This is a genomic window from uncultured Paracoccus sp., assembly GCF_947487305.1.
In the GTDB taxonomy this organism is placed as follows: domain Bacteria; phylum Pseudomonadota; class Alphaproteobacteria; order Rhodobacterales; family Rhodobacteraceae; genus Paracoccus.
This window is the reverse complement of the sequence record NZ_CANKWH010000018.1, coordinates 1-54,581: the sequence shown is the minus strand read 5'-3', so window position 1 is coordinate 54,581 and position 54,581 is coordinate 1. Positions and strand designations below refer to the sequence as shown.

At 66.8% G+C, this 54,581-nt stretch carries 58 protein-coding genes (1 of these 58 running past the window's edge); 35 read left to right on the top strand and 23 right to left on the bottom strand.

The genetic code is table 11. The annotated features are described in order from the left end of the window. The 5 genes from panB to dxs form a co-directional block, all read left to right on the top strand. Positions 1 to 61 carry the final stretch of a 3-methyl-2-oxobutanoate hydroxymethyltransferase gene (panB, locus tag Q1A36_RS17550; protein ID WP_299846844.1) on the top strand. It extends 773 nt beyond the left edge of the window, so 61 of the gene's 834 nt are visible here — the last part of the coding sequence; the start codon falls outside the window, past its left edge; it ends in the stop codon at positions 59 to 61. A 64-nt stretch (positions 62 to 125) separates the two neighbouring features. After that, positions 126 to 1,046 (top strand): histone deacetylase family protein, encoded by a 921-nt coding sequence (locus Q1A36_RS17545; protein ID WP_299846842.1) that lies wholly within the window; start codon positions 126 to 128, stop codon positions 1,044 to 1,046. Then, positions 1,043 to 1,282, top strand: coding sequence for an exodeoxyribonuclease VII small subunit (locus Q1A36_RS17540; protein WP_299846840.1), 240 nt, complete (start codon positions 1,043 to 1,045; stop codon positions 1,280 to 1,282). Before Q1A36_RS17545 ends, Q1A36_RS17540 begins: the two co-directional genes overlap by 4 nt. Then, entirely contained in the window at positions 1,283 to 2,146 is an 864-nt protein-coding gene (locus tag Q1A36_RS17535; protein WP_299846838.1) for a farnesyl diphosphate synthase, read from the top strand. A 51-nt stretch (positions 2,147 to 2,197) separates the two neighbouring features. Beyond that, complete coding sequence (gene dxs / locus Q1A36_RS17530; protein ID WP_299846836.1) at positions 2,198 to 4,129, top strand: 1-deoxy-D-xylulose-5-phosphate synthase; 1,932 nt, start codon at positions 2,198 to 2,200, stop codon at positions 4,127 to 4,129. Between the two features lie 37 nt (positions 4,130 to 4,166). On the opposite strand, the gene fliP is transcribed toward dxs, so the two are convergent. The 4 genes from fliP to fliF form a co-directional block, all read right to left on the bottom strand. Next, positions 4,167 to 4,814: a flagellar type III secretion system pore protein FliP gene (fliP, locus tag Q1A36_RS17525; protein WP_299846852.1), complete on the bottom strand. Its 648-nt coding sequence runs from the start codon at positions 4,812 to 4,814 to the stop codon at positions 4,167 to 4,169. 80 nt (positions 4,815 to 4,894) lie between these two features. Next, entirely contained in the window at positions 4,895 to 5,152 is a 258-nt protein-coding gene (locus Q1A36_RS17520) for a FliM/FliN family flagellar motor switch protein (protein WP_101752542.1), read from the bottom strand. Continuing rightward, complete coding sequence (locus tag Q1A36_RS17515) at positions 5,152 to 5,649, bottom strand: hypothetical protein (protein ID WP_299846834.1); 498 nt, start codon at positions 5,647 to 5,649, stop codon at positions 5,152 to 5,154. The genes Q1A36_RS17520 and Q1A36_RS17515 overlap by 1 nt, the downstream gene beginning before the upstream one ends. A gap of 56 nt (positions 5,650 to 5,705) precedes the next feature. After that, positions 5,706 to 7,304, bottom strand: a complete 1,599-nt coding sequence (gene fliF, locus Q1A36_RS17510) for a flagellar basal-body MS-ring/collar protein FliF (RefSeq protein WP_299846832.1) — start codon at positions 7,302 to 7,304, stop codon at positions 5,706 to 5,708. A gap of 112 nt (positions 7,305 to 7,416) precedes the next feature. Between fliF and Q1A36_RS17505 the strand changes: the two genes are divergently transcribed. The 13 genes from Q1A36_RS17505 (at position 7,417) to Q1A36_RS17445 (ending at position 18,526) form a co-directional block, all read left to right on the top strand. Further along, positions 7,417 to 7,905: a flagellar basal body protein FliL gene (locus Q1A36_RS17505; RefSeq protein ID WP_299846830.1), complete on the top strand. Its 489-nt coding sequence runs from the start codon at positions 7,417 to 7,419 to the stop codon at positions 7,903 to 7,905. Then, the gene (locus tag Q1A36_RS17500; protein ID WP_299846828.1) at positions 7,902 to 8,264 is read left to right on the top strand and encodes a hypothetical protein; all 363 of its coding nucleotides are present in this window, start codon (positions 7,902 to 7,904) and stop codon (positions 8,262 to 8,264) included. The genes Q1A36_RS17505 and Q1A36_RS17500 overlap by 4 nt, the downstream gene beginning before the upstream one ends. Beyond that, positions 8,257 to 8,802: a hypothetical protein gene (locus Q1A36_RS17495; protein WP_299846826.1), complete on the top strand. Its 546-nt coding sequence runs from the start codon at positions 8,257 to 8,259 to the stop codon at positions 8,800 to 8,802. The genes Q1A36_RS17500 and Q1A36_RS17495 overlap by 8 nt, the downstream gene beginning before the upstream one ends. 10 nt (positions 8,803 to 8,812) lie before the next feature. After that, positions 8,813 to 9,679, top strand: a complete 867-nt coding sequence (gene motA, locus Q1A36_RS17490; RefSeq protein ID WP_299846824.1) for a flagellar motor stator protein MotA — start codon at positions 8,813 to 8,815, stop codon at positions 9,677 to 9,679. Beyond that, a complete protein-coding gene (locus Q1A36_RS17485; RefSeq protein WP_299846822.1) occupies positions 9,680 to 9,964 on the top strand; it encodes a hypothetical protein in 285 nt (94 codons plus the stop codon). Continuing rightward, on the top strand, positions 9,961 to 12,060 hold the full coding sequence (locus Q1A36_RS17480; RefSeq protein ID WP_299846820.1) for a flagellar biosynthesis protein FlhA: 2,100 nt from the start codon (positions 9,961 to 9,963) through the stop codon (positions 12,058 to 12,060). The genes Q1A36_RS17485 and Q1A36_RS17480 overlap by 4 nt, the downstream gene beginning before the upstream one ends. Beyond that, entirely contained in the window at positions 12,060 to 12,842 is a 783-nt protein-coding gene (locus Q1A36_RS17475) for a flagellar biosynthetic protein FliR (protein WP_299846818.1), read from the top strand. Before Q1A36_RS17480 ends, Q1A36_RS17475 begins: the two co-directional genes overlap by 1 nt. Then, a complete protein-coding gene (locus Q1A36_RS17470) occupies positions 12,839 to 13,909 on the top strand; it encodes a flagellar type III secretion system protein FlhB (protein WP_299846816.1) in 1,071 nt (356 codons plus the stop codon). The genes Q1A36_RS17475 and Q1A36_RS17470 overlap by 4 nt, the downstream gene beginning before the upstream one ends. Then, complete coding sequence (locus tag Q1A36_RS17465) at positions 13,903 to 14,265, top strand: hypothetical protein (protein ID WP_299846814.1); 363 nt, start codon at positions 13,903 to 13,905, stop codon at positions 14,263 to 14,265. Before Q1A36_RS17470 ends, Q1A36_RS17465 begins: the two co-directional genes overlap by 7 nt. Positions 14,266 to 14,342: 77 nt before the next feature. Then, the gene (gene bioB / locus Q1A36_RS17460; protein ID WP_299846812.1) at positions 14,343 to 15,413 is read left to right on the top strand and encodes a biotin synthase BioB; all 1,071 of its coding nucleotides are present in this window, start codon (positions 14,343 to 14,345) and stop codon (positions 15,411 to 15,413) included. A 35-nt stretch (positions 15,414 to 15,448) separates the two neighbouring features. Beyond that, positions 15,449 to 16,594, top strand: a complete 1,146-nt coding sequence (locus tag Q1A36_RS17455; protein ID WP_299846810.1) for an 8-amino-7-oxononanoate synthase — start codon at positions 15,449 to 15,451, stop codon at positions 16,592 to 16,594. Next, on the top strand, positions 16,591 to 17,268 hold the full coding sequence (bioD, locus tag Q1A36_RS17450) for a dethiobiotin synthase (RefSeq protein WP_299846808.1): 678 nt from the start codon (positions 16,591 to 16,593) through the stop codon (positions 17,266 to 17,268). The genes Q1A36_RS17455 and bioD overlap by 4 nt, the downstream gene beginning before the upstream one ends. Before the next feature lie 13 nt (positions 17,269 to 17,281). Then, on the top strand, positions 17,282 to 18,526 hold the full coding sequence (locus Q1A36_RS17445; RefSeq protein ID WP_299846807.1) for an adenosylmethionine--8-amino-7-oxononanoate transaminase: 1,245 nt from the start codon (positions 17,282 to 17,284) through the stop codon (positions 18,524 to 18,526). Positions 18,527 to 18,580: 54 nt separating this feature from the next. Here the strand turns inward: Q1A36_RS17445 and Q1A36_RS17440 are convergent, their stop codons facing one another. Then, positions 18,581 to 20,011 (bottom strand): Glu/Leu/Phe/Val dehydrogenase, encoded by a 1,431-nt coding sequence (locus tag Q1A36_RS17440; RefSeq protein WP_299846805.1) that lies wholly within the window; start codon positions 20,009 to 20,011, stop codon positions 18,581 to 18,583. A gap of 350 nt (positions 20,012 to 20,361) precedes the next feature. Here Q1A36_RS17440 and Q1A36_RS17435 point away from each other — a divergent pair, with 350 nt between their 5' ends. From Q1A36_RS17435 to Q1A36_RS17420, 4 genes are all read left to right on the top strand, one after another. Beyond that, on the top strand, positions 20,362 to 21,063 hold the full coding sequence (locus tag Q1A36_RS17435) for a TetR/AcrR family transcriptional regulator (RefSeq protein ID WP_299846803.1): 702 nt from the start codon (positions 20,362 to 20,364) through the stop codon (positions 21,061 to 21,063). 146 nt (positions 21,064 to 21,209) lie between these two features. Further along, positions 21,210 to 21,557, top strand: coding sequence for a hypothetical protein (locus Q1A36_RS17430; protein ID WP_299846801.1), 348 nt, complete (start codon positions 21,210 to 21,212; stop codon positions 21,555 to 21,557). Beyond that, positions 21,557 to 21,859, top strand: coding sequence for an I78 family peptidase inhibitor (locus tag Q1A36_RS17425; protein WP_299846799.1), 303 nt, complete (start codon positions 21,557 to 21,559; stop codon positions 21,857 to 21,859). Before Q1A36_RS17430 ends, Q1A36_RS17425 begins: the two co-directional genes overlap by 1 nt. A gap of 90 nt (positions 21,860 to 21,949) precedes the next feature. After that, positions 21,950 to 22,282, top strand: a complete 333-nt coding sequence (locus tag Q1A36_RS17420) for a DUF2794 domain-containing protein (RefSeq protein ID WP_299846798.1) — start codon at positions 21,950 to 21,952, stop codon at positions 22,280 to 22,282. A gap of 4 nt (positions 22,283 to 22,286) precedes the next feature. Here Q1A36_RS17420 and Q1A36_RS17415 read toward each other — a convergent pair whose 3' ends face one another. Further along, positions 22,287 to 23,006 (bottom strand): LrgB family protein, encoded by a 720-nt coding sequence (locus tag Q1A36_RS17415; protein WP_299846796.1) that lies wholly within the window; start codon positions 23,004 to 23,006, stop codon positions 22,287 to 22,289. Further along, complete coding sequence (locus tag Q1A36_RS17410; protein ID WP_299846794.1) at positions 22,999 to 23,373, bottom strand: CidA/LrgA family protein; 375 nt, start codon at positions 23,371 to 23,373, stop codon at positions 22,999 to 23,001. The genes Q1A36_RS17415 and Q1A36_RS17410 overlap by 8 nt, the downstream gene beginning before the upstream one ends. 153 nt (positions 23,374 to 23,526) lie before the next feature. Between Q1A36_RS17410 and Q1A36_RS17405 the strand changes: the two genes are divergently transcribed. From Q1A36_RS17405 to Q1A36_RS17390, 4 genes are all read left to right on the top strand, one after another. Further along, positions 23,527 to 26,979, top strand: a complete 3,453-nt coding sequence (locus Q1A36_RS17405) for an AAA family ATPase (RefSeq protein ID WP_299846792.1) — start codon at positions 23,527 to 23,529, stop codon at positions 26,977 to 26,979. Between the two features lie 42 nt (positions 26,980 to 27,021). Further along, positions 27,022 to 27,477: a RidA family protein gene (locus tag Q1A36_RS17400; RefSeq protein ID WP_299846790.1), complete on the top strand. Its 456-nt coding sequence runs from the start codon at positions 27,022 to 27,024 to the stop codon at positions 27,475 to 27,477. Beyond that, complete coding sequence (locus tag Q1A36_RS17395; RefSeq protein WP_299846788.1) at positions 27,477 to 28,229, top strand: glycerophosphodiester phosphodiesterase family protein; 753 nt, start codon at positions 27,477 to 27,479, stop codon at positions 28,227 to 28,229. Before Q1A36_RS17400 ends, Q1A36_RS17395 begins: the two co-directional genes overlap by 1 nt. 79 nt (positions 28,230 to 28,308) lie before the next feature. Then, positions 28,309 to 29,085, top strand: a complete 777-nt coding sequence (locus Q1A36_RS17390; RefSeq protein WP_299846786.1) for a GNAT family N-acetyltransferase — start codon at positions 28,309 to 28,311, stop codon at positions 29,083 to 29,085. Positions 29,086 to 29,121: 36 nt separating this feature from the next. Here Q1A36_RS17390 and Q1A36_RS17385 read toward each other — a convergent pair whose 3' ends face one another. After that, positions 29,122 to 30,435: a DEAD/DEAH box helicase gene (locus tag Q1A36_RS17385; RefSeq protein WP_299846784.1), complete on the bottom strand. Its 1,314-nt coding sequence runs from the start codon at positions 30,433 to 30,435 to the stop codon at positions 29,122 to 29,124. A 284-nt stretch (positions 30,436 to 30,719) separates the two neighbouring features. Then, positions 30,720 to 31,121 (bottom strand): GFA family protein, encoded by a 402-nt coding sequence (locus Q1A36_RS17380; protein ID WP_299846782.1) that lies wholly within the window; start codon positions 31,119 to 31,121, stop codon positions 30,720 to 30,722. Positions 31,122 to 31,239: 118 nt separating this feature from the next. Between Q1A36_RS17380 and Q1A36_RS17375 the strand changes: the two genes are divergently transcribed. Both Q1A36_RS17375 and Q1A36_RS17370 read left to right on the top strand, forming a co-directional pair. Next, positions 31,240 to 31,701: an AAC(3)-I family aminoglycoside N-acetyltransferase gene (locus Q1A36_RS17375; protein WP_299846780.1), complete on the top strand. Its 462-nt coding sequence runs from the start codon at positions 31,240 to 31,242 to the stop codon at positions 31,699 to 31,701. Between the two features lie 75 nt (positions 31,702 to 31,776). Continuing rightward, positions 31,777 to 32,910 carry a GNAT family N-acetyltransferase gene (locus Q1A36_RS17370; RefSeq protein WP_299846778.1) on the top strand — a complete coding sequence of 378 codons (1,134 nt, stop codon included), beginning with the start codon at positions 31,777 to 31,779 and terminating at the stop codon, positions 32,908 to 32,910. Between the two features lie 233 nt (positions 32,911 to 33,143). Here Q1A36_RS17370 and Q1A36_RS17365 read toward each other — a convergent pair whose 3' ends face one another. The 4 genes from Q1A36_RS17365 to Q1A36_RS17350 are packed head-to-tail and all read right to left on the bottom strand — an operon-like array spanning position 33,144 to position 37,727. Beyond that, a complete protein-coding gene (locus tag Q1A36_RS17365) occupies positions 33,144 to 34,223 on the bottom strand; it encodes a BMP family ABC transporter substrate-binding protein (RefSeq protein WP_299846776.1) in 1,080 nt (359 codons plus the stop codon). Positions 34,224 to 34,249: 26 nt separating this feature from the next. Then, positions 34,250 to 35,137 (bottom strand): ABC transporter permease, encoded by an 888-nt coding sequence (locus Q1A36_RS17360; RefSeq protein ID WP_299846774.1) that lies wholly within the window; start codon positions 35,135 to 35,137, stop codon positions 34,250 to 34,252. Then, complete coding sequence (locus tag Q1A36_RS17355) at positions 35,134 to 36,210, bottom strand: ABC transporter permease (protein ID WP_299846773.1); 1,077 nt, start codon at positions 36,208 to 36,210, stop codon at positions 35,134 to 35,136. The genes Q1A36_RS17360 and Q1A36_RS17355 overlap by 4 nt, the downstream gene beginning before the upstream one ends. After that, on the bottom strand, positions 36,207 to 37,727 hold the full coding sequence (locus tag Q1A36_RS17350) for an ABC transporter ATP-binding protein (protein ID WP_299846771.1): 1,521 nt from the start codon (positions 37,725 to 37,727) through the stop codon (positions 36,207 to 36,209). The genes Q1A36_RS17355 and Q1A36_RS17350 overlap by 4 nt, the downstream gene beginning before the upstream one ends. A 93-nt stretch (positions 37,728 to 37,820) precedes the next feature. Between Q1A36_RS17350 and dnaE the strand changes: the two genes are divergently transcribed. Together dnaE and Q1A36_RS17340 are read left to right on the top strand one after the other, a co-directional pair. Beyond that, on the top strand, positions 37,821 to 41,291 hold the full coding sequence (dnaE, locus tag Q1A36_RS17345) for a DNA polymerase III subunit alpha (RefSeq protein ID WP_299846769.1): 3,471 nt from the start codon (positions 37,821 to 37,823) through the stop codon (positions 41,289 to 41,291). A 103-nt stretch (positions 41,292 to 41,394) separates the two neighbouring features. Next, positions 41,395 to 42,450, top strand: coding sequence for a hypothetical protein (locus Q1A36_RS17340; RefSeq protein WP_299846767.1), 1,056 nt, complete (start codon positions 41,395 to 41,397; stop codon positions 42,448 to 42,450). 20 nt (positions 42,451 to 42,470) lie between these two features. Here the strand turns inward: Q1A36_RS17340 and Q1A36_RS17335 are convergent, their stop codons facing one another. The 6 genes from Q1A36_RS17335 to Q1A36_RS17310 are packed head-to-tail and all read right to left on the bottom strand — an operon-like array spanning position 42,471 to position 48,486. Further along, on the bottom strand, positions 42,471 to 42,857 hold the full coding sequence (locus tag Q1A36_RS17335; protein WP_299846850.1) for a Na+/H+ antiporter subunit G: 387 nt from the start codon (positions 42,855 to 42,857) through the stop codon (positions 42,471 to 42,473). 17 nt (positions 42,858 to 42,874) lie between these two features. Beyond that, positions 42,875 to 43,144, bottom strand: a complete 270-nt coding sequence (locus Q1A36_RS17330) for a K+/H+ antiporter subunit F (RefSeq protein ID WP_299846765.1) — start codon at positions 43,142 to 43,144, stop codon at positions 42,875 to 42,877. Further along, positions 43,141 to 43,632, bottom strand: coding sequence for a Na+/H+ antiporter subunit E (locus tag Q1A36_RS17325; RefSeq protein WP_101752506.1), 492 nt, complete (start codon positions 43,630 to 43,632; stop codon positions 43,141 to 43,143). Before Q1A36_RS17325 ends, Q1A36_RS17330 begins: the two co-directional genes overlap by 4 nt. After that, positions 43,629 to 45,227 (bottom strand): monovalent cation/H+ antiporter subunit D, encoded by a 1,599-nt coding sequence (locus Q1A36_RS17320; RefSeq protein WP_299846761.1) that lies wholly within the window; start codon positions 45,225 to 45,227, stop codon positions 43,629 to 43,631. The genes Q1A36_RS17325 and Q1A36_RS17320 overlap by 4 nt, the downstream gene beginning before the upstream one ends. Further along, positions 45,224 to 45,640, bottom strand: a complete 417-nt coding sequence (locus Q1A36_RS17315) for a Na+/H+ antiporter subunit C (protein ID WP_299846759.1) — start codon at positions 45,638 to 45,640, stop codon at positions 45,224 to 45,226. The genes Q1A36_RS17320 and Q1A36_RS17315 overlap by 4 nt, the downstream gene beginning before the upstream one ends. Then, the gene (locus Q1A36_RS17310) at positions 45,640 to 48,486 is read right to left on the bottom strand and encodes a monovalent cation/H+ antiporter subunit A (protein WP_299846758.1); all 2,847 of its coding nucleotides are present in this window, start codon (positions 48,484 to 48,486) and stop codon (positions 45,640 to 45,642) included. Before Q1A36_RS17310 ends, Q1A36_RS17315 begins: the two co-directional genes overlap by 1 nt. A gap of 155 nt (positions 48,487 to 48,641) precedes the next feature. On the opposite strand from Q1A36_RS17310, the gene ruvC reads away from it, so the two are divergent. From ruvC to Q1A36_RS17285, 5 genes are read left to right on the top strand one after another with little or no spacing between them, the layout of a single operon-like run. Beyond that, positions 48,642 to 49,130, top strand: coding sequence for a crossover junction endodeoxyribonuclease RuvC (gene ruvC, locus Q1A36_RS17305; RefSeq protein ID WP_299846756.1), 489 nt, complete (start codon positions 48,642 to 48,644; stop codon positions 49,128 to 49,130). Next, entirely contained in the window at positions 49,127 to 49,810 is a 684-nt protein-coding gene (gene ruvA / locus Q1A36_RS17300; protein ID WP_299846754.1) for a Holliday junction branch migration protein RuvA, read from the top strand. Before ruvC ends, ruvA begins: the two co-directional genes overlap by 4 nt. A gap of 4 nt (positions 49,811 to 49,814) precedes the next feature. Next, positions 49,815 to 50,651, top strand: coding sequence for a M48 family metalloprotease (locus Q1A36_RS17295; RefSeq protein WP_299846752.1), 837 nt, complete (start codon positions 49,815 to 49,817; stop codon positions 50,649 to 50,651). Between the two features lie 10 nt (positions 50,652 to 50,661). Beyond that, positions 50,662 to 51,681: a Holliday junction branch migration DNA helicase RuvB gene (gene ruvB, locus Q1A36_RS17290; protein WP_299846750.1), complete on the top strand. Its 1,020-nt coding sequence runs from the start codon at positions 50,662 to 50,664 to the stop codon at positions 51,679 to 51,681. Continuing rightward, entirely contained in the window at positions 51,674 to 52,096 is a 423-nt protein-coding gene (locus tag Q1A36_RS17285) for a PaaI family thioesterase (protein WP_299846748.1), read from the top strand. Before ruvB ends, Q1A36_RS17285 begins: the two co-directional genes overlap by 8 nt. 14 nt (positions 52,097 to 52,110) lie before the next feature. Here Q1A36_RS17285 and Q1A36_RS17280 read toward each other — a convergent pair whose 3' ends face one another. From Q1A36_RS17280 to Q1A36_RS17265, 4 genes are all read right to left on the bottom strand, one after another. After that, positions 52,111 to 52,713 (bottom strand): cytochrome b/b6 domain-containing protein, encoded by a 603-nt coding sequence (locus tag Q1A36_RS17280; RefSeq protein ID WP_299846746.1) that lies wholly within the window; start codon positions 52,711 to 52,713, stop codon positions 52,111 to 52,113. Further along, complete coding sequence (locus tag Q1A36_RS17275; protein ID WP_299846744.1) at positions 52,694 to 53,137, bottom strand: cytochrome c; 444 nt, start codon at positions 53,135 to 53,137, stop codon at positions 52,694 to 52,696. Before Q1A36_RS17275 ends, Q1A36_RS17280 begins: the two co-directional genes overlap by 20 nt. A 196-nt stretch (positions 53,138 to 53,333) precedes the next feature. Continuing rightward, on the bottom strand, positions 53,334 to 54,299 hold the full coding sequence (locus tag Q1A36_RS17270; protein ID WP_299846742.1) for a tellurite resistance TerB family protein: 966 nt from the start codon (positions 54,297 to 54,299) through the stop codon (positions 53,334 to 53,336). A gap of 101 nt (positions 54,300 to 54,400) precedes the next feature. After that, on the bottom strand, positions 54,401 to 54,581 hold a 181-nt coding region (locus Q1A36_RS17265), incomplete at its 5' end, for a hypothetical protein (protein ID WP_299846740.1).

The window sequence follows — 54,581 nt, the reverse complement described above, 5'->3', positions numbered from 1 at the left end:
CCGGCGCTTTCCGGGGCCAGAACACCTCTTTGCCGACGAGGCGCCGAAACCCAAGGGTTAAGCCCCATGCCACGCGGCCTTGTTTCACATTGCCCTGACCCGGCAGCCGTCCTAGCGTGCTGGCCATGACCACGCGCGTTTACACCCATCCCGATGCCGACCGGCATGTCACCCCGCCCGGCCATCCCGAGCAGGTTCCCCGGCGGCGCTCGGTGCTGGACGCGCTGGCGGACCTGCCGCTTGACTGGCACGAGGCGCCCCTGGCCGATCAGGCCGAATTGCTGCGCTGCCATCCGCAATCCTATGTCGACCGCATCCGGGGCTCGATCCCGACCGAGGGCTGGCAGATGCTGGACGGCGACACCCATGCCGCGCCGGGCAGCTGGGATGCCGCTTTGCGCGCCGTGGGCGGGGCCACCGATGCCGTCGATGCGGTGCTGACCGGCAAGGCGCACAGCGCCTTTGTCGCCATGCGACCGCCCGGCCACCATGCCGAGCGCGAGACGGCGATGGGGTTCTGCTTCTTCGGCACTGTCGCCATCGCGGCGAAACGGGCGCTGGATCATCACCGGCTGGACCGCGTGGCGGTGCTGGATTTCGACGTGCATCACGGCAATGGCACGCAGGACCTGCTCTGGTCCGAGAAGCGCGCCTTCTTTGCCTCGACCCACCAGATGCCGCTCTATCCCGGCACCGGCGCGGCGGATGAGACCGGCGATTTCGGTCAGATCATGAACGTGCCACTGCGCCCGGGCAGCGACGGGGCGGTGGCGCGCGCGGCCTGGGGGCGCATTCTTGACCGGATGATCGGCTGGAAGCCGCAGCTGGTGCTGATCTCGGCGGGCTTTGACGCCCATGCCGATGATCCGCTGGCGCAGCTTGACTGGCAGGATCAGGATTTCGCCGCCATCACCCGCGCCATCTGCGACGCGGCGGCGGTCTCGGGCGCCCCGGTGGTCAGCAGCCTCGAAGGTGGCTATGATCTCGCCGCTCTGGGCCGCAGCGCGCGCGCCCATGTGATCGAACTAATGGAGACCGCCGGATGAGCGATGATGTCAGCAGCCTGAGTTTCGAACAGGCGATGAAGGAACTGGAAGCAACGGTCTCGAAGCTGGAAACCGGCGATGCCACGCTGGACGAATCGATCAGCCTCTACGAGCGCGGGGCCAAGCTGCGCGCCCATTGCGAGGCGCGGCTGCGCGAGGCGGAAGAGCGGGTCGAGAAGATCACCCTTGCCGCCGATGGCTCGCCCGCCGGCACCACGCCCGCCGAGGGCCTGTAAATGCAGGAACGGCTCGAGGCCGTGAAGACCATGGTCGGCGCGGCGCTGGACGAGGCCATCGCCCGCCTGCCGCGCGGCGAACTGGCCGATGCGATGCGCTATGCCACGCTTGGCGGCAAGCGGGTCCGGGCCTTTCTGGTGATGGAATCGGCGCGGCTGAACGGCGTCAGCGACGAGGCCGCCCTGCCGGTCGCCGCCGCCGCCGAGGCGCTGCACGCCTATAGCCTTGTCCATGACGACCTGCCGGCGATGGATGACGACGATCTGCGCCGGGGCATGCCCACGGTGCATATCCAGTGGTCCGAGGCCACCGCGATCCTCGCCGGCGACGCGCTGCAGACGCTGGCCTTCCAGCTGCTGACCGGCGAGGTCATCGGTTCACCCGAGGCGCGGGTGGCTCTGATCGCCGAGTTTGCCCGCGCGGTTGGCGCGCAGGGCATGGTCTGGGGGCAGGCGCTGGACATCGCCGCCGAAACTGCCGTTGACGAGCCCGACGTGACGCAGGTGACACGCATTCAGGAGGCAAAGACCGGCGCGCTGATCGAATTCTCGGCGGTCGCGGGCGCGATCATCGCCGGCGCCGATCCCGAGCCGCTGCGCGACTATGCCCGCAATCTGGGGCTGGCCTTCCAGATCGCCGATGACATCCTTGACGTGACCGGCGATGAGGTCGCGACCGGCAAGCGCGTGGGCAAGGACGAAGAGGCCGGCAAGGCCACCTTCGTCTCGCTTCTGGGGCTCGAGGGCGCGCAGACCAAGGCCGGCAAGCTGGTTCACCGGGCCGAGGCCGCGCTGGAGCCCTATGGCGAGGCGGCCGGAAACTTGCGCGAGCTTGCGCGTTTCGTTATCGAACGCGACACCTGACCGCCGCCAAGCCCGATTGCCCAGCCCGATTGCCCCGAGGAGGGGACAGCCATGACCCCGACCCACGGAAACGACCGGCCCGCGACGCCTGTTCTGGACCGCGTGACCCTGCCCTCCGACCTGAAATCGTTGAGCGATGCCGAACTGCGGCAACTGGCCGACGAGCTTCGGGCCGAGACGATCAGCGCGGTCTCCGTCACCGGCGGACATCTGGGCGCGGGTCTGGGCGTGGTGGAACTGACCGTGGCGCTGCACGCAGTATTCGACACGCCGCGCGACAAGATCATCTGGGATGTCGGCCATCAGTGCTATCCTCACAAGATCTTGACCGGCCGGCGCGACCGCATCCGCAGCCTGCGCATGGGCGGCGGGCTGTCGGGATTCACCAAGCGCGCCGAAAGCCCCTATGACCCTTTCGGCGCGGGCCACAGCTCGACCTCGATCTCGGCGGCGCTGGGGTTTGCCATGGCGCGCGAGCTGGGCGGCGATCCGGGCGATGCGATCGCGGTGATCGGCGACGGCGCGATGAGCGCTGGCATGGCCTATGAGGCGCTGAACAACGCTGGCGATCTGGGCAAGCGGCTGTTCGTCATCCTGAACGACAACGAAATGTCCATCGCGCCACCGGTGGGTGCCATGTCCTCTTATCTCACCAAACTCTATTCCGAGGGCCCGTTCCACGAGCTGAAGGCCGTGGCCAAGGGCGCCGTCGGCTTCCTGCCGCCGCCCTTCCAGGAGGGCGCGCGGCGGGCCAAGGAAATGCTGAAGGGCATGACCGTCGGCGGGACGCTGTTCGAGAACCTGGGCTTTTCTTATATCGGCCCGGTCGATGGCCATGATCTGGACCAGCTTCTGCCGCTGCTGCGGACGCTGAAGACCCGGGCCAAGGGGCCGGTGCTGATCCATGCGGTGACGAAGAAGGGCAAGGGCTACGGCCCGGCCGAAAGCGCCGCCGACAAGGGCCACGCGACCGGCAAGTTCGACGTGCTGACCGGGGTGCAGGCCAAGGCCAAGTCGAACGCGCCCAGCTATACCGCCGTCTTTGCCGATGCGCTGGTCGATCAGGCCAGCCGCGACGACAAGATCGTGGCGATCACCGCCGCCATGCCGGATGGCACCGGGCTGAAGAAATTCGCCCAGACCTTCCCGCGCCGCTGCTTTGACGTGGGCATCGCCGAGCAACACGCCGTCACCTTCGCCGCCGGGCTGGCGGCGGGCGGGATGAAGCCCTTCTGCACCCTCTATTCGACCTTCCTTCAGCGCGGCTATGACCAGATCGTCCATGACGTTGCGGTGCAGAACCTGCCCGTGCGCTTTGCCATCGACCGCGCCGGTCTGGTCGGTCAGGACGGTCCGACCCATGCCGGGGCCTATGACATCGCCTTCCTGGCGAACCTGCCGGGTTTCGTGGTCATGGCCGCCGCCGACGAGGCCGAACTGGTCGACATGGTCGCCACCGCCGCCGCTCATGACAGCGGCCCGATCGCCTTCCGCTTCCCGCGGGGCGAGGGCGTGGGGGTGGACCTGCCCGAACACGGCCGCGTGCTGGAGATCGGCAAGGGCCGCATCGTTGCGCCCGGCCGTGGCGTCGCCATCCTGTCCTTCGGTACCCGGCTTGCCGCGGTGCTCGCGGCGCGCGAGGCGCTGGCGGCGCGCGGCATCACCCCCACCGTTGCCGATGCCCGCTTCGCCAAGCCGCTGGACCGCGAGATGATCCTGAAACTGGCCGCAGAACACGAGGCGCTGATCACGATCGAGGAAGGCGTGGTCGGCGGCTTTGGCAGCCATGTGGCCCAGCTTCTGGCCGATGAGGGCGTGTTTGATCGCGGGCTGAAATTCCGCTCGATGGTGCTGCCCGACGCATTCGTCGATCAGGACGCGCCCATGGCGATGTATGACACCTCGGCGCTGAACGCGCCGCATATCGTCGCCAAGGTGCTGGAGGTGCTGGGCATTTCCGAGTTCAAGGGCAAGCAGGCCTGATCAAGCGCCTGTCGTGCCGGGTTATCGCTGGCGCGGCCTATTGATAGCTGCGCACCAGCGCGCCGGCGATCAGCGTCCAGCCATCGACGACGACGAAGAAGGCCAGCTTGAAGGGCAGGGCCACCATCACCGGCGGCACCATCATCATGCCCATCGTCATCAGCACCGCCGAGACTACCAGGTCGATGATGAGGAAGGGCAGCGAGATCAGGAAACCGATCTCGAAGGCGCGGGTGATCTCGGACAACATGAAGGCGGGCACCAGTACCGACAACCGCTCGGGCGGACCGATGCCCGCCGGCGCCACCTCGGCCAGCGCCGCCAGCGTGTCGGGGTCGGTGCGCGCCAGCATGAAGCCGCGGAACGGCTCGGTCCCGAGGGTGAAGGCTTCGGTCAGGCTGATGCGACCCTCGCTCAGCGGCTGGCCGGCCACCTGCCAGGCCTCGCGCAGCACCGGGTCCATGATGAACCAGGTCAGGAAGATGGCGAGGCTGACGATCAGCATGTTGGGCGGCGATTGCGGCAGGCCGATCGACTGGCGCAGGATCGACAGCACGGTGACGATGAAGGGAAAGCAGGTCATCATGATGGCGATGCCGGGTGCCAGCGAGATCGCCGTCAGCCCCAGCACGATCAGCACCGCGTTCTGCCCGAGGCCCGCCGCGCCCTGTTGCAATGGCTCCAGCCCCTCGAACCCCTGCGCCCCGGCCGTCAGCGCCGACAGGGCAAGGGCCGGGGCCAGGTACAGCAGCGGCAGCGCGCGGATCACGGGGTTTCGGCCGCGCCGATGATGCGGATGCAGAGCCGGTTTTCGGGTGCGCCATCGCCGGTCAGCTCGCCCCGGGCAATGACCTTCTCGCCGACGCAGATCTCGACCCCGTCGCTGATCGACTGGTCCAGCGTCAGCACTTCGTTCCGGCGCAGGGCCGAGAGCTCGGCCACGGTCAGTCGCGTGCGGCCGATGCGAATGGTCACCTCGACCTCGATGTCATCGGTGTCGATCAGTTGCGATGGATCGTCCATCATTCGTCCTCCTGCAACTCGGCGATCAGGTCGCGGAAATGCTGGGCGACCTGCTGTTTCGAAAAGGCACTGCGGCCCTGATCGAAGATGATCGAGGCTTCCTCGCCTTCGGGGCCGATCCGGATATCGGCTTCCCCGATTCCGGCCGCCGCTGCACAGCGGCGGATCATCGCCTCCATGTCCGGCGGGCAAAGGATGTGCCAGCCGGGCGGCGTCGCCTGACCGGCCAGCCACAGCAGTTCGTCCCGAAGCGCGGCCTCGATACCGGCGGAGTCAGCCTGGGCGGCCAAGGCGGTCACGATCTCGCTCAGCACCGGCATGAGCCCCGCCACGGTCTCCCGCTCGGCCTCGGCCCAGAGCGCCTTGGCGTCCGTCACCACCAGCCCGAGCGCCCCTATGGCCTCGGTCAATGCGCGCAGCTCGTCCGAGAAACCCATGGCGCGGCCTTCGGCCAGACCGTCGCGATAGGCGATGGCCAGTTCATCCCGGCGAGTCATATCGCGGGTTGGCGGAGAGTCGGTGGTGAAGGATTCAAGCCTGAAGACCGCTTCGCTCAATGCGCCTTCTCCTTCTCATCGATCCAGCCCGAGAGGATCTTCAGGCTTTCCTCTTGTCGGTCCTTCATCATGCCGCGCAGCCGTGCGACAGGGTCGGCGGGCGGCAGCGACAGCGGCGCCTTGCCCGCCGGATCCGAGCCGATCAGCGTCGCGTCGAGCCCCGCCTGCGAGAAGGGCGGCTCGATCATCGCAGCATCAGCCGCCAGCGCGGTCAGGCCGGCGGTGCCGGCTCCGCTGTCATCCAGCAAGCGATTTCCCGTCTGGCCGGCCTGCCGCCCGCGCAGAATCGGTCGCAGGATCAGCGCGGCGACGGCCACGGCGAAGAAGCCGATCAGCAACAGCTTCAGCAGCGCGTTCAGCTCCAGCCGGTCCAGCCAGCCGCCCTGCGTCGCCAGCGTGCCCTCGGTGCCCAATTCGGCGAAGGGCAGGGATTTGACGGTGATCTGGTCGCCGCGCGCCGGATCGAAGCCGACGGCCGAGGCCACGAGCTCGCGCAGGGTCTCGATCTCGGCATCCGTGCGCGGCACCATGGACGTGCTGCCATCGGCGGCGGTCTGGACGATACCATTGACCAGCACCGCCACGGACAGGCGCCTGACCGAGCCGGGCTGCCGCGACACCTCGCGCACCGACTTGCTGACCTCGTAATTCGACTGCTGACGATTTTCCGAACGCGAGGACTTGCTGGGATCGCCGCCCGCGGCACCGCCATCTGGCAGGTTCGAGGCCGCCGTGACCGCCGGCGCACCGCCGCTGCTGCTCTGATCCGAGGTTTCCTCGACCAGTTCCGAGATCTTTGCCGTTTCCTGCGGATTGAATCGCTGTTCCGTCACCACCTCGGACTCGGTCACGAGGTCCAGATTCAGCTCGACGATGGCATTGCCCAGCCCCACATGCGGCTCGAGAATGCGTTCGACATTGTGCTTCATCGCGTCGGCGCGCTCGGTGCCGGTGCCATCCTGTCCATCCGCGACCACGCCACGCTCGCTGTCGATCACAGTGACCGCTTCGGGCAGCAATCCCGGCACACCCGAGGAGATCAGGTATTTCAGCGACCTTGCCTGCGCCTGGCTGATCGGCCCGGTTGCCGTGGTCAGCGTCACCGACGCGCTGGCGCTGTCGTCGCGGCGATAGCCCCGGCCCTGCTTCACCGCCAGGTGCACGCGAGCCGATTTCACATTCGGCAGCGCCAGGATGGTTCGCGCCAGCTCGCCCTCTTTCGCCCGCCAATAGGCGGCGTCGAACATCTGCGAGGTGGTGCCAAAGCCGGACATCCCGTCCAGCAGTTCGTAGCCGGCGGTGCCGCTGGCCGGCAACCCCTCGGCAGCGAGGTCCATGCGCAGCCGGTCGCGCTGTACGGCATCGACATAGATGGAATCGCCGCGCACCAGGTAGGGCACGCCGGCGCGCTCGATTCCGGCAATCACCTGGCCGGCGACGGTCGGGTCGAGCCCGGCATAGAGCAGCGCCATGCTGGGCCGGTTGGCCAGCCAGGAGAAGGCCGAAACGGCCAGAAAGGCGGCAAGGAACGCGCCGACGAGGATCGTCCGCTGCCGGGGGCTTCGCTCGCTCCAATAGTCCTGCAGTTTTTGCAAAACCGATCCTTTCGAATCACCGCTTTCGTCTCGCCTCCTGATGCCATGGCGCGCGTTAATATTCGGTTAGTGCCAAGGTGTTATTCACTTTCCCGTCGGAAGGAGAATCGCCATGCAGGCCGAAACGGCACAGGCTGTCGAACCCGGAAAAGGCCGCAAGCGTGTGCTGCTGCCCCTGATCGCGGCGGTCGTTCTGGCCGGAGCCGGTTTCGGTTCGACCTTCATGGGGTTCTGGTCGCCGCTTGCCATGATCGCACCGGGACCGGAGGCGGCTGCCAAAAAGGAGGTAGAGCCTGCCGATCGCGCCGTCGCCTTCGTCGCGGTTCCCCCCATCGAACTGACGCTGGCTGGCGGCAGCCATAATGTGCTTGGCCTTGCGACGGTCATCGAGACCGAGGCCGGCGCGGTCGAGGCCATCACCGCGCTGCTTCCCCGCGTGCTGGACGACTTCAACGGCTTTCTGTCGGACGTCGATCCGCTGGCCTTCGACAAGCGTGGCGTGTTGGACATCATCAAATACGAGTTGACCGCCCGCGCCCGCGAGGCGCTGCCCGATCTGCCCGTCACCGATCTGCTGATCACGGAGTTCAGACTGAAATGACGCTCGACACGGCCATGGAATGCGGCATCATCGCCGGTTCGGTCATCCTGATGGTGTTCTGCACCATCCTCGCGCGCCGCCTGCGCCGCCTCAACGATCTGGAGAAGGGACTCGGCGGCGCCATCGCCGTCATGGCCGCCGAGATCGACCGGCTGGAACAATCGATCAGGCTGGCACGGAAGGAGGCAATGAGCGCGGGGGAGGTCCTCGCCGCTGAGGTGCAGAAGGCGCAGTCCGAGCGCGCGCGCTGGGACCTGCATCTGAGGATGCGTGATGCCGTTGGCGCCGATCCTGCATCCGGGTCCCCGGGCGGCGCGGTCACACGGTTGCGCCGGCGGCGGGTGCCGCTCGATGCCTAGGGCGCTGCTGCCCTTGCTGGGCCTGGTCTTCGCTCTGCCGCTCGGCGTCGCGCTGGTGCAAGGTTCGGGCCATGCCGCGAGCCTCCTTGCCTTCGCCGCCCCGCCTCCGGAACTGCTGGAGGGGTGCGGCGATGTGCCGGAGGCCGTTGCCCTGGCCGAAGAGCTGCGAGACCGTGGACTGCGGATCGAGCGCTATCTGGAGGCGATAGACAGCCGCAAGCAGGAACTGGCGGCGGCCGAGGCCAGCCTGCGATCGCGGCTGGTCGAGCTGAAGGCGATGAAGGCCAGTGTCCAGCTTCGGCAGACCGATCAGAGTACCCGGGTGCAAAGCGATGTCGACCGGCTGGTGGCGGTCTTCGACAAGATGAAACCGGCCGAGGCCGCGGCGGTGCTGACCAATCTTCCGGCCGATTTCGCCGCCGAGATCGTGATGCGGGTCCAGCCGGAAACCGGCGCCCGCATCATGGCTGCGGTCGATCCCAATCAGGCGGCCATCCTGACAACGCATATGGGCGCCCGCAGCGTGCGCGACAAATAGGAGAGCCTGCATGTTCGGTCTGGTTGGCATTATCGTGACCATGGGGATGGTGTTCGGCGGCTTCCTGCTGGCGGGTGGCCACCTCGCGGTCATCCTGCATTCGCTGCCCTATGAGTTCATGATGATCGGCGGCGCTGCGGCGGGCTCCTATCTGCTGTCGAATGACAGCCACGTGCTCAAGGCCACGCTTGGCGGGCTGATCCGCTCGTTCAAGGGGCCGCGCCTCAGCGTCAGCGATCATCAGGACGTGCTGTGCCTGCTTTATCAACTGCTGCGCATCGCCCGGGAAAACCCGGTAGCTTTGGCTGAACATATCGAGAACCCGCATCAATCGACGATCTTCTCGGCTTATCCACGCCTGCTCTCGGACGAGAATATCGTCTCGCTGATCGCCGATACGCTGCGCTCGGCCAGTCTCAACTATGACGATCCCTACCAGGTCGAGGACATGCTGTCCCGCCGCATCGCCGCGATCCGCGAAGAGGCGCTGGAGGTCCCTCATGCCCTGCAATCCATGGCCGATGCCCTGCCGGCACTGGGCATTGTCGCGGCTGTTCTGGGCATCATCAAGACCATGGGCTCGATCGATCAGCCGCCCGCCGTGCTGGGCAAGATGATCGGTAGCGCGCTGGTCGGAACCTTCCTGGGGGTGTTTCTCGCCTATTGCCTTGTCGCGCCGCTGTCGCACCGTCTGGCCGGGGTGATCCGCAAGGACCTGGCCTTCTATGACGTGATCAAGTCGGTGTTGATCGCGGGCCTCCACCAGCATGCCACCAATCTCTGCGTCGAGGTCGGTCGCCAGACCGTGCCCGAGCATGTGAGGCCCGATTACGACACGCTCGAGGCCAAGTTGCGCGATCTGAGGAAGGCCGCCTGAATGCTGGTCCCGGCCCTGCTTCTGGTCTGGCCGATGCAGCAGGCGGTCGCCCCTGACCTGCAGGGGTACCGCCAACGGGCCGAGACGCTGCTGCTCGACGGCGGAACGCTGCCGCCGGACTACCGTGGCGAATTGCGCGACATGTCGCCCGCGGACCGGATCGAGGCGATCATCTTCCTGCGTCGCGCCGGGCTGATGACCGGCAGGCCCTGGACCATCAGCGATCTGCTGGCGCCGCCAACGGGCGTGCAGGGGAAGCCCGGGATGCCGGAGGCCGCAGAATGAGCGAAATCGTTGCAATTGCGCGTCGTCCCAGGTCCGAGCGCGCCGGGACGCCGCTGATCGTCACCGGCGTGCTGGTGCTGATCGTCATCTCGCTGGTGGTGCCGCTGCCGCCCGGCCTGCTGGATTTCGGCATCGCGCTTTCCATCGCCACGGCGGTTCTGGTGCTGGTCATGGCTTCGCTGGTCGAGCGCCCGACCGATTTCCAGGCCTTCCCGGTGCTTTTGCTGGTCTCGCTGGTGATCCGCCTGTCGCTCAACGTCTCCTCGACCCGGCTGATCCTTTCGGAGGGTCATAACGGCACCGAGGCGGCGGGACAGGTGATCAACGGCTTCGCGGAATTCGTCGCCGGTGGCTCGTTGCTGGTGGGCATGACGGTCTTTGCCGTCATCTCGGTGGTGAACTTCATGGTCATCACCAAGGGTTCGGGCCGGATGGCCGAGGTTTCCGCGCGCTTCGCGCTGGATTCGCTGCCGGGCAAGCAGCTGGCCATCGATGGCGATCTGAGTTCCGGCGCCATCGATCACGAGGAGGCCAAGCGCCGCCGCATCGCCGAGCAGCGCGAGATCAGCTTCTTCGGCTCGCTGGACGGGGCGTCGAAATTCGTCAAGGGCGACGCCATCGCCGGGATCGTGATCACCCTGATCAACCTGATCGTCGGACTCTGCGTCGGCGTGATCGTCCATCAGATGCCGATCGGCGACGCGCTTGCGACCTATTCGCATCTGACCATCGGCGACGGGCTGGTCAGCCAGGTGCCGGCGCTGATCACCTCGATGGCGGCGGCGCTGCTGCTGTCGCGGGGCGGGGCCACCGAAACCACGGCGCAGCTTGTGTCGCGCGAGTTCCTGATGCGCTGGCACGGCCCGGCCGTGGTGGCGGGCGCCATGGCCCTGATGTCCTTCGTGCCGGGCATGCCGCGCCTGTTGTTTCTGGGCGTTGCTGCGGCGCTGGCGGCTCTGGCCCTGCAGATCGCGCGGAGGAAGCCGCAGGTGGCGGCCCCGGTCCGCGAGACCCAGGCCGGCACCCCCGAGCTCGCGCCGGCACGGATCGGCGATCTCCTGGATACGGACGAGATCAGCGTCGAGATCGGCACGGCGCTGGTGCTGACCGCGCTGGACCCGGCGCGCGGGCTTGGCGCCCGCATCGCCAACCTGCGCATCCACATCGCCCGGAGCTATGGGCTGATCCTGCCGGATGTCCGCATAACCGATGATCCGTCGCTGCCGGGAGGGGACTACCAGATCCGCATCCAGGGCGTCATCCGTGGTCGTGGCAGCCTGCGCCCGGGCGAGGTTTTGGCCCTTGGCCCTGACGACGTCTTGGCAGGGCTGGCCGGGGTCTCGGTGGTCGAGCCGGTTTATGGCCGGGCCGCACGCTGGCTGTCGCGCGATGACCAGGAAAATGCCGCTGTGCGCGGGGCGACGGTGGTCAGCCCGATGGAGGTGATCTCGACGCATCTGATGGAGGGGGTCAGGTCCCATCTCGCGGCGCTGATGACCATGGCGGCGATGCAGCGCCAGATCGACGAGCTGAAATCGCTCAGCGATCCCGCCCGGTCCGAGCGTCACCGCCGCTATTTCGACAGCATGATCCCCGAGAAGGTCTCGCCCGAACTGCTTCTCTCGGTGCTGCGGGCGCTTCTGGCCGAGGGTGTTTCGATCCGCAACCTGCCGCTGATCGTGGATGCGCTGTGCGAATGTCGCGGCCTCGACAGCCCCGAGGCGATCTACGAAATGGTGCGCAAGCGGCTGCGCGACCAGATCACCCAGCAATTGGCCGGTGGCGGCGGAGAGCTGTCTGTGCTCCAGCTGCATCCGGCCTGGGAAAGTGAATTCGTTCAGATCGAGGCCGAGCCGGCGCGCGGCGGGGCCGGGGCTCTTGGCCCGGCGCTGTCGCAGAAGCTCGCCTTGGCCGTGCGGCGAACCGTTGCCGCCGTCGATCCGCGCGCCGAGGCCGTGATTGCCGCGCCGGATCATCGCCGCCGCGCGGTGCGCGCCATGCTCAGCGCGCATGGCCTGACGGTGCCGGTGCTCAGTCTCGACGAGATCGATCCCGCCGCCAATCTGCGGCTTCTGGGCACGATCGAGCTGCCGTGATGACCGGCGATCCGCTGCATGGAATGGATCTCGAGGCGCTGCTGCGGTCGAACTGGCCGGCTGTTCTTTGCTATTTCCGCGTACAGGCCTGCATCTTGGCCATGCCGGGATTTGGCGAGACGGTGCTTCCGGGTCGGGTCAAGATCGCCGTCGCCATGGCGCTGACGCCGGTTCTGGCCGAGGTGGCGGGTTCCACGGCCGCGCGGTCCGCGCCACCGGAAACGCCGTTCCTGTTCATCGCCGCCGCTGTGGCGGAGCTTGCGATCGGCCTTGCTGCCGGGATTTTGGTGCGGCTGCTGGCCTTTGCCGTCAATATCGCCGCCACGGCCATCGCCGCGACCGCCTCGCTGTCGCAGATCATCGGTGCGCCGAACGAGGCCTCGCCGCATCCGATCGGCAATCTCTTCCACCTTGGCGGCATCGCCCTGCTGATGGCGCTTGGCCTGCCGGTCATGCTGGTCCGGCTGCTGGCCGACAGCCTGATGCTCTGGCCGGCCGGCCAGCTTCCCCCGATCGACGGGCTGCTGGATGGCGTCGTCACCGTCATCGCCGCCAGCTTCCAGCTGGCGATGATGCTGTCGGCCCCCTTCGTTCTGGGCGGCTTCCTGTTTCAGGCGCTGTCCGGCATCGTCAGCCGGGTGATGCCGGCCCTGCCGGTGATGTTCATCGCCGCGCCGGCGGCGATCCTGCTGGCGCTGGCGGCGCTGGTGGTTCTGACCCCGCCGATCCTGTCTGGCTGGGCGGATGCCGTCCTGTCCCTGCAATTGCCGGAGGTGCGATGAGCGGCGAGGTGGACAAGGAGTCCAGGCAGTTCGAGCCGAGCGAACAGCGGCTGCGCCGGGCGCGTGAAGAAGGCGATGTGCCGCGCTCGACCGAACTGAACGCGGCGGCCATGTATGCCGGGGCCTGGCTGGCCTTCGGCATCGCGGCGGTCTTTGCGGTGAAATCCTGGCTCGGCATGGCGACGCGGATCATGGGCTCGGATGGCTGGCCCATCGGCCCGGTCTTTGCCCTTGGCGCGGCGCTGTGGCAGTTCGCCGCGCTTGCCGTCACCCTGCTGGCGGCTGTTCCGATGGTTTTCATCTTGCTTGCCCTGATCGCGCAGCGCGGGCTGGTCTTCTCGGTCGGAAAGCTGGCCATCGACTTCCGCCGCATCGACCCGGTGAAGAACGCGTTGCAGAAATTCGGCGCATCGGGATGGGTCGGCTTTGCCATTTCGCTGGGGAAATCGGTGCTGGTCTGCGCGGGTGGCGTCTACCTGTTCCGCTCGCTGTTCGTGATGCTCGAGAATGCCGGGCTCGGGGGCGGCACGGCCTGGGTGCTGGGGCTGGGTGCGATCGTGCAGCGCGCCTTTTTGCTGGCACTTGTCGTTTCCGCTGGTTTCGCGGTGGTCGATCTTCTGTGGAAGTACGTCGAGCATCGGCGCAAGAACCGCATGACCCGGCAGGAGATGCAGGATGAACACAAGGAATCCGAGGGTGATCCGCATCTGAAGGCCGCGCGGCGGCAGAAAGCGGTCGATATCGCCATGTCCAAGATGCTCGCAGATGTCGAGACCGCCGATGTGGTGATCGTGAACCCGACCCATTATGCCGTGGCGCTGAAATGGCATCGCGGCAGCGGTCGGGCACCGGTCTGTGTGGCCAAGGGCGTGGACGAGATCGCGGCCCGTATCCGTGAACGGGCCGGGGCGCACCGGGTGCCGGTCTGGTCCGACCCGCCCTGCGCACGCGCGCTGCACGCGACGGTACAGCTGGGCGAGGAGATCCGGCGGGATCAGTTCGCATCGGTCGCTGCCGCCATTCGCTTTGCCGAGAAGATGCGCGAACGGGCGCGGGCCGGATGGTGAAGCCGGGGGGCAGGCCGCCGCAACTGGCCCAGCTGGCGCGGCTGGCCGAGTTGAAATCCGAGATGGAATTGAAGCGTCTTGCGGCCCTGAACCGGAATGTCACGGCTGCCCGCCAGGGAATCGCGGCGGCCGAGGCCGTCGTGGCAGGTTGCTATGCCGCCGCCGCGCCGCTGTCTCTGGCCGAGGCGCGGGTGGCTAGCGCCGAGGCCGGGGCGGCTGCCCGGCGGGCCGAGGCTGCGCGCAGCGATCTGGCGCAGATGCTGCCGCGCTTCGAACAGGCCCGCCAGCGCGCCATGCGCGAGTTCGGCCGGGCTGCGGCACTGCGCGGATTGGCCCAAAAGGCCGGCGGGGACTGACCTTGCGGCTCTGCAGCATTGGACAGCGACGCGGCGACTTGCTAAGGCAAGCCCAGATCATTCTGCCCGGGGGTACCATGCTGCAATCCGATCTGACCGCCGATGCCGCAAGCCATCGCAAGGTCTGGACCGCCGACGAGGCGCGCGCGCTCTTCGATCAGCCCTTCATGGACCTGCTGTTCCAGGCCCAGACCGTGCATCGCCGGACCTTCGATCCGAACCGGGTGCAGATGAGCCGGCTGCTGTCGATCAAGACCGGCGGCTGCCCCGAGGATTGCAGCTATTGCAGCCAGTCCTCGCGTTATGACTCGGGGCTGTCGGCCTCGAAGCTGATCGAGGTCGAGCGGGTGATCGCCGAGGCGCGACGGGCGCGGGATGCCGGGGCCACGCGCTATTGCATGGGCGCGGCCTGGCGCAGCCCCAAGGAGCGCGACATGGCGCAGGTCATCGCCATGGTCGAGGGGGTGAAGGCCCTTGGCATGGAGACCTGCATGACGCTGGGGTTGCTGGACGGCGACCAGGCGCAGCGGCTGAAGCAGGCGGGGCTGGATTACTACAACCACAATATCGACACCTCCGAAGCGCATTACAGCACGGTGATCACCACCCGGACCTTCGCCGACCGGCTGGAAACGCTGCAGAATGTCCGCGACAGCGGCATCAAGGTCTGCTCGGGCGGGATCCTGGGCCTTGGCGAGGGCAACCAGGACCGGGTCGAGATGCTGGTGACGCTGGCGAACCTGCCCGAGCCGCCGGAAAGCGTGCCGATCAACATGCTGATCCCGGTCGAGGGCACGCCGCTGGCCGATGCCGCGCCGGTCGATCCGATCGATTTCGTCCGCACCATCGCCACGGCGCGGATCATGATGCCCGAAAGTCATGTCCGCCTGTCGGCTGGCCGCACCGGGATGAGCGACGAGATGCAGGCGATGTGCTTCTTTGCCGGGGCGAACTCGATCTTCGTCGGCGACACGCTCTTGACCAAGAACAATCCGGGCGAGGACCAGGACATGCGCCTGTTCGCGCGTCTGGGTCTGAAGCCGATGGCCGCGCACGAGCATCGCCCCGAGGATCGCCCTGCGGCGCCGGGCGAGGCGCAGCGCGAGGCCCTTCGGCGCGCCGATCCGGCGATCCCGGTCCTGCGCTGAGGGGCGCAGCACGCGGCCAACCGGACAGGGATGACATGGCAGAATCTGCGGACCGTCTGGCCGTGTTTCGGGACCAGCTTGCCGACCTGTCGGGGCAGGCGCGGCTGCGCCGGCTGAACCCGCGCGCCGGCATCGATTTCTCCTCGAACGACTATCTGGGACTGGCCGGCTCGCCCCGGTTGGCCGATGCGGCGCGGCGAGCGATTGACAGTGGCGCGCCGGTTGGTGCGGCAGGATCGCGCCTGTTGCGCGGCAATGTCGATCTGCAAGAAGAATTCGAGGCCGAGGCGGCGCGGTTCTTTGGCGCCGAGGCGGTGCTGGGCTTCGGCGGCGGTTACGTGGCGAATTTTGCCTTGCTCAGCACCTTGCCGCAGCGGGGCGACCTGCTGCTGCTGGACGAACTGTCCCATGCCAGCGCCAATGAGGGCGCGCGGGCGGGCCGGGCCGAGGTGCTGCGGTTTCGTCATGGCGATGTGGGCCATGCCGAGGAGTTGATCGGCAAGTGGCGCGCAGAAGGCCATCGCGGTGCGGTCTGGATCGCGGTCGAGAGCCTTTACAGCATGGATGGCGATGTCGCGCCGCTGGACGATCTGGCGGCGCTGGCCCGTGCGCAGGGCTTTCTGGTCGTCGACGAGGCCCATGCAACCGGGGTCTATGGTCCCGACGGTCGCGGGCTGGCGCATCATCTTGAAGGGCGCGAGAATGTCGTGACCCTGCATACGCTCGGCAAGGCTCTGGGCGGGGCGGGGGCGCTGATCTGCGCGGCGAGGCCGGTGATCGACTTCCTCATAAATCGCAGCAGGCCGTTCATCTTTGCCACCGCGCCCTCGCCGCTGATGGCGGCGGTGGGGATCGAGGCGTTGGCGATCCTCAGGGACGAACCTGAGCGGCGGGCGGCCTTGCACGCGCATGTGGAGCTGTTCAACGCGGAACTGGCGCGGCGTCTGCCGGGGGTCAGGACCAGCGGCAGCCAGATCGTGCCCCTGATCGTGGGCGGTGATGCCGAGACCATGGAACTGGCCGCGCGCATTCAGGAAAAAGGCTTTGATGTCCGTGGGATACGGCCGCCGACCGTGCCCGAAGGAACCTCGCGGCTGCGGGTCTCGCTGACCCTGAACGCGACTCGGGATGACGTGGTTCGGCTGGCCGAGACGCTGGAGGCGCTATGGCCCGATATGTGATCACCGGGACCGGAACCGATGTCGGCAAGACGGTGTTTGCGGCCGGGCTTTGCGGGCTGATCGGGGCGGAGTACTGGAAGCCGGTGCAGTCCGGGCTGGTCGGAAACCTGCCAAACGAGGGCGGCACCGGGCGTGCACAGCCCGTGCACAGCGCGTACACCGCCCGTGCACAGGCGGCGCAGCCGGCCACCGATGCCGCCGATGTGGTCCGCCTGTCGGGCGCGCGCGTGTTTCCCGAGGCCTACCGCCTCGGCCAGCCGCTGTCGCCGCATCGCTCCGCCGAACTGGACGGGGTCGAGATCGATCCCGCCCTCCTGACACCTCCGCCGGCCGATCCGCTGGTGATCGAAGGGGCAGGGGGCGTATTGGTGCCGGTGACGCGGCGGGTGCTCTTCGCTGATCTCTTCGCCGAATGGCAGATCCCGGTCATTCTGGTCGCCACTACGGGGCTCGGGACGATCAGTCACAGCCTCACCGCGCTGGAAAGCCTGCGCGCCCGGAAGGTGCCTGTGCATGGCGTGGCTTTTGTCGGGCCGGAGAATCCGGACAACATGGCGACGATCGGGCAGATTGGCGGGGTCAAGGTGCTGGGGCGGCTGCCGATGCTGCCGCATCTCGACCGCGACAGCCTGTCGGGGGCGATGGCGGAGAACTTCCGCCGCGCGGATTTCTGAGAAAGGCACAGCCATGAGCCACAGCGCCGTCTGGCATCCCTTCACCCAGCACGCGACCGAACCGGCGCCGCCGCTGGTGACGCGCACCGAGGGAGCCTGGATCGAGACCGACCAGGGGCGCCTGCTTGACGCGATCAGCAGCTGGTGGGTCGTGACCCATGGCCATCGCCAGGCGCAGATCATGGCGGCGATCCGCGAGGCGAGTGAAACGCTGGATCAGGTGATCTTTGCCGGGCTGACCCATGAGCCTGCGGAACAGCTGGCCAAGGCGCTGGTCGATCTCGCCCCGGCGGGCCTCACCCATGTCTTCTATTCCGACAGCGGCTCGACGGCGGTTGAGGTGGCGCTGAAGATGGCGCTTGGCTATTGGCGCCATGCGGGCGACGGGCGACACCGGATCGCGGTGATGGAACACAGCTATCACGGCGACACCATCGGCACGATGAGCGTGGGCGAACGGGGGGTATTCAACGCCGCCTATGATCCGCTGATGTTCGGCGTGGAGAAGCTGCCCTTTCCGACCGGGGACGGGCAGGCGACGCTGGATGCGTTCGAGGCGCTGGCCCGCACGGGGCAGATGGCGGCGCTGATCCTTGAACCCTTGGTGCTGGGGGCGGGGGGGATGCTGATCTACTCGCCTGCAGTGCTGAAAGGGCTGCGCGAGATCTGCGACCGCCATGACGTGCTGATGATCGCCGACGAGGTGATGACCGGATGGGGACGGACCGGGCGGCTCTGGGCCTGCGACCATGCCGGGATCGCTCCGGACATCCTCTGCACCAGCAAGGGCCTGACCGGCGGGGCGGTTCCGCTGGCGGCGACGCTGGCCAGCGAGCGGATTTTCCGGGCGCATTATTCCACCGACCGGACCCGGACCTTCTTCCATTCCTCGAGCTATACCGCCAACCCGATCGCCTGCGCGGCGGCGCTGGCCAATGTCGCCCTGTGGCAGGCCGAGCCGATGCAGCAGCGGCTGGACAAGCTGGCGGCGTTGCAGGCCGAGCGGCTGGCACGGTTCGAAGGCGATGCGCGCTTCGAGAACCTGCGCCAATGCGGCACCATCACGGCGCTTGACTTGCGCGTGGGGCAGGGCGGCTACCTGGCCGAGGACGGGCCACGGATGCGGGCGCATTTCATGGGGCAGGGGGTGCTGCTGCGCCCGCTGGGGAATACGGTCTACCTGCTGCCGCCCTATTGCGTCACCGGGGCCGATCTGGATCTGGCCTACGGCGCCATCGACAGCTACCGCGGACCATGAAAAAGGCGGGGCGCAGTTGCCCCGCCTTGATTTCATGGTCCCGGCGCCTGGCCGTCAGAGACCCATTGCCTGGTAGCTCTGGGCGATGCGGCGGATCGAGACGACATAGGCGGCGGTGCGCAGATCCTCGACCTTCTCGTCATTGTACCAGATCTCGGCCATGCTCTGGAACGCGCCGCGCATGGTGTCGTCGAGGCCCGAGCGCACCAGCTCGATCTCGCTGGCGCCCTTCAGGTAGCGGTCCTTGAAGTCCTTGGTCAGCGTCCAGCCCAGGCCCTTGTCGGCCGAGAGCCGCTCGAGCTCGTTGACCAGAAGGTTGGTGCGGGCCTCCTGCTCGCGCCGCTCCATCCGGCCGAAGCGGATATGGGTCAGGTTCTTCACCCATTCGAAATAGGAGACGGTCACGCCCCCGGCATTGGCATACATGTCGGGAATGATGACAATGCCGCGCTTCTTCAGGATGGCGTCGCCCTCGGCGGTGATCGGGCCGTTCGCGGCCTCGACGATCAGGCGGGTGCTGATGCGGTCGGCATTCTCGGCATTGATCACGCCCTCGACCGCTGCCGGGATCAGGATGTCGCAATCCATCTCCAGCGCACCAAGGCTGTTCTGGCTGTAGCTGGTGGCACCGGCAAAGCCCGCGACCCCGCCGGTTTCGCGGATATGGGCCTGCAGGTCGGCGATGTTCAGACCATCCTCGTTCACCACCGAACCGTCACGCTCGGCCACGGCGATGATCTTGCAGCCGTCATTGTCCGACAGGAACTGCGCGGCGTGGAAGCCGACATTGCCCAGCCCCTGCACGATGACGCGCTTGCCCTCCAGCCCGCCGGTCAGCCCGGCGGCCTTCATCGCCTCGGGATGGCGGAAGAATTCGTGGATCGCATATTGCACGCCGCGCCCGGTCGCCTCGACCCGGCCGGCGATGCCGCCGAAGGACAGTGGTTTGCCGGTGACGCAGCCGCGCGCGTCGATGTCGTCGGGATGCAGCCGCTTGTAGGCATCGGCCATCCAGGCCATCTCGCGCTCGCCGGTGCCCATGTCGGGCGCAGGGACGTTCTGGCTGGGCGAGATCAGACTGCGGCGCGACAGCTCGTAGGTGAAACGGCGGGTGATCCGCTCCAGCTCGTCCTCGCTGTACTGGCGGGGATCGATGGCCAGACCACCCTTGGAACCGCCGAAGGGCACTTCGACCAGCGCGCATTTGTAGGTCATCAGCGCCGCCAGCGCCTCGACCTCGTCCTGGTTGACCGACAGGGCATAGCGGATGCCGCCCTTCACGGGTTCCATATGTTCGGAATGGACCGAACGATAGCCAACGAAGGTATGGATCGCGCCGCGCATCCGCACGCCGAAGCGCACGGTATAGGTCGAGTTGCAGACCCTGATCTTTTCCTCGAGGCCGGGGGGCAGGTCCATCAGCCTTGCGGCATGGGTAAACATACGGTCAACCGAGTCGCGGAACGACGTGTGAGGCTGTGACATGATCGATCCCTCCTTCTGATGTTTTGATTTCCCTGTCACTCTTGAGTGGCCTTTGCCGAAGAAACAGGCAAGTTTTTTTCGTGTTCCTGCCTAAGATTGGGAAACCGATCGGGCCCGCTTCAAGTTATGTCCGCGACGGAGGCCGATTTTTGCCTGCGGAGATCAGCTGCTGCACTGGCGTCGTGGTCATTTTAGGCTTATGAAGGACGGGTTCTTATTTTCGACTTGTCTTTCCTTTCCTATCAAGCCCGATCCAGCTGAGCGGCCATCTGTCATCGTTAGCGTATCGAACCAGTCCTGCCCGGAACTGGGGGAAGTAAAGTTCACCGACGTAAGTTTCGGAGGGTTAAATGGTATTGAGAAAAGTCTCGCCCATCACCAAGGGGCGAAAGTTCAAGCAAGTGCTTGAAGGTGCCCGCAAGGTGTTTCTGCGGGAAGGCTATGCTGGAGCCAGTGTCGATGACATCGCAGGCGAAGCCAAAGTGTCCAAGGCGACGCTCTACAGCTACTTCCCTGACAAGGAGCAGATGTTCAGCGAGGTGTTCCGCGCCGACCTGGTGCAGGAGGACGAGGAGCCGCTGTTCCCGGTTTCCAGCGACTTGCCGGCGGCGCGTGCGCTGCCGCAGATCGTGGAAGTCATGGTGGCGCGGATCGTGTCGCCCGCAGGGCTGCACGCCTATCGGATGCGGGTGGGGGAATCCGCCCGGTTTCCGGAACTGGCACGGGAATATCACGACGCTGTCCATCGGCGACAGCGCGATGCCCTGCGGCAGGTGCTGGAGCGCTGGGTCCGTCGTGGCGAGCTGGAGATCGTCGACACCGAACTTGCCGCCGAACAGCTCATCGCGCTGGCCGCCGCGCTGATCCGTGACCGCGCGCTGTTTCTGGGCAGTGACAGTGTCACCGACCTGCATCTGCGCCGCATCACCGACGGGGCCGTGCAGGTCTTTCTCTCGGCCTATACGCCGCAATTCGAGAGCTCGCACGGGCTGTCGCGCGGCGCTCGATCCTATCCCGGAGATCGCAGCAAGACCGTGCCGCCGATGGAATGACATTCCGGCAACAGCGACCGGTTTTCGGCGGGCGCTGAAGGGATCGTGATAATCGTGTCAGCTTAACAAGCTGCTAGCATGATCCTATAAGGCACCACACGCCGAACCGGCCCGTTGCAATCGGGCCCGCCAGCCACGGACCAGACATGACCAGAACAGTGATCCTGCCCCTTCTCGCCTCGGCCTTTCTGCTGACGGCCTGTATGCCCGCACCTGCGCCGGTGCCCGAACCCATGCCGGTGCCGGTGGTCCAGCCGATGGTCGCCCCGGTCGCGGGTGTTGCCGGGCTGCAATCGCGCGAGCCCGACCTGTGCAAGGCCAAGGATTACGCCAGTTCCCTGTCGCAGCCCGGCTCGGTCATCCCGCAGCTTGGGATCACCAAGGAATACCGGGTTGTCGAGTATCGCGGAATCGAGCCGCAGGAATATGACCCGAACCGCATCGTCTTCCGTCTGGACGCGGCGGGCAATATCCAGAACGTGGATTGCGGCTGATGCGTCTCGCCAGTCTCGCCCTTGCTGCTGCAGCTGTGGTCGGCCTTGCCGCCTGCGAGCCGCTGCCGCCCAATGGCAATCCCGGGCCGCTGCCTCCGGACCCCACACCCAAGGACGAATGTGGTGCCGCCGGCTACAAGGGCCTGATCGGCCAGCCGCGCGAGGTGCTGAAGCCGATGAAATTCCCCATCGGCACGCGGGTCATCGGCCCCGAGGACGCGGTGACTGCCGATTACCGCGTGGACCGGCTGAACATCGAATATGGCCAGAGCGGGCTGATCGAGAAAGTCAGCTGCTACTGACCGTTTCGGGCAATGGATTGAAAAGGGGCGGCGCGGGCCGCCCCTTTTTCGTTTGCTTTGCCGTATCCGCGATGTCACCATTCGGTCATGATGAACGCATCGCCGCCGTTTCATGCCGACCCCGACCGCGTGGTCTTTGACCGGGCCGAACTGGGGATCATCCTGACCGTCTATGGCCGCATGGTCGCAGCAGGGGAATGGCGCGATTACGCGATGTCCTTCCTGCGCGATGTGGCGGTCTTCAGCGTGTTTCGCCGCGCGGCCGAGCATCCGCTTTACCGCATCGAGAAGCGACCAAAGCTCCGGGCTGCGCAGGGCGCCTATGCCGTCATCGGCATGGATGGCCGCATCCTGAAGCGGGGGCATGATCTGCCGACCGTGCTGCGGGTGCTGGAGAAGAAGCTGATCCGGGCGGTGGAGTAGCGCCTCAGCCGCCGAGGAAGCGCAGTGCCAGCGGCGCGATGATCGCCGTCAGCACCGCATTCAGCCCCATGCCGATGCCGGCAAAGGCTCCTGCCGTCTCGTTCACCTGAAAGGCCCGGGCCGTGCCGATGCCATGCGCGGCAACCCCCACGGAAAAGCCGCGCGCCCGCCAGTCGCGGATATGCAGCGCATTCAAAAGCGGCGTGGCGATGATCGCGCCGAAGATGCCGGTCAGCAGCACCAGAGCGGCGGTCAGGGTGGGGCGGCCGCCGATCCGCTCGGCAATGCCGATGGCGACCGGGGCGGTCGTCGATTTCGGCGCCAGCGAGGCCAGCACCTCGTGCCCGATGCCAAAGCCCCGCGCGATCAGGATGACCGAGACCACGGCCACGCCCGAGCCGACCAGCAAACCGGCCAGCATCGGCAGCGCGGCCTTTTTCACCCGGGGCAGGTTGTCGAAAAGTGGCAGCGCCAGTGCCACGGTGGCCGGGCCGAGCATGAAATGGACGAATTGCGCGCCCTCGAAATAGGTCTGGTAATCGGTGCGCGTCACCCACAAGAGCGCGGCGAGGATCAGCACCGCGATCAGCACCGGATTGGCCCAGCTTTGCCGTCCGGTCCGGCGGAAGGCGGCATCGCCGATGAGATAGGCCACCAGCGTCGCGGTCAGCCACAAGAGCGGCCCCTGCGTCAGATAGGACCAGATCATCGCCGGATCAGACATCGGGCTTCTCATCCTCGGGCGCGGTCGATCCAGTCAGCCGGGCGACGGTGGTGAAGGCCAGGGCCCCGGCGCCGATGGCCAGCACGGTCGAGCCGGCGATGGCTACGACCAGCCCCAACCCCTCTTCGCGCAACAGGTCCATATGTGCGACGATGCCGACGCCGGCTGGCACGAAGAACAGCGACAGATGGGCCAGCAATCCCTGCGTAACCGGCCGCAGCCGATCGGCCAGCGCCGGGCGGGCAAGGCAGCAGGCGACCAGCAGGCACAGGCCCACGACAGGGCCGGGCAGGGGCAGGTTCAGCGCCCGCGAACTGACTTCGCCGACCAGCTGATAGCCGAGGATGATTGCAAGCGCACCGATCATGTCGCTGATAGTAGCGCGAAAATATCTTGTGGCGACCCCTTTCATCTTGTGGATAACTGAGGGCGCGGCCCCATATCTAGCGGTTCTGGTTGACTTGGAAGCCGTCCCTGCCGACAATCTGCGGACGTAACCCGATTCTGACGGACCCCGCCCTTGCGCTTTGACCGCCTGAGACTGAACGGCTTCAAGAGCTTCGTGGACCCCACCGATCTGGTGATCCGCGAGGGGCTGACCGGCGTGGTCGGGCCGAATGGCTGCGGCAAGTCGAACCTCTTGGAGGCCTTGCGCTGGATCATGGGCGAGAACCGCCCGACGGCCATGCGCGGCTCGGGCATGGAGGATGTGATCTTCGCCGGCACGTCGCGGCGGTCGGCACGCGGTCATGCCGAGGTGACGCTGACCATCGACAACCGCGACCGGCTGGCACCGGCTGGCTTCAACGAGGACGACCATATCGACATCGTCCGCCGCATCACCCGCGATGCCGGCTCGGCCTACAAGATCAACGGCAAGGAAGTTCGCGCCCGCGACGTGCAGATGCTGTTCGCCGATGCCTCGACCGGCGCGCACAGCCCGGCACTGGTGCGGCAGGGGCAGATCTCGGAACTGATCAACGCCAAGCCGCAGAACCGGCGGCGGATTCTGGAAGAGGCGGCAGGGATCTCGGGCCTCTACCAGCGCCGGCACGAGGCCGAGCTGAAGCTGAACGGGGCCGAGGGCAACCTGACCCGCGTGGATGACACGCTGGAGCAACTGGCGACGCAGGCGGCATCGCTGGCCCGGCAGGCGCGGGCTGCGGCGCGCTATCGCGAGATCGGCGCGGCGCTGAGGCAGGCCGAGGGGGTGCTGCTTTACCGGCGTTGGGCCGAGGCCGATCAGGCACGGGCTGCGGCGGCCGAGGCCCTTGCGCAATCGCTGCGCGCGGCGGGCGAGGCCGAGGCGGCCTCGCGTGCGGCCAGCGCGTTGCGCGAGAAGGCCGAGGCGGGCTTGCCGCCCCTGCGCGAGGAAGAACAGGTCGCAGCCGCCATCCTGTCGCGGGTGGTGGTGGAACGCGAGGCGCTGGACGAAGCCGAGGCGCGGGCCGCCGAGGCGATCACCCAGCTTGCAGCGCGCATTGCCCAGTTGGACCGCGACATCGAGCGCGAAGCGGCGCTGAACCGCGATGCCGGTGAGGTGATCGAGCGGCTGACCTGGGAAAAGACCGAACTCGCCAAGGCCGGGCAGGGGCATGAGGCGCGGCTGGATGCTGCCGCCGGCATGGCCGACGAGGCCGCCGAGGCGCTGCGCGAGGTCGAGGCACGGCTGGCCGAACTGACCGATGAATCCGCCCGACTGGCCGCGCGGCATCAATCGGCCGAGCGTCTGGCCTCGGACCTGCGCGACATGCTGTCCCGCGCCGAGTGCGCGGCGGGCGAGGCTGATCAGAACGCCACGCGGGCCGCCGAGACCGGCCGCACAGCCGAGGCCGCGCTGCGTGAGGCCGAGGCGGCGCAGGCCGCTGCCCGAGACCGCGCCGAGGGGGCCGAGGATACGCTGACCAGTGCCGAGGCCGCGCGGGCCGAGGCCGAGGGGGCCGAATCCGCCGCCCGCGCCGCCCGTGCCGAGGCCGAGGGCGAATCCGGTGCGCTGGCCGCCGAGATGGCGGCGCTGAAGCGGCTGGTCGAGCGGGGCGATACCGGCGGCAAGTCGATCCTTGACCGGGTGAAGGTCGCCAAGGGCTATGAGATCGCCTTTGGCGCCGCGCTTGGCGATGACCTGCGCGCGGGGCTGGCCGAGGATGGCGCCTCGGGCTGGCACAAGCTGCCGGGCTGGGACGCGCCGCAGGCCCTGCCCGAGGGCGCCGAGCCGCTGGCGCCGCATGTCACCGGACCCGAGGCGCTGGACCGCCGGTTGTCGCAGGTGGGGCTGGTTGCGGATGTGGCCGCTGCCACGGCGCTGCAAGGCGCGCTGGCACCGGGGCAGCGGATCGTGACACCTGCGGGCGACCTGTTCCGGTGGGACGGGATGCGGGTGATGGCGGGTGAGGCCTCGTCCTCGGCCGCGCTGCATCTGCAGAAGGTTAACCAGCTGGCCGAGATTTCGGCGCAGGCCGAGTTCGCCGCCGAGCGCGCCTCGGGCGCGGTCGAGGAGCACGAGGCGGCCAAGGCGTTGCTCGCCTCGGCGGCCATGGCCGAGAAATCGACGCGCGAGGCCCGGCGCGAAGCGGAACGGCTGCTGTCGGATGCCGCGCGCGCGGCCACCCGTGCCGAGTCGGACCTGTCACTGGCGACCAGCCGCACCGACTCTGCCCGCGCCGAACTGGCCCGCCATCAGGCCGATGCCAGCGATGCGCGGACACGGCTGGCGCAGGCCGAACGCGCGCTGGCCGATCTGCCCGACCGGGGTGCGGCGGCACAGGCGGTCGAGAATGCCAAGACCGGGGTCGAGGCCGCGCGCATCGCCACCATGTCCCGCCGCTCGGCGCTGGATGAACTTCGCCGCGAGGGCAATGCCCGGATCAAGCGGCAACAGGAGATCGCCAAGGAGGAATCCGGTTGGCGGCATCGTCTGGATCAGGCCGGCACCCGCGCCGCCGAACTGTCGGCGCGGCGCGATGCTGGTGCAGAAGAACTGGCCAGTGCCGAAGCCCAGCCCGCGCTGCTGGCCGAGAAACGGGCGACGCTGACCGGGCGCGAGGCAGAGGCCGAGACGCGGCTCGACAAGGCTCGGGTGGCGCTGACCGCAGCCGATCAGGCGCTGCGCGACGCAAGCCATGCCGAGCGCGACGCCGAGCGCCATGCCTCGGAAGCGCGCGAGTTGCGCGCCTCGCGCGAGGCACGGGCCGAGGCGGCGCAGGATGGCGAACAGGCGGCGCGCGCCCGCATTCACGAGGAAACCGAGGGCACGCCGCAGGCGCTGCTGGAAAGCCTCGCCGGTGCCGATACCGAGACGGCGGCCACGGCACTGGAGGATCAGATCGCGCGGCTGCGCAGCCAGCGCGATGCGCTTGGTGCGGTGAACCTGCGGGCCGACGAGGACAAGCGCGAGCTTGAGGCCGAGCGCGACACGCTGGCCGCCGAGAAGGACGATCTGGAAGAGGCCATCCGCAAGCTGCGCGCCGGCATCGGCAGTCTGAACCGCGAGGGGCGCGAACGGCTGCTGGCGGCCTTCGACACGGTGAACGGCAATTTCACCACGCTCTTCACCACGCTTTTCGGCGGAGGCGAGGCGCGGCTGGTGCTGGTCGAATCCGACGATCCGCTGGAAGCCGGGCTTGAAATCATGTGCCAGCCGCCGGGCAAGAAGCTCAGCACGCTGAGCCTGCTCTCAGGCGGCGAGCAGACCCTGACGGCGCTGGCGCTGATCTTTGCCGTCTTCCTCGCCAATCCCGCGCCGATCTGCGTGCTGGACGAGGTCGATGCGCCGCTGGACGATGCCAATGTCTCGCGCTTCTGCGACCTGCTGGACGAGATGACCCGGCGCACCGACACGCGCTTCCTGATCATCACCCACCACGCCGTCACCATGTCGCGCATGGATCGGCTGTTCGGCGTGACCATGGTGGAACAGGGTGTCAGCCAGCTGGTCAGCGTCGACCTGAAGCGCGCCGAGGCTCTGGTCGCCTGACACCCCGCGGGTTAGGCTGCTGCCAATCCACGGAGGAATCACATGAGCATCGAGACCCGCCTGACCGACCTTGGCATCACCCTGCCGGACGCACCCGCACCTGCGGCGAATTATGTGCCCTTCGCGCGCTCGGGCAATCTGGTCTTTGTTTCGGGCCAGATCAGCCAGGACGAGAAGGGGCTGATCAAGGGCCGTCTGGGGGACAACATGGACGTGGCCGCCGGGGCCGCTGCCGCCCGTCGCTGCGGGCTGTCGCTGATCGCGCAGGTCAAGGCCGCAACCGGCTCGCTGGACAAGGTGGCGCGGGTGGTGAAGCTGTCTGGCTTCGTGAATTCGACCGGCGATTTCACCGATCAGCCCGAGGTGATCAACGGTTGCTCGGACCTGATGGTCGAGGTGTTCGGCGACAAGGGCCGCCATGCCCGCGCCGCCGTCTCGGTTCCGGCCCTGCCGCGCGGCGTGGCGGTCGAGATCGAAGCGATCTTCGAGGTGGAATGATGGCGCTGCCCGAAAGCTTCATCACTATCCCGATCGCCCATCGCGGGCTGCACGGGCCGGGCGTGCCGGAAAACAGCCTTGCCGCCGCCGAGGCGGCGATCGCCGCAGGCTACGGGATCGAGTTGGACATCCAGCCCGCCGCCGGTTGCGTGCCGATGGTGTTTCACGATTACGACCTGTCGCGGCTCGCGGGGGACGAGGCCTATATCGCCGATATCTCGACCGAAGATCTGGCCGGGTTCAAGCTGTCGGGCAGCGACCAGCAGATCCCGACGCTGGCCGAGTTCCTGCGCACCGTCGCGGGGCGGGTGCCGCTGCTCATTGAGATCAAGGATCAGGATGGCCGGCTTGGCGACCAGATCGGCGAATTGCACCGGCATGTGGCCGAGCAGTTGCAGTCCTACGAAGGCCCGGTGGCGGTCATGTCCTTCAACCCGCATACCGTCGCGGCCTTCCACGAGCTGGCGCCGGGCATCCCCTGCGGGCTGACCACCTGCGCCTTCCCCGAGGATGACTGGCCGATGCTGGACGAGGAGACCCGCGACAGCCTTGCCGCGATCAGCGATTTCGACCGGTCGGGCTCCTGCTTCATCTCGCATGACAAGAGCGACCTGACCAATCCCCGCGTCGACGCACTGAAATCGCAGGGTGTGCCGATCCTTTGCTGGACCGTGCGTTCGCCGGAGCAAGAGGCCGAGGCGCGCCAGATCGCCGACAACATCACCTTTGAAGGATATGCCGCGCCGCTGTGACGGTCGCGCTTTCGCACAAGGCCCGCGGCGCGCGATCTGCGCCGCGGGTCGTTTCTTTTCGAGAAGACAGGACGGACCCATGACCCAGTTTGCCCCCGGACTTGACCTGAAGATCATCGATAACGAGCGCGGCGATCCGGGGCTGGATGCGGCCACCGGCGAGATCTTCGCGCTGTTCGCCGGTCGCGAGCGGGAATTCGGTGTCCATCCCGATGTGGTGATCGATTATCCCGATCTCGAAGCCTCGGATTTCCTTGCCGATCCGGTGGCCTACCTGGCCCGGTGCCAGGCCGAGATCGAGGCCGAACGCGGCGCGCCGCTGGCCCGGATCGTCATGCTGACGACGTTCAGCGACCGGATCGGTGCGGCGTTGACGGATGCGGGATTCGCGCTGACCCCGATCGACATGGGCGCGGGGCCTCTGGGCACGGCCTTCCTGACCCGTGATCTGCGGGCCGAGGGGCCGGTGCTTTATGTCGAGGCGGTGAACGAGGCCGATCCCCGGATCAGCCCCAATTTTGCGCTGCGTTTGACAGATGCCGATGGGCATCTGGTCGGCGGGGCCTGCGGCTCGGTCCAGCGCGAGGGCGGGGTGGCCCGGGCCTATCTGGCGATCATGGCGGTGGTGCCGGATCAGCCGGCGGGAACCGGAACGGCGCTGGCGCAGGCGATGACCCATCATCTGCGGCAGATGGGGGTCACGCAGATCAACCTGGGCACCCAGACGGCGGATCGCTTTTACGAGAAGCTGGGGTTCCGGCTGCAGCATGTGGTTCAGCCCAAGCTGCGCTTCCGCGAGGGGGCGGAGGGCACGCGCGTCTGGCATGATCTGGTGATGATGCAGCGCGACTTGTGAAAAACGGCGGTCCCGAAGGACCGCCGTTTCGTCATCTTAGGCAGCGCGGGTGTTGCGGCGGGCGCGGAAGCGGCGCGGCTTCGCCGGCTTCCCGGCTTCGCCACCGGCGGCCTCGTGCGAACGGCTGCCGCCATGCGCCGGCTTCGGACCGCGCTTCGGCCCATGCGGCGAGTTCGAGGCCTTGCGTGGACCGGCGCGGTCATCGCCGCGACCCGAGGGCAGCGGGGATTTGCCGCTGGCGACCGGAATGTCCATCTTCATGACCTTCTGGATCTGGCGAAGCTGGTCGGCTTCGTCCGGGGCGCAGAAGGCAATCGCCTCACCTTCGCGGCCGGCGCGGGCGGTGCGGCCGATGCGGTGGACGTAGTTGTCCGGCGTATCCGGCAGTTCATAGTTGATGACATAGGCCACGCCCGGAATGTCGATCCCGCGCGCCGCCACATCGGTGGCGACCAGCACCGTGACCTGACCGTCGCGGAAGGCCTTGATGGCGCGGTCGCGCTGGCCCTGGCTTTTGTTGCCATGGATCGAGGCGGCGTTGTAGCCATCGGCTACCAGCCCCTTCATCAGCTTTTCGGCACCATGCTTGGTGCGCGCAAAGACCAGCGTCAGCGCCGAGAGGTCGCGCGACAGGATTTCGCGCAGCTTGCCGGGCTTTGCGCCTTTCTCGAGGAAATGCACCGACTGTGTCACCTTGTCGGCGGCCTTGCCCGGGGGCGAGACCTGCACCTTCTTCGGGTTGGTCAGATAGGCGGCCGAAAGTTCCTCCATCTGCTTCGGCATGGTGGCCGAGAACAGCATGGTCCGGCGCGGCTTGCCAAGGCGCGGGGCGATTTTGCGCAGGGCATGGATGAAGCCCATGTCCAGTATCTGGTCGGCCTCGTCCAGCACCAGCTGACGCACGGTCGACAGGTCAACCGCGCCGCGTTCCATCAGGTCGATCAACCGGCCCGGGGTGGCGACGAGGATATCGGTGCCGCGCGCCAGCAGCTGGATCTGGCGGCCGATGGACTGGCCGCCAACGACGGTGGCGATGCGCAGCCGGGTGCCCAGAACCAGCGGGCGCAGGCTGTCGGCGATCTGGTTGACCAGTTCGCGGGTCGGGGCCAGCACCAGCGCCTTGACGGTCTTGGGCTGGGGTTTCCTGTCCTCATCGGTCAGCGAGGCAATCAGCGGCAGGCCGAAGGCCAGCGTCTTGCCGGTGCCGGTCTGGGCAAGGCCCAGAATGTCATGACCCTGCAGCGCCAGCGGGATCGCCTGCGCCTGAATCGGGGTCGGGTCGGTGAAGCCTGCATCGGTCAGCACGCGGCTGAGTTCCGGCGTCAGGCCGAGGGTGGTGAAGTCAAACACAATTATTCCTTTCGCCCCAATCACGGCAGGAGGCCGGGGGCATGTCGAGATCGGACAGTTTGCCAGGGGCAATCTGCGCACGGGTTATCGCAAGGGGCGGCGCTTCGGCGCATTCGAACCCTGCGTCTAGAACCCTGCGTGATGGGAACCGGGATATCTTGTCGCTGATGCGCCCGTCCGCGATCTGGCGGAGAAATGGGCGCTGCCGGCTCACGCGGCGGCGCAGCGAACTTGGGTCATCTGGGGCATGACGTGTCAAAAGTCAAGCCGGCAACTGGCTCAAATCAGAACCATCTGTCCCGAACGCAGCTGCCATCGGGCGGCAGGTCGTCGAAACTGTCGAACCCGTCGAAGCGATAGAGCGGGATCGCCTCGACTGCCTCTGGCTCGGCCAGCCGCAAGTTCACCGCGATCCGCCGCCGCCCATCCTCGGGCGGGGCGAGGGCGCGCCAATAGGCGACGCAGCCGCAATCGGGGCAGAAATGAAAGCCGATCGACTCGCTGCCCCAGATATAGGCCATGTTGCGGCCCTGCACCTCGATCCGCTTGCCCTCGATATCATAGGCCCAAAGCACACCATAGCGACGGCAGAGAGTGCAGTTGCAGATCGTCGCCGCCTCGGGCTGGCCGCGAAACACCCAGGTCAGCCCGCCGCAATGGCAGCTTCCGCGAAGTTCATCACTCATGACGCTGCCCCTGTTGCCGATCCGGGCGATGGTTGCACGGGCGGCAAAAACTGTCATCGGGGGCGCGAAAACCCCAGCGGAACTTGGCCGAACCGATCGGTCGGATTAGTCTGGGACCATGTCCTACGCACCGATCACCATCCGCCAGCTCGGCCCCGAGGACCTGCCACGGGCGCGGGCGCTGAACCGGCTCTTCGCACAGGTCTTTGACGATCCCGGCAGCTATCAGGCGAACCCGCCCGATGACGCCTATCTGTCGGAGTTGCTGACGCGCGGGCAGGCCATCGTTCTGATCGCGGAAGAGGGCGGGACAGTGACCGGCGGGCTGGTCGCCTATGACCTGCCAAAGCTCGAGCAGCGCCGCAGCGAGATCTATATCTATGACCTCGCCGTCAGCGCGGACCATCGCCGTCAGGGCATCGCCACCGCGCTGATCGAGCATCTGCGCCAGATCGCCCGCGCGCGCGGCGCTTGGGTGATCTACGTGCAGGCCGATCACGGCGACGATCCGGCCATCGCGCTTTACACCGGGCTTGGAGAGCGCGAGGACGTGCTGCATTTCGACATCGCCCCCGACTGACGCGGGCCACCGCTCACCAGCCCGTGCAGACGCTGCCCCCTGACAATCCCGGATTCCCGCCTTATCTCTGGGCGCATGAGCAGTGACGCGATCAGCATCGAGACCCATTCCGACATCAGCACGATCCCGGCGGAAGACTGGGACCGGCTGGCCGGCCCGCATCCCTTTACCTCGCACCGGTTCCTGCATGCGCTGGAAGCCTCGGGTTCGGTCGGGCGCGGCACCGGCTGGCAGCCGCTGCATCTGGCGGCTCGACGGGACGGCGCGCTGATCGGGGTGGCGCCCCTTTATGCCAAGTCACACAGCCAGGGCGAATACATCTTCGACCATGCCTGGGCCGATGCCTATGAGCACGCGGGCGGTCACTATTACCCCAAGCTGCAATGCGCCGTGCCCTTCACTCCGGCCACCGGCCCGCGCCTCTTGTCGCCCGATCCGGGGGTGAAACAGGCGCTGCTGGCCGGCATGGCGCAGATTGCCGAGCGGGTGGGGGCCTCGGGCGTGCATGTGACCTTTTGCACCGAGGGCGAGGCGGAACTGGGCGCCGAGGCCGGATTCCTGCCGCGCACCACCCAGCAATATCATTGGGTGAACCGGGACTACGCCGATTACGACGCCTTTCTGGCCGATCTGTCCTCTCGCAAGCGCAAGGCACTGCGGAAGGAACGCGAGCGGGCGCAGGGCTTTGGCGGCACCATCCGGCAGCTGACCGGCGACCAGATCCAGCCCGAGCATTGGGATGCCTTCTGGCGCTTCTATCAGGATACCGGCAGCCGCAAATGGGGCCGGCCCTACCTGACCCGCGCCTTCTTCGACCAGATCCATCAGACCATGCGCGACGATATCTTGCTGGTTCTGGCCGAGCGCGAGGGCAGGCCCATCGCCGGGGCGCTGAACTTCATCGGTGCGGATACGGTCTATGGCCGCTATTGGGGCTGCGTCGAGGATCACCCCTTCCTGCATTTCGAGCTTTGCTATCATCAGGCCATCGACTTCGCCATCGCACAGGGTCTGGCGCGGGTCGAGGCCGGGGCGCAGGGCGAACACAAGCTGGCGCGGGGCTATCTGCCGGTCGAGATCCATTCTCTGCATTGGGTGCAGGACCCGGGGTTTCTGCGCGCCTTGGCGCAGTATCTGGATCAGGAGCGCAGCGCGGTGGGCGCAGAGATTGCGGAGATCGCGGATTGGGGGCCGTTCCGAAGGGGGTAAGCGATGCGCCCGGCCCGGATGCGCCGCGCCAGCGGCCCGGGCCAGCGCCGGCCCGTCCGGCGGGCTGGCGCTTGGATGCGTCAGTCCCGAGTTCAGGCAGGAGAGGGGCTTGGTGCCATAAAGCGCACCGGCGATCCGCCCCGATGCCAACCCACGGGCCGGCGCTGGCCCTCTGCCTCAACGAAAACGCCCCGCCGCAAAGGCGGGGCGTCGATCTTCTCGGGAACCGCAGCTTACTGCGGAATCTGCGCGGTGATGCCTTCGACGAAGAAGTTCATTCCCGACAGCTCCTCGTCCGATGCCACCGCGCCTTCGGCCAGCCAGTCGCTGCCATCGGCCTTTTTCAGCGGGCCGGTGAAGGGGTGATAGGCGCCCGAGGCGATCTGGTCGCGCAGCGCCTCGGCCTCGGCCTTGACCTCGGCGGGCACGGTTTCGGTGATCTCGCCGATCACCACCTCGCCATCGCCGATCCCGGCCCAGGTGCCTTCGGACTTCCAGCTGCCATCCAGCGCCGCGCCGACGCGCTTGATGTAATAGGGCGCCCAGTTGTCGATGATCGACGAGATCCGCGGCGAGGGCGCGAAATTCGCCATGTCGGAGGCCTGACCAAAGCCGAGCGCCCCGGCCTCCTGCGCCTTGGCCAGCGGCGCGGTGGAATCGGTGTGCTGCATGAACACATCGACGCCCTCGGCGATCAGTGCGGCGGCGGCATCGGCCTCTTTCGCGGGATCGAACCAGCTATAGACCCAGACGACCTTCATCTCGACATCGGGGTTGACCTTCTTCGCGTGGATATAGGCCGAGTTGATGCCCTGAATGACTTCGGGGATCGGGAAGCTGCCGATATAGCCGATCTTGTTCGACTTGGTCATGCGCCCGGCGATGGTGCCGATGACGGCGCGGCCTTCGTAGAAGCGCGCGTCATAGGTGGCGACGTTGTCGGCGCGCTTGTAGCCGGTGGCGTGCTCGAATTTCACGTCCGGGAACTTGGCGGCGACGTTCACAACCGCATCCATGAAGCCGAAGCTGGTGGCGAAGATCAGCTTGTTGCCGGCCAGCGCCAGCTGGGTCAGCGCGCGTTCGGCATCGGCGCCCTCGGGCACGCTTTCGATGAAGGTGGTCTCGATCTTGTCGCCATATTCGGCCTCGATCGCCTGCCGGCCGAGATCGTGCTGATAGGTCCAGCCGCCATCGCCCACGGGGCCGACATAGATGAAGCCGACCTTCAGCTTCTCATCCTGCGCGAAGGCCGGAATGGCCAGCGACATGGCGCCAAGGGCGGCGGCCGAGGCCAGAAGTTGTCTGCGTTTCATGGTCTTTCTCCTGTTGGTTCTGCGTCTCAGCGCAGTGCGTGGAAATTCTGGCCCAAAGATCCGGGCGCGCCAAGCCCCGCGCGGCGGCTGAATTTCTGCCGGGCGGAAATGAGGACGAGGACAAGGATGGTGGCGAGGTAAGGCGCCATGCTGAGCAGCTGCACCGGCACCGCGACCCCCGCCGCCTGCAGCCGAAGTTGCAGCACGGTGACGCCGCCGAAAAGCCACGCACCCGCCAGCACGCCGGGCGCGGTCCAGTTCGAGAAGACGACGATCGCCAGCGCGATCCAGCCGGCCCCGGCGGTCATGCCTTCCGTCCATTGCAGCACGATGGCGATCGAGATGAACGCCCCGCCGATCCCGGCCATGGCGCCGCCGAAGGCGATGGCACCGGTGCGGACCCGGCGCACCGGATGGCCGAGACCATGGGCGGCATCATGGTTTTCGCCCACGCCGCGCAGAATCAGCCCAGGCCGCGTGCGATTGAGGAACCACCAGATCGCGGGGACCGAGGCGAGGCCCAGCCAGACGATCCAGTTGAGCCCCAGCGGCCCCGGCCCCATGGCGGGTGCCTTGATCCCCTCATAGGCCTTGCCGAACAGCGCCGCGAGGCCGAGGCCGAACATGGTCAGGGCAAGCCCGGATGCGACTTGGTTGGCCAGAAGCACCTGCGTCAGCAGCGCGAAGACCATCGAGACAGCGGCGCCAGCGACGGCGGCAGCAACAAAGCCCAGATAGGGATTGCCGGTGGCGACGGCGGTGGCAAAGCCAGCCAGCGCGCCGACGATCATCATCCCCTCGACGCCGAGGTTCAGCACGCCCGCGCGCTCCACGATCAACTCGCCAAGCGCGGCGAACAGGATCGGCGTCGAGGCCGCCATCAGCATCGGGATCAGCGTGGTCAGGTCGATCATGCCGGCACCCCGCGGGTGATGCGGAATCGCGTGAGCAGGTCAAAGCCCAGCAGGAAGAACAGCAGCATCCCCTGGAACACCTGAACCGTCGCGGCGGGCAGCTGCATGGTCAGCTGCGCCAGTTCCCCGCCGATATAGGTCAGCGCCAGAAGCAAGCCCGCCAGCAGGATGCCCACCGGGTTCAGCCGGCCCAGGAAGGCCACGATGATCGCGGTGAAGCCATAGCCCGAGCCGAAGCTGTCGGTGATCTGGCCGGCAGGGCCGGCGGCCTCGAAGATGCCGGCCAGACCGGCCAGCGCGCCCGAGAGGCCGAGGCAGAAGGCGACCAGTGTTTCGGGCCGGACCCCGGCGAAACGGGCGGCGCGGGGGGCAAGGCCGGCGGCGCGAATGTGGAAGCCGCGGATATGGCGGCTCATCAGCACCCAGGTCGCCAGCACCGCCAGCGCGGCAGCAAAGACGCCCCAATGCGCGCCGGTCCCGGCAATCAGTTCGGGGTTCGAGGCCGAGGGATATTGCTGCAGGTTGCGCGAGCCGGGAAAGCCGAAGCCCTCGGGGTTCTTCAAGGGTCCAAAGGCCATCCATGCGGCGACCTTCTGTGCCACGTAGACCAGCATCAGCGAGACGAGGATCTCGGATGCGCCGAACCGGTTGCGAAGCATCGCCGGGATCATCGCCCAGGCCCAGCCTCCGAAGGCGCCCGCCGCGATCATGGCGGGGAACAGCCACCAATGCTCGCCGGGATAGGCCGCCAGCGCCACCGCCGCGCCGCAGATGCCGCCGATGATATATTGCCCCTCGGCCCCGATGTTCCAGATTCCGGCGCGAAAGCCGATGGCAAGGCCCGAGGCGATCAGGATCAGCGGCCCGGCCTTCACCAGAAGCTGCGGCCGGGAATAGCTGGCGGCCGGGCCGAAGAGCGGGTCCCAGAAGATGGTGCGGATGGCGGCGACCGGGTCATAGCCCATGATCGCGAACAGCAACCCGCCGGTAATCATGGTTGCCAGCACCGCCATGATCGGGGTGGCGATCTGCCAGCCGGTCGAGGTCTCGGTCCGGGGGATGAGCATCATCATATCTGCGCCTCGGCCATGCCATGTGCCCCGCCCAGCATCAGCCCGATCTCATCCAGCGTCAGCCCCTCGGTCGGGCGCGGATCGCTGAGGCGGCCTTCGTTCAGGGCGCAGAAGCGGTCGGAAAGCTCCATCAGTTCGTCCAGATCCTGAGAGATGACGATGACACCGGCACCCGCGCGGGCGAGGTCCAGCAGCGACTGGCGCACGGCGGCGGCGGCCCCGGCATCGACGCCCCAAGTGGGCTGGTTCACCGCGAGGACGCGCGGGGCCTGCATCACTTCGCGGCCGATGACGAATTTCTGCAGGTTGCCGCCGGACAGCGCCCGCGCTGCCGTGCCGGGGCCGGGGGTGCGCACGTCGTAACCCTTGATGACCTCTTCGGCAAAGGCGCGGGCGGCGCGATGGTCGATCATGCCGTTGCGCACCAGCACCTTGCGCCCGCCGGCGGTCAGCAACGTGTTGTCGGTCAGGCTGAAATCGGGCACCGCCGCATGACCCAGCCGATCCTCGGGCGCAGCCAGAAGCCCGGCCAGACGCCGCGCCTCGGGGCCAGCCTGCGACAGGTCGCGGCCTTCCAGTGTGACCGAACCGGGGCGGGTCAGCACCTCGCCCGAGAGGACCGACAGCAATTCCTCCTGTCCGTTGCCGGCCACCCCGCCGATGCCGAGGATTTCGCCGGACCGGACGGCCAGCGAGATGCCTTTCAGCGCCGTGCCTTCGGCCGAGGGTGCAGGCGCGGAAACATTTTCCATCTGCAGCAGCACATCTCCAGCCACCCGGCCCGAGCGGTCGATCTCGCGCATCTGGCCGCCCACCATCATCGCCGCCAGTTCGCGGGCGGAATGGGCGCGGGGATCGGCGCTGCCCATCACCTTGCCGCCGCGCAGGATGGTGGCGCGGTCGCAATGGGCGCGGATTTCCTCGAGCTTGTGGCTGATATAAAGGATCGCCGTGCCCTGACCCGCCAGCTTGCGCAGGGTCGCGAACAGCAGTTCCGCCTCTTGCGGGGTCAGGACCGAGGTCGGTTCGTCCATGATCAGCAGGCGCGGGTTCTGCAACAGGCAACGGATGATCTCGACCCGCTGTCGCTCGCCCGCCGACAGGGTGGCGATGCGGCGCGCCGGATTCAGCGGCAGGCCGAACTCGTGGCTGACCTGGGTGATGCGATCGGACAGGGTGCGGCGCGGGGGCGGGTTCTCCATCCCCAGCGCGATATTCTCGGCCACGGTCAGTGCGTCGAACAGCGAGAAATGCTGGAACACCATCGCCACGCCGGCAGCGCGGGCGGCCCGCGGATCGGCGGGGTGATGCGGCTGGCCCATCAGGAACATCTGCCCGTCATCGGGTCGGACGAGGCCATAGATCATCTTGACCAGCGTGGATTTTCCGGCCCCGTTCTCGCCCAGAAGCGCATGAATCTCGCCCGGGGCGACGGCAAAGGAGACGTCGTCATTGGCGCGAACGCCGGGATAGGATTTGCCGATCCTCTCGGCCCGGAACACCGCCGTCTCTGCCAAATTTGTCCCCTTGGTCAAATCATTGTTTTGATAGCGCGGAAATCCCATGTGAGGCAATTGCACAGTTGGACAGGTCAGGGATAGTGTCGCGCCATGCCCGATAAATCACCCCGATTCATTCACCTGCGCACGCATTCCGAGCATTCGCTGCTGGAGGGTGCGATCCCAGTGGCCAAGCTGGCGAAGCTGGCGGCCGAGAAGGGCATGCCGGCGGTCGCGCTGACCGACACCAACGCCATGTTCGCGGCGCTGGAATTCAGCGTGAAGGCCAAGGATGCAGGCGTGCAGCCGATCATCGGCTGCCAGTTAACGCTTGAGGCCGGAGTGACTGGCCCGGTGGTGGCGCTGGCGCAGAATCAGGCGGGCTGGCTGAACCTGATGGCGCTGAATTCGGCCCTTTACCTGCGCAAGGATGGCAGCTTGCCGCATGTGATGCTGGACGAGCTGTGCGCCCATGCCGAGGGGCTGATCCTGCTGACGGGCGGCGCCACGGGTCCGCTGGGGCAACTGGTCGCGCAGGGCAAGATGGCGGATGCCGAGGTGCTGGCCGAGCGGCTGGCGGCGGCCTTTCCGACGCGGCTCTATGTCGAATTGCAGCGGCATCCGGGCGAGAACGGCGCGCTGATGGCGGCCGAGGCGGCCAGCGAGGCCGGATTGATCCGGCTGGCCTATGACAAGGCGCTGCCGCTGGTGGCGACCAACGATGTCTATTTCCCCAAGCCGGCGATGTACGAGGCGCATGACGCGCTGATCTGCATTGCCGAAAAGGCCTATGTTGACCAGCCGCAGCCCCGCCGCCGGCTGACACCGCAGCATTATTTCAAATCCGCCGAGGAAATGGCGGTGCTGTTTGCCGATCTGCCCGAGGCGCTGGAGAACACCGTCGAAATCGCCCGCCGCTGCGCCTTCGCGGTGGCCAAGCACCCACCGATCCTGCCGCGCTTTGCCGAGAACGAGGTCGAGGAATTGCGCCAGCAGGCCAAAGAGGGGCTGGCCGAGCGGCTGAAGGTCATTCCCCATGCCGTCAGCGTCGCGGATTATGAGGCGCGGCTGGAGTTCGAACTGGGCATCATCGAGCAGATGGGCTTTCCCGGCTATTTCCTGATCGTGGCCGATTTCATCAAATGGGCCAAGGATCACGACATTCCGGTGGGGCCGGGGCGGGGCTCGGGCGCGGGCAGCCTTGTCGCCTATGCGCTGACCATCACCGACCTCGACCCGCTGCGCTATTCGCTGCTGTTCGAACGCTTCCTGAACCCGGAACGGGTCTCGATGCCCGACTTCGATATCGACTTCTGCATGGACCGCCGCGAAGAGGTGATCCGTTACGTGCAGGAGAAATACGGGTCCGACAAGGTCGGCCAGATCATCACCTTCGGTGCGCTCTTGTCCAAGGCGGCGGTGCGCGACGTCGGCCGCGTGCTGCAACTGCCGTTCGGGCAGGTTGACCGGCTGTCGAAGATGATCCCGGTCGAGGGGGTGAAGCCGGTGAGCGTCACCAAGGCCCGGGCCGAGGAACCGCGCCTGCGCGAAGCGGCGAAGGAGGAGGTTGTCGGCCGGCTTCTGGATTATGCCGAGCAGCTCGAGGGTCTGTATCGCAACGCCTCGACCCATGCTGCCGGGGTGGTGATCGGCGACCGGCCACTGGACCGGCTGGTGCCGCTGTACCGCGATCCGGGTTCGGACATGCCGGCGACGCAGTTCAACATGAAATGGGTCGAGCAGGCCGGTCTGGTGAAGTTCGACTTTCTGGGGCTGAAGACCCTGACCGTGATCCAGAACGCCGTCGATCTGATCAATGGCGGTGGCCGGCCCCTGCATGTCGCCGCCGACGGGCGCGAGCTTTTCCAGCCGCCCGAGGGGGCGGTGAACCAGATCAACGCCATTCCGCTGGATGACAAGGCCAGCTACGATCTCTTCGCCAGCGCTCGCACCGTCGCGGTGTTCCAGGTGGAAAGTTCGGGCATGATGGACGCGCTGCGCCGCATGCGGCCGACCTGCATCGAGGATATCGTTGCGCTGGTCGCCCTCTATCGTCCCGGCCCGATGGAGAACATTCCGACCTATTGCGAGGTCAAGAACGGCCTCCGCGAGCTGGAATCGCTGCATCCGAGCATCGACCATATCCTCGCCGAGACGCAGGGCATCATCGTCTATCAGGAACAGGTGATGCAGATCGCGCAGGAGATGGCGGGTTACAGCCTCGGCGGGGCCGACCTGCTGCGCCGCGCCATGGGCAAGAAGATCGCCGAGGAGATGGCCAAGGAACGGCCGAAATTCGTCGATGGCGCGGTGGCGCAGGGGGTCGAGCCGAAGAAGGCCGGCGAGGTCTTCGACCTGCTGGAGAAGTTCGCCAATTACGGCTTCAACAAATCCCACGCGGCGGCCTATGCCGTGGTCAGCTATCAGACGGCCTGGCTGAAGGCCAATCACCCGGTCGAGTTCATGGCGGCGGTGATGAACTGCGATATCCACCTGACCGACAAGCTGGCCATCTACAAGCGCGAATGCGACCGCATGGGGATCGAGATCGTGCCGCCCTGCGTGAACCGTTCGGCACCGAAATTCACCGTGCAGGAGGGGCGCATCCATTATGCCCTCGGTGCGCTGAAGGGCGTCGGTCTTGAGGCCATGCGGCTGATCCACGAGGCGCGCGGGGATAAGACCTTCCGTGACATCCATGACTTCGCCCGCCGGGTGGACATGCGCCGGGTTGGCAAGAAGGCACTGGAAGGGCTGGCGCGGGCCGGGGCCTTTGACCTGCTGGACAGCAACCGGGCACGGGTGCTGAAATCGCTGGACGGGCTGGTGGCGTGGTCGGCGGCGGTTCAGGATCAGGCCGCTTCGAACCAGACCTCGCTGTTCGGCGGGGGCGAGGACCTGCCGCCGCCACGCACGCCCATCGCGCCGGTCTGGCTGCCGACCGAGAAGCTGGGCGAGGAGCACAAGGCCATTGGCTTCTATCTGTCGGGGCATCCGCTTGATGACTATTTGCCGGCCTTGAAGCGCAAGAAGGTGATGACGCTGGCCGAGATCGCCGCCGAGGCCGAGGGCGGGCCTCTCGTCGCGATGATCGCCGGCACCGTCTCGGCGCGGCAGGAGCGCAAATCGGCCAAGGGCACGCCCTTCGCCTTTGTCAGCCTGTCCGACCCGACCGGGCTTTACGAGATCACCTGCTTCTCGGACCTGCTGACCAGTTCCCGCGACCTTCTGGAGCCGGGCGAGAACGTGGTCCTTCAGGTCAAGGTCGAACCGGCGGCGGACCAGGTGAAGATGCTCGCCAATTCGGTGCAGCGCCTCGAGGATGCGGTGGCCGATGCCGGGGCGGGCGCGCTGGCGGTGGAACTGGCCGAGGTCGAGGCGGTGCCGCGCGTCGCCGAGGTGCTGGCGCGGATCATGGACGAGATCAAGGCCGGACCGCGCTCGCGCGGGGCGATCCGGCTGCGGGTCAAGGACGGCGCGCGGCTGGTCGAGATCGAGGTGGCGGGCGACATGCCGGTCAGTACGCCGGCGCGGCAGGCGCTGCGCGCGGTGCCGGGCGTGCTGGATGTGGTCGAGGAATAGGGCGCGCGGGCAGCCCGGATTTGGTCTTCCCCGTGTCATCCGCCTGCGCTAGCCTGCGGGCTAATCGCGTTTTAACAAGTTGTTGGGAGACAGGATGCAAGCGGTGAATATCCGGCAGGGAACGGTGCCGGGGGAAGATGGGGATGTCACCCGTTTCGTCTCGCCCGAGGTTCGTGACAAGGCCTGGTTCAATCCGTCGAAGCCGGTGATCTTCGTCAACGGCATGATGAACGATCCTTCGCATCACGTGGAAAGCGCGATGGCGCTGTCGCTGATGATGGGGGCGCCGGTCTATGGCGTCTATAACGCCAAGGTCGGATTTGCCGCCGACCTGTGGCAATGCCTGACCGACAAGCTGCGGCTGAGCGCGATCCAGGCGCAGCGGCCAAGCGGCTTCGAGGCTTGGTCGAAACTGATCGAGGTCGAATACCAGCTGGTGAGGAAGGCGCAGCCGGGCCTGAGCAAGGTCGACTATGTCGGCTCGCTGTTGGGGTCGAACAAGGCGACGCAATCGCTTTATCGCTTGCTGGTGGGGCAGGGCGCGATGCTGGGCGCGCCGATCTATTGCCACAGCCAGGGCAATCTGATCACCTCGAACGCACTGACCGCCGTGGCGCTCGCCAAGGGCACGCAGGCGATCTCGGGGCTCGAGGTGAACAGCTTCGGCTCGCCCTGCCGCTATTGGCCGCCGGGGATCCGGCGCACCAACTATGCCTTTACCTTCGATCCGGTCAGCATGCTGGACCTGCGCGCGGATCTGACCAGCAGCAAGGTCGGCTATAGTTTCAGCCACGGCTTTCCGGTGGTCCATGGCTTCAAGTGGTATGCCGAGCAAGATGGCGAATTTGTGGTCAACCGCTTTCGCTGGGGCAGCTGGGGGATGACCTTCAGCCTCGACGAGAAGGGGCTGGCGAAATTCTGCGCCAAGCAGGGCGACAATGTGCGCCGGCTGCGGTCGATCTTCGACCGGCTGGAAAAGGCCCATCCGACCGACAGCGACGATGTGGCGCTGGAATATGTGAAGCTGCTAAGCGACACCCAGATCGCACGCCTGAAGCTGCTGGATGCGGGCTTTGTGACGCAGTTGGTCCGGCTCTTGGAAAGCGGCGCGACCTTTGCCGACGAACGCGGCGCCATCGAGCGGCTGAAGGCGGCCTGAGCCGCCTTCGCAACCTGCGCTTATCCCATCGCCTTCTGGTGTTCCGCCTCGGGCTCTTCGCGGTCCGGGGCGCAGGTCGCCCAGTTCTCGTCCGGCTTGGGCTTCGGCAATTCATGCCATTGCCAGCTGCGGTGGATATGCGACTTGGCGATCATCAGCCCGGTGATCGGCGCCGTCAGGAAGATGAACAGGATGATCAGCAGCTCGTGCCAGCTGGACTGTTCGCTGAAGAAGCCGAACCACAGAAGCGAGGCAAAGAGCACGCTGCCCACGCCAAGCGTCGCGGCCTTGGTCGGCGCGTGCAGCCGGGTCATCGGGTCGGGAAGCTTGACCAGCCCGTAAGAGCCAACAGCGCCAAAAATGCCGCCGATGACCAGCAGGGCCGAGATCAGGATTTCCAGAAACATGTCCATCGGTCAGCCCCTTATTCGATCACGTCGCCGCGCAGGATGAACTTGGCGTAAGACACCGTCGAGACGAAGCCCACCATGGCGAACAAGAGCGTCGCCTCGAAATACATCCCCGTGCCATGCAGGATACCGAACAGCGTCAAGAGCGCGATCATGTTGATGGTCATGGTGTCCAGCGCCAGCACGCGGTCGCTGACGCCGGGCGCGATGACCACGCGGTAGAGGCAGAACAGCTGGCCGAGGCCGAAGCAAGCGAAGGCGAAATAGAGCGCGTAATCGATCATTCGAAGATCTCCTTCAGCCGGGCCTCGTAGCGGGACTTGATGTCATCGCGCACCGCATCCGGGTCGGGGGCGTGCAGGCAATGGACCAGCAGCGCGCGCCCCTCGTCCGAGACATCGCAGGTGACGGTGCCGGGGGTCAGCGTGATGGTGCCGCCCAGAACTGCGATCGCTTCGGGGGCGGTCAGTTCCAGGGGCACATTGACCCAGGCCGGCTGCAGCTTGCGATTGGGCATGAACAGCACGATCCGCGCCACCTGAATATTGGCGACGATGATGTCCCAGACCACCAGCGCCGAATAGGCCAGGAACTTGATCGGCCGGCGGATGCGGGGACGGTCGGGCCAGTAGGGCGCGATCAGGATCGGGATGATGGTGGCAAGGATCACCGCAAAGACCAGCGAGCCCCAGGCAAAGCGGTTGACCAGCAGCATCCAGACCAGCGTCAGAAGGATCGACAGCAGCGGATGGGGGAACAGGCGCCAGATCATTTCGTATCCTCCTGCTGGTGCAGGACCGGCTGTATGTAGCTGTCGATATCATGCAGCTGCGCGGCGGTGCGCGCCAGATAATCCGTCACCGGCCCGGCAAAGATGGTCAGCGCCACCAGCCCGGCCAGCAGCAACCCGACCGAGGTGAAGGCGAGGGCCGGCGAGGCGGAATCGTCCACGTCCTGAATATGCTCGTCGGTTTCCAGCTTGTGCAGGATCGGCCCGGGTTTCGGGCGCGGCCCCTCGTCGGTGTCGTTGTCCGGCTCGGGGTCGAGCTCGTGCGACTTCCAGAAAAGGGTCGAGCCGGCGCGACCAAAGGCGACCAGTGCAATCAGCGAGGTGATCAGGATGATCGCCCAGATCCACGGCATCCATTCATCGTCGGCAGTGGCCTGCATCACCAACAGCTTGCCGATGAAGCCCGAGAGCGGCGGCAGGCCCACCACGGCGATGGCTGTGGCGAAGAACAGCACCGACAGAAGCCCGGTATTCGGGAAGGTCGGGCGCAGCCTTATCCAGACATCGCCGCCGCGCCGTGCCGCGATCATGTCGACGACCAGAAACAGCGCGCCGGCCGCCAGTGTCGAATGGATCAGGTAATACATCCCCGCCGTCAGCCCGGTCTCGTCGAAACGGGCGATGGCGATGGTCAGCGTGCCGATCGAGCCGATGGCCGCATAGGCCGCCAGCCGCGTCAGGCTGCGCGTGCCGTAGACGCCCAGTTGCCCGAGGATCAGCGTGGCCAGTGCCGCCGGCAGCAGCAGGTTCGTCGCCAGATGCTCGACCACCGAGTCATTCGGGAAGACCAGGGTGAAGAAGCGGATGATGGCATAGATGCCGACCTTGGACATCACGGCGAAGAGGGCCGAGGACGGTCCCGGGGCGTTGGCATAGGTCGAGGGCAGCCAGAAATGCAGCGGCACCAACGCCGCCTTGACGCCGAAGACGATCAGCAGCAGCACCGCGCCGACCCGCAGAAGGCCGGTATCATCGGGTGGCAGCGCGGCTACGCGCTGCGCCAGATCGGCCATGTTCAGCGTGCCGGTCGAGGCATAGATCGCCCCCAGCGCCGCCAGGAACAGCGTCGAGCCGGCGAGGTTGTAGCTGATGTACTGCACGCCCGCGCGCAGCCGCATCGGCCCGCCGCCATGGATCATCAACCCATAGCTGGCGATCAGCAGCACCTCGAAGAAGACGAACAGGTTGAAGGCGTCGCCGGTCAGGAAGGCGCCGTTCAGGCCCATCAGCTGGAACATCCAGAGCGCATGGAAATGCCAGCCCTTGCGGTCCCAGCCCGAGCCGAAGGCGTAAAGCTGCACCACCGTCGCCAGAAAGCCCGTCAGCAGCAGCATCATCGCCGACAGCCGGTCCAGCATCAGTACGATGCCGAAGGGCGCGGCCCAGTTGCCAAGGCGATAGACCTGCACCTCGCCGCCGGCGGCGAGCACGTTCAGGTAGATGGCGGTGCCCAGCAGGAACAGCGAGCCGATGATGCCGAAGGTCCGCTGCAGCAGCAGGTCATGCCGCATCCACAGGATGATGAGCGCGCCGAAAAGGGCCGGCAGGAGAACCGGGGCAATGATCCAGTGATTCATGCGCTGCCACCCTTCGTCTGGCCGGCGATCTCCGACTCTTCTTCAGCCTCCACCGTCAGCAGCGGCGGCATGTTGCGGTCTTCCTCGGGCATGTTGATGTAATCGTCCCCGCCCTCGATGAAGGCGCCAAGCGCCATCATCACCACCACGGCGGTCATCCCGAACGAGATCACGATGGCGGTCAGCACCAGCGCCTGCGGCAGCGGGTCGGTATAGCCGGTGATATTGCCGGAATGGTCGCGCAGGATCGGGGGCTGGTTGATGACCAGCCGGCCCGAGGTGAACAGGAAGATGTTGATCGCATAGGTCAGCATGGTCATGCCCAGCACCACCGCGAAACTCCGCAGGCGCAGGATCAGGTAGACGCCGGCAGCCGTCAGCGCGCCAATGGCCGTTGCAACAAGGGCCTCCATCAGTGCGCCTCCTTTCCGGTCATGTCCTTGGTGTCGATATTGTCCATCGGATCGGCATTCACCGTGCCCCCGGCATGGCGGGCGATCCGCGACAGCGAGTTCAGCGCCAGCATCACCGCGCCGACGACGCAGAGGAACACGCCGAGGTCAAAGCCCATCGCTGTCGCCAGCTCGAACTCTTCGAGGAAGGGCAGCTTGAAATAGCCGTAATCCGAGGTGAGGAAGGGCCGGCCGTTGAACCATGCCCCGACGCCGGTGATCGCCGCCGCCACCACGCCCGCGCCGATCATGGCGTGATAGGGCACGCGCTGGCGGTCCATCGCCCAGCCAAAGCCCGAGGCCATGTATTGCATCAGGAAGGCGATGGCGACGACCAGGCCGGCGATGAAGCCGCCGCCCGGCTCGTTATGGCCGCGCAGGAAGATATAGATGCCGACGACCAGCGAGATCGGCAGCAGCATCCGCGTCGCCACCACCAGCATCAGCGGGTGACGGTCGCCGGCGCGGCGGTAATCGCGCACCCAGTTGCGCAGCCGGCGCGAGGATTTGCCCTGCAGCAGTGTCTCGGTCAGCGCATAGATGACCAGCGCGGCGATGCCCAGAACGGTGATCTCGCCGAAGGTATCATAGCCCCGGAAGTCTACCAGGATGACGTTCACGACGTTGTCGCCGCCGCCCTTCTTGTAGCTGGTTTCCAGCATGTATCCGGCGATGCTGTCAAAGGCGACGTCGCGCCGCATCATCGCATAGGCCAGCGCGCCGAAACCCACCCCCGCCAGAGTGGCGATGAAGGCATCGGTGCCGCGTCGGCGGCTGGTGGTCTCGACCGCGGTGCGCTTGGGCAGGAAGTTCAGCGCCAGAAGCAGCAGGATCACGGTGACGATCTCGACCGAGATCTGCGTCAGCGCGAGGTCGGGGGCCGAGAAATAGGCGAAACCGACCGAGACGATCAGCCCGACGATGCCCACCAGCACCAAGGCCAGCAGGCGATAGCGGTGGAAGGCCACCATGCAGCCGGTGGCGACGATCAGCATGATCCAGCCGATGACCGGCACCAGTTCAAGCGGCAGCATCGGCCGCGTCACCGGGCCGACCGCGCCGGTGGACCAGGCCAGCGCGCCGCAGAAGACCGAGGTCAGCGTGAAGGCCGCCAGCGCGCGGGGCATTGTGCCGTCGGTGATGCCATTGGTCAGGTTGCGCGCGCCCAGCACCGTCTGGCCGATCAGCCATTGGAACATGGTCTTGGCCTCGGGATGGGGGCCGGCGCGCCAGATCGCCTGCGCCGCCGGGTAGACCGACAGCAGGATCGCGCCGCCGACCAGTGCGATGCCCGACATGATCAGCGCATTGTTCACCCCGTGCCAAAGCGCCAGCTCGGCATGCTGCGCCTCGCCGGTGACGGCCGTGGCCGAGGCATCGACCAGCCAGCCGGCCATTGTGTTCGGGAACAGGCCGATCAGGATCACAAGCGAGACGAGGAAGGCCGGCCCGATCCACATGCCGAGCCCCGGATCATGCGGCTTGTGCGGATAGTCGTCGCGCACCGGGCCAAGGAAGACATGGAAGATGAAGCGCAGCGAATAGGCGACCGAGAAGGTGGCGGCCAGCGTGGCGATGACCATGAAGACCTGCCGCGCGCGCTCGAGATGATCGACCTCGTAGAGCATCATCTCTTTCGAGATGAAGCCGTTCAGCGGTGCCACCCCGGCCATCGACAGCGCGGCGATGGTGCCGATGGCGAAGGTGATCGGCATCAGCTTGCGCAGGCCGCCAAGCCGCGCGATCGAGCGGGTATGCGTCTCGTGATCGACGATCCCGGCGGTCATGAACAGGGCGGCCTTGAAGGTCGCGTGGTTGATGATGTGGAAGACCGCAGCGACGGCGGCCTCGGGCGTGCCAAAGCCCAGCAGCATCGTCACCAGTCCCAGATGGCTGACGGTCGAGAAGGCCAGCAGGGCCTTCAGATCATCCTTGAAGAGCGCGATGAAGGCGCCGAGCAGCATGGTGATCAGGCCGGTGGTCGAGACGATCCAGAACCATTCCGGCGTCCCGGACAGAACCGGCCAGAGCCGCGCCATCAGGAACAGCCCGGCTTTCACCATGGTGGCGCTGTGCAGGTAGGCCGAAACCGGCGTCGGCGCGGCCATCGCGTGGGGCAACCAGAAATGGAACGGGAACTGCGCCGATTTGGTGAAGGCGCCCAGAAGGATCAGGATCAGCGCCGGGAAATACCAAGGGCTCGCCTGGATGGCCTCCTTGGCCTGCAGGATGTCGCCGATCTCGTAGCTGCCGGCGATCTGGCCGAGGATCAGCATCCCGGCGATCATCGCCAGCCCGCCCATCCCGGTCACGGTCAGCGCCATGCGCGCGCCTTGCCGGCCGTCGGGCAGATGCCGCCAGTAGCCGATCAGCAGGAACGAACTCAGCGAGGTCAGCTCCCAGAACACCAGCAAAAGCAGGATGTTGTCCGACAGCACGATGCCCATCATCGCACCCTGGAACAGCATCAGGTAGGTATAGAACTTGCCGACCGGGTCCTTCCGCGACAGGTAGAACCGGGCATAGGTGATGATCAGAAGTCCGATCCCGAGGATCAGGATGCCGAACAAGAGCCCCAGCCCGTCGACGCGGAAGCTGGCGGCCAGCCCGATCTGCGGCAGCCACGAGAAGCTGGTGGTGACGACACCACCATTCAGGATCTCGGGGATGTGCAGCAAAAGCCCGATCAATGCGATCAATGTCGCCGTGCCGCAGCTGATCGCCGCCACGTCGCGTCCTGATCGGATCAGGAGGCCGGGCAGCAAGGCTCCGATGAAAGGCAGCATGGCGATGAGAGCTGGCGACATTCGATCGTCTTCCCCGTTCAGGCTGGTTTCTTCTGGTTATTGAATCTCTTGCGGGGATGGCGTGCCAGTGTCAACCCGATCTCCCGCGACCGCGCATCAGCCTCTAGGCGATGTTCGCCTTTCGTGCTAACCCTTGGAAAAAAGAGAGGGCAGTCATGCGGGTACTGGGCATCGACCCGGGTTTGCGGAACATGGGCTGGGGCGTGATCGCCGTCGACGGCTCGCGTCTGCGCCATGTCGCGAACGGGGTGATCCATTCCGAGGGCGGCGATCTGGGGCCGCGGCTGGTCGCGCTCTATCGCGGGCTTTGCGCGGTGATCGTGGCCCATGCGCCGGATGCGGCGGCGGTCGAGCAGACCTTTGTGAACAAGGATGCTGTCGGCACGCTGAAGCTGGGTCAGGCGCGGGGGATCGCGCTTCTGGCACCGGCCGAGGCCGGGTTGGCGGTCGGCGAATATGCCCCGAACGCGGTGAAGAAGACGGTGGTGGGCGTGGGCCATGCCGCCAAGGAGCAGGTGCAACACATGGTCCGCATCCAATTGCCGGGCGTTCAGTTCGACAGTCCCGATGCGGCGGACGCGCTGGCCATCGCGATCTGTCATGCCCGGCATCTGCAGGGCCGCAATATCCGGGTGGTCGCATGATCGGCCGTATCGCCGGGGTGATCCTGCACCGCGCCCGCGATCACGTGCTGATCGATGTGCGCGGGGTGGGCTATATCGTCCATGTCAGCGACCGCACCGCCGCCAGCCTGCCGCCGGCGGGACAGGCGGTGGCGCTTTATACCGATCTTCTGGTGCGCGAGGACCTGCTGCAGCTTTTCGGCTTTCCGACGATGCTGGAGAAGGAATGGCACCGGCTGTTGACCGGGGTGCAGGGGGTGGGCTCCAAGGTGTCGCTGGCGATCCTTGGCACGCTGGGGCCGGAAGGACTGGCCCGCGCCATCGCCATCGGCGATTGGTCGGCGGTCAGGAAGGCGCAGGGTGTCGGGCCGAAGCTGGCGCAGCGCGTCGTGCTGGAGCTGAAGGACAAGGCCCCCGCGGTCATGGCGCTTGGCGGCGATCTGACGGTCGAGGCCGAGGGCGCGGCACTGGTCGAACCGGATGCTCCGGGCCCGGTGACAGCCCCGGCCGCACCGCGCGCGCCAAGCGCTGGGGCGCAATCGGCGCAGGCGGCGGCGGATGCGCTGTCGGCGCTGGCCAATCTGGGCTATGGTCCCTCCGAGGCGGCGGCGGCGGTGGCGCAGTCGCAGGCCGAGGAACCTGGGGCGGCGGTGGCGGCGCTGATCCGGGCCTCGCTGAAACGTCTGGCACCGAAAGGATAGAGACATGGCCGGAAACGCGCGCACCTTCATCCTGATGGCCGTGATGACGGCCCTGCTGATGCTCCTTGGCTGGATGCTGGGCGGGCAGGGCGGGGCGGTGATCGCGCTGGCCGTGGCCGGGGCGATGAACCTCTGGTCCTATTGGAACAGCGACCAGGCGGTGCTGCGCCAGCAGAACGCGGTTCAGGTCGACCGGAACTCGGCGGCGGAACTCTTCGACATGGTGGCGACGCTGGCGCAGCGTGCCGGCCTGCCGATGCCCGCCGTCTATGTGCTGGCGACCGAACAGCCGAATGCCTTTGCCACCGGCCGCAACCCGCAGAATGCTGCCGTGGCAGTAACCCAAGGCCTGCTGGCTAACATGCCGCGCGAGGAACTGGCGGGCGTCATTGCCCATGAACTGGCCCATATCAAGAACCGCGATACGCTGACCATGACTGTCACCGCGACACTGGCCGGGGCCATCGCCATGCTGGGCAACATGATGATGTTCACCGGCGGGCGCGACAGCCGGGGCGGCGGCTTCGGCGCGATCCTTGCGATGATCTTCGCGCCGCTGGCCGCCGGTCTGGTGCAGATGGCGATTTCCCGCACCCGCGAATTCGAGGCCGACCGCGAGGGGGCCGAGATCAGCGGCCAGCCGCTGGCGCTGGCCAACGCGCTGGCCCGCATCGCCACGCTGGCCGGTCGCACGCTGAACATCCCGGCCGAACGTAACCCTGCTGCCGCGCCCTTGTTCATCATCAACCCGCTGCACGCCTTGCGCGCCGACCGGCTGTTCTCGACCCATCCGCCGACCGAGGAACGCATCGCCCGGTTGCAGGCGATGGCGCGTGGCTGAGGCGGCGGGAATGAACCAGCCCGACCCGACCCTGCGCCCCGAACGGCTTGAAGGCGAGCCAGAGGACCGCGCGCTGCGCCCGCAGGCGCTGACCGATTTCGTCGGCCAGGCCGAGGCGCGGGCGAACCTGCGTGTCTTCATCGAAAGCGCCCGGATGCGCGGGCAGGCGATGGACCACACGCTGTTCCACGGTCCGCCGGGTCTGGGCAAGACCACGCTGGCGCAGATCATGGCGCGCGAACTGGGGGTGAATTTCCGCATGACCTCGGGCCCGGTTCTGGCCCGGGCGGGCGATCTGGCGGCGATCCTGACCAATCTGGAAGCGCGCGATGTCCTCTTCATCGACGAGATCCACCGGATGAACCCGGCGGTCGAGGAGGTGCTATACCCGGCGATGGAGGATTTCGAGCTGGATCTGGTCATCGGTGAGGGTCCTGCCGCCCGCACCGTGCGGATCGAACTGCAGCCCTTCACGCTGGTCGGCGCGACCACGCGGCTGGGACTTTTGACCACGCCGCTCCGCGACCGTTTCGGCATTCCGACCCGGCTGCAATTCTACGAGGTGGCCGAGCTCGACCAGATCGTCCAGCGCGCGGCGCGGATGATGGGGATCAAGGCCGATCCCGATGGCACGCTGGAGATTGCCCGCCGTGCCCGTGGCACGCCGCGCATCGCGGGGCGACTGTTGCGTCGGGTGGTCGATTTCGCGCTGGTCGAGGGCGATGGCCATCTGGACCGCGCCATCGCCGATTCGGCGCTGACCCGGTTGGGCGTCGATGATCTGGGCCTTGACGGTGCCGACCGCCGTTACCTGACGCTAATGGCCGAACATTACGGCGGCGGGCCGGTCGGGGTGGAAACCCTGTCGGCGGCCTTGTCGGAAAGCCGCGATGCCATCGAAGAGGTGATCGAGCCTTACCTGTTGCAGCAGGGCCTGATCGCCCGCACCCCCCGCGGCCGCCAGCTTGCCCCACGCGCCTGGCGCCATCTCGGGCTCGCGGCCCCCAGAACGGATCTGTTTGATGACTGAGATCGCCCCCGAGATCGCCGCCAAGGTGCGCGCCAGCTTTGACCGCCAGACGATGATGCAGACGCTTGGGGCCGAGATGACCGCGATCGGCCCGGGCCGCATCATCATCACCGCGCCGATCCTGCCCACGGTCCTGCAGCAGCAGGGCGCGGGTCATGCCGGTCTGACCTTTTCCATCGGCGATTCGGCGGCGGGCTTTGCCGCGCTGACCCTGATGCCGGCCGAGGCCGAGGTGATGACGGTCGAGATGAAGCTGAACCTGATGTCACCCGCGATCGGCGAGCGGCTGGTGGCCGAGGGCCGGGTGATCCGGCCGGGCCGGCGCATCATGGTCGTCGCCGCCGATGTCTGGGCCGAGACCGGCGGGGCGCGAAAGCACGTCGCGATGCTGCAGGGGACCATGATCCCGGTGTGAAGAAGGCGGGCGGCCTAACGCCGCCGCACCCATTTCCAGCCGGTGATCATCGGTCGGACCAGGTCCTCGTTTTTCCAGACGCGGTAGAAGAGGATGATCCCCACATGCAGCAGCACAAGGATCAGGATCAGGTTCGCGCCCAGCGCGTGCCATCCCGGTGCCTCGGTGGCGATATCGCTGCCCACCGCACCGGCCAGCGGCCCGACATTGACGAAATCCTCGGGGTCCGAAATCAGCCCGGTCACCACCTGGTAGATCAGCACCAAAAGCATGGCGATGACCGACAGCCCGCCAAGCGGGTTATGGCCCGGCCAATTGCTCGGCTCGCGGCGCAACATGTGGCCGAGGTAATCGCGGATCGCGCCCGGACCGCGCAGGAAGCTGGAGAACCGCGCCGGCTCGGGTCCGACAAAGCCCCAGATCACCCGAAACACCAGCAGCGCCGCGATCGTGTAGCCGAGGTAGAAATGTAGCGTCAAGTCATTTGGCCCGACCTGACCCAGCAGCCAGTTCGCAATGACCAGTGTCGCCAGAAGCCAGTGGAACCCCCGAAGCAGGGGGTCCCAGATCCTGACGCGCTCGGTCTTGGCAGGGGGATCAGTCCTTGCGGTAGTCATCGTGGCAGGCCTTGCAGGCTTCGCCCAGTTTCTGCACCACCGGCCCGACGGCCTCCTGACCGCCGCCGACAGCCGCGCCGGCCCCGGTTGCTGCCTCCTGCAGCCCGGCGAACTTGGTGGCGAAATCCTCGCTGTTCGCCCAGATCGCCGGCAGCGCCTCGGTCTCAACGCCGTCATCGGTCGAGGTGCCGTCGATGAACAGGGCCGGCAGGCCGTATTGGCTCAGCGCCTCGAGATTGGTGCCCGCCTGCGTCGCGGCGGCGGCGTCATAGGCGATGTCACCCTTGGCCATTCCGGCCAGCGTGCCCATGTTGATGCTCAGCATCTTCATGTAGCCCTGCCGCGCTTCCAGCGCGTCCTCGACGGCGTCGGCATGGGCAAGAACGGGAAAGGCCGCGATGGCGGCAACGAGGAACAGTTTCATCAAAACCTCCTGTTGGACGGCTCTCGGCCGTCCAACCAGTCTGGCAGGAGGTTTTTCACCGATCAACTGCAAGCTGCGTGCTGGCGAAAATGTGACTGGATTTCAGGAGTTTCCGAGTTCTCGGCGCTACTGAAGGAACGCCGGATAGCCGCGCGGTGATCCCGCGCGGCGTCACGTTCAGCCGGTCATCGTGCCGTCAGGCGTAAAGGTTCTGCACGCCGACCTGTTCGTGGATCTGGTTCACCACCTGCTGGTTCAGCCCCAGACCCTGCGCCAGGCTGTGCAGGTATTCCGCCTCGGCCTTGCTGTCGAAATCGATCGCCATCAGCGACATCAGATAGACCTGCGCCTCGAGACCCGACGGGACCTCGCGGGCCAGACCCTGCGCATCGATCGGCGCGGCCATCTGCTCGCGGATGAACTGACGCTCTTCGTCGTCCAGATCACCCAGCTCGCTGGTCAGGCGCTGTTTCTCGGCATCGTCGATCTTGCCGTCCGACTTGGCGGCCTGAATCATCGCGCGCAGCATCAGCCCGGCGACGGCATTCTGTTCGGGGGTCGGCGCCACTTCGGGCTCGTCCCCGCGCTGCAGCGAATCGTTGAACAGCTCGCCGAAGCTGGCGTCATTGGTCTGCTGCGACCCCTTGCGCGACAGCGCATCCGCCGCACCTGCGCCGGCCGCGCCGCCCAGCACTGCGCCGAGGATATCGCCCAGACCGCCGCCGCCCGAGGACGAGGAGCGCGTCTTGCTGCCGCCGGTCAGCTGGCCGAGGATGTCACCCAGACCGCCGCCGGAGCTGCCGCTGCGGCTGTTGCGGGCCTGGTTGGTCAGGTTGTCGAGGATGCCCCCCAGACCGCCCTGCGCGCCGGTCGAGTTCGGCCCGCCATAGCGACGCCCGGTTCCGGCCCCGCCGGCAGCACCGCCACCCAGAACCTGACCCAGAATGTCGCCCAGGCCACCCGAACCGCTGCTGCGTCCGCTCGACTGGCCGGTATTGTTGCCCAGAAGATCGCCCAGGATCCCACCGCCGGTCTGGCGGCTGGAGGTGGTGCGGGTCGGCGCGTGCGAACGATCGCCCTGGGCGTTCTTCATCACCGTACCGATGCCCTTGGCCAGCATCACACCAGCGGCCACGCGGGCGAGGGTTTTCATCAGACTCATGACTTCCTCCTGCATTCGGCCGCCTTGACCGTCAGGCCGGCGGCATCTATCGGAATTGCAACGCGATTTGACCGCCAGAAGTTCCCGGCGGCAAGCCGGTTTCAAAGCGCGCGACCTGCCCTTGATTTTTCGCCGGGGGGCTTATACATCGCGGCGGATGTAAAACCGGGGTGCGGACCGTCTGCGCCCCGCGATAGGAGGCCGACATGGCAAAGGCAAAGTTTGAACGCAACAAGCCGCACGTCAACATCGGGACCATTGGTCACGTTGACCACGGCAAGA

Excerpts from the sequence above, each read along its gene's own strand:
- Q1A36_RS17310 (WP_299846758.1), bottom strand. The coding sequence starts at position 48,486 with ATGTCGCCAGCTCTCATCGCCATGCTGCCTTTCATCGGAGCCTTGCTG.
- Q1A36_RS17515 (WP_299846834.1), bottom strand. The coding sequence starts at position 5,649 with ATGACTCGCCGGGATGAACTGGCCATCGCCTATCGCGACGGTCTGGCC.
- Q1A36_RS17420 (WP_299846798.1), top strand. The coding sequence starts at position 21,950 with ATGAACGCATCGCCGCCGTTTCATGCCGACCCCGACCGCGTGGTCTTT.
- Q1A36_RS17480 (WP_299846820.1), top strand. The coding sequence starts at position 9,961 with ATGAGCGAAATCGTTGCAATTGCGCGTCGTCCCAGGTCCGAGCGCGCC.
- Q1A36_RS17455 (WP_299846810.1), top strand. The coding sequence starts at position 15,449 with ATGGCAGAATCTGCGGACCGTCTGGCCGTGTTTCGGGACCAGCTTGCC.
- Q1A36_RS17270 (WP_299846742.1), bottom strand. The coding sequence starts at position 54,299 with ATGAGTCTGATGAAAACCCTCGCCCGCGTGGCCGCTGGTGTGATGCTG.
- Q1A36_RS17495 (WP_299846826.1), top strand. The coding sequence starts at position 8,257 with ATGCCTAGGGCGCTGCTGCCCTTGCTGGGCCTGGTCTTCGCTCTGCCG.
- Q1A36_RS17315 (WP_299846759.1), bottom strand. The coding sequence starts at position 45,640 with ATGGAGGCCCTTGTTGCAACGGCCATTGGCGCGCTGACGGCTGCCGGC.
- Q1A36_RS17330 (WP_299846765.1), bottom strand. The coding sequence starts at position 43,144 with ATGATCGATTACGCGCTCTATTTCGCCTTCGCTTGCTTCGGCCTCGGC.
- Q1A36_RS17355 (WP_299846773.1), bottom strand. The coding sequence starts at position 36,210 with ATGATGATGCTCATCCCCCGGACCGAGACCTCGACCGGCTGGCAGATC.
- bioB (WP_299846812.1), top strand. The coding sequence starts at position 14,343 with ATGCTGCAATCCGATCTGACCGCCGATGCCGCAAGCCATCGCAAGGTC.
- Q1A36_RS17485 (WP_299846822.1), top strand. The coding sequence starts at position 9,680 with ATGCTGGTCCCGGCCCTGCTTCTGGTCTGGCCGATGCAGCAGGCGGTC.
- Q1A36_RS17440 (WP_299846805.1), bottom strand. The coding sequence starts at position 20,011 with ATGTCACAGCCTCACACGTCGTTCCGCGACTCGGTTGACCGTATGTTT.
- Q1A36_RS17535 (WP_299846838.1), top strand. The coding sequence starts at position 1,283 with ATGCAGGAACGGCTCGAGGCCGTGAAGACCATGGTCGGCGCGGCGCTG.
- Q1A36_RS17280 (WP_299846746.1), bottom strand. The coding sequence starts at position 52,713 with ATGACTACCGCAAGGACTGATCCCCCTGCCAAGACCGAGCGCGTCAGG.
- Q1A36_RS17375 (WP_299846780.1), top strand. The coding sequence starts at position 31,240 with ATGTCCTACGCACCGATCACCATCCGCCAGCTCGGCCCCGAGGACCTG.
- Q1A36_RS17285 (WP_299846748.1), top strand. The coding sequence starts at position 51,674 with ATGACTGAGATCGCCCCCGAGATCGCCGCCAAGGTGCGCGCCAGCTTT.
- Q1A36_RS17380 (WP_299846782.1), bottom strand. The coding sequence starts at position 31,121 with ATGAGTGATGAACTTCGCGGAAGCTGCCATTGCGGCGGGCTGACCTGG.
- Q1A36_RS17370 (WP_299846778.1), top strand. The coding sequence starts at position 31,777 with ATGAGCAGTGACGCGATCAGCATCGAGACCCATTCCGACATCAGCACG.
- Q1A36_RS17465 (WP_299846814.1), top strand. The coding sequence starts at position 13,903 with ATGGTGAAGCCGGGGGGCAGGCCGCCGCAACTGGCCCAGCTGGCGCGG.
- Q1A36_RS17395 (WP_299846788.1), top strand. The coding sequence starts at position 27,477 with ATGGCGCTGCCCGAAAGCTTCATCACTATCCCGATCGCCCATCGCGGG.
- Q1A36_RS17365 (WP_299846776.1), bottom strand. The coding sequence starts at position 34,223 with ATGAAACGCAGACAACTTCTGGCCTCGGCCGCCGCCCTTGGCGCCATG.
- Q1A36_RS17425 (WP_299846799.1), top strand. The coding sequence starts at position 21,557 with ATGCGTCTCGCCAGTCTCGCCCTTGCTGCTGCAGCTGTGGTCGGCCTT.
- dnaE (WP_299846769.1), top strand. The coding sequence starts at position 37,821 with ATGCCCGATAAATCACCCCGATTCATTCACCTGCGCACGCATTCCGAG.
- Q1A36_RS17390 (WP_299846786.1), top strand. The coding sequence starts at position 28,309 with ATGACCCAGTTTGCCCCCGGACTTGACCTGAAGATCATCGATAACGAG.
- ruvB (WP_299846750.1), top strand. The coding sequence starts at position 50,662 with ATGAACCAGCCCGACCCGACCCTGCGCCCCGAACGGCTTGAAGGCGAG.
- dxs (WP_299846836.1), top strand. The coding sequence starts at position 2,198 with ATGACCCCGACCCACGGAAACGACCGGCCCGCGACGCCTGTTCTGGAC.
- Q1A36_RS17545 (WP_299846842.1), top strand. The coding sequence starts at position 126 with ATGACCACGCGCGTTTACACCCATCCCGATGCCGACCGGCATGTCACC.
- Q1A36_RS17360 (WP_299846774.1), bottom strand. The coding sequence starts at position 35,137 with ATGATCGACCTGACCACGCTGATCCCGATGCTGATGGCGGCCTCGACG.
- motA (WP_299846824.1), top strand. The coding sequence starts at position 8,813 with ATGTTCGGTCTGGTTGGCATTATCGTGACCATGGGGATGGTGTTCGGC.
- Q1A36_RS17410 (WP_299846794.1), bottom strand. The coding sequence starts at position 23,373 with ATGATCGGTGCGCTTGCAATCATCCTCGGCTATCAGCTGGTCGGCGAA.
- Q1A36_RS17275 (WP_299846744.1), bottom strand. The coding sequence starts at position 53,137 with ATGAAACTGTTCCTCGTTGCCGCCATCGCGGCCTTTCCCGTTCTTGCC.
- Q1A36_RS17470 (WP_299846816.1), top strand. The coding sequence starts at position 12,839 with ATGAGCGGCGAGGTGGACAAGGAGTCCAGGCAGTTCGAGCCGAGCGAA.
- Q1A36_RS17520 (WP_101752542.1), bottom strand. The coding sequence starts at position 5,152 with ATGGACGATCCATCGCAACTGATCGACACCGATGACATCGAGGTCGAG.
- Q1A36_RS17400 (WP_299846790.1), top strand. The coding sequence starts at position 27,022 with ATGAGCATCGAGACCCGCCTGACCGACCTTGGCATCACCCTGCCGGAC.
- Q1A36_RS17320 (WP_299846761.1), bottom strand. The coding sequence starts at position 45,227 with ATGAATCACTGGATCATTGCCCCGGTTCTCCTGCCGGCCCTTTTCGGC.
- Q1A36_RS17540 (WP_299846840.1), top strand. The coding sequence starts at position 1,043 with ATGAGCGATGATGTCAGCAGCCTGAGTTTCGAACAGGCGATGAAGGAA.
- Q1A36_RS17500 (WP_299846828.1), top strand. The coding sequence starts at position 7,902 with ATGACGCTCGACACGGCCATGGAATGCGGCATCATCGCCGGTTCGGTC.
- Q1A36_RS17325 (WP_101752506.1), bottom strand. The coding sequence starts at position 43,632 with ATGATCTGGCGCCTGTTCCCCCATCCGCTGCTGTCGATCCTTCTGACG.
- Q1A36_RS17430 (WP_299846801.1), top strand. The coding sequence starts at position 21,210 with ATGACCAGAACAGTGATCCTGCCCCTTCTCGCCTCGGCCTTTCTGCTG.
- ruvA (WP_299846754.1), top strand. The coding sequence starts at position 49,127 with ATGATCGGCCGTATCGCCGGGGTGATCCTGCACCGCGCCCGCGATCAC.
- Q1A36_RS17435 (WP_299846803.1), top strand. The coding sequence starts at position 20,362 with ATGGTATTGAGAAAAGTCTCGCCCATCACCAAGGGGCGAAAGTTCAAG.
- ruvC (WP_299846756.1), top strand. The coding sequence starts at position 48,642 with ATGCGGGTACTGGGCATCGACCCGGGTTTGCGGAACATGGGCTGGGGC.
- Q1A36_RS17505 (WP_299846830.1), top strand. The coding sequence starts at position 7,417 with ATGCAGGCCGAAACGGCACAGGCTGTCGAACCCGGAAAAGGCCGCAAG.
- Q1A36_RS17445 (WP_299846807.1), top strand. The coding sequence starts at position 17,282 with ATGAGCCACAGCGCCGTCTGGCATCCCTTCACCCAGCACGCGACCGAA.
- Q1A36_RS17295 (WP_299846752.1), top strand. The coding sequence starts at position 49,815 with ATGGCCGGAAACGCGCGCACCTTCATCCTGATGGCCGTGATGACGGCC.
- Q1A36_RS17475 (WP_299846818.1), top strand. The coding sequence starts at position 12,060 with ATGACCGGCGATCCGCTGCATGGAATGGATCTCGAGGCGCTGCTGCGG.
- Q1A36_RS17335 (WP_299846850.1), bottom strand. The coding sequence starts at position 42,857 with ATGTTTCTGGAAATCCTGATCTCGGCCCTGCTGGTCATCGGCGGCATT.
- Q1A36_RS17415 (WP_299846796.1), bottom strand. The coding sequence starts at position 23,006 with ATGTCTGATCCGGCGATGATCTGGTCCTATCTGACGCAGGGGCCGCTC.